The following is a 54,150-nucleotide window of genomic DNA, read 5'->3' on the forward strand; positions in this document are numbered from 1 at the left end:
TTGACGAGGTCCCTACGCACGCGGATCCCGCCGCCGACAGAGCTTCCCGCTCGATCGCCCCCCGCCGCCTTGACGAGGTCCCTACGCACGCGGATCYCGCCGCCGACAGAGCTTCCCGCTCGATCGCCCCCCGCCGCCGCATCGGTCGCTGGCCWTGCGCCCTTTCCMTGCGGCGAGGTGAACCAAGGATACGGGCGGTTTGGAGGGGTGAGGACCAAATCGGGTCGAGAAAGTTCAGGGCGTTGAAATCGCTGAATTTCATCCCCTATCGGCCGAGCGTAAGTACTCGAAACCCTCTCCCAGAGGGAGAGGGCGGGGCCCATTGCGGAGCAATGGGAGGGTGAGGGGTTAAACCGTCAGACGGCGTGCCGGCAGGGCGCCAAGGAAAGCCACGCGTGAAACCGGACAGGGCGTCACCCCTCTCCCTCCCACGCCTGCGGCGCGGGTCCCTCCCTCTCCCCTCCGGGAGAGGGTGAAGCAAGGAAAGCCACGCGTGAAACCGGACAGGGCGTCACCCCTCTCCCTCCCACGCCTGCGGCGAGGGCGCCAAGGAAAGCCACGCGTGAAACCGGACAGGGCGTCACCCCTCTCCCTCCCACGCCTGCGGCGCGGGTCCCTCCCTCTCCCCTCCGGGAGAGGGTGAAGGAAGGCGTGTTCCCGACCGCCCCGAAATGGTCATTTTTGAAATGGGAACAACATCTTAAGCCGCCGTGTTCACGTGCCCATAGGCAGTGGACAGGAGGCCTTCAATGGCTCGGATAGAAGGAACGAGCGGGCGCGACGATCTCAATGGCACCAACAATGACGACGTCATGCTCCTCAAGGCGGGGAACGACACCGCCCACGGTCGCGACGGCGACGACGTCATCCGCGGCGAAGGCGGCGACGACCATCTCTATGGTCAGGCAGGCGCGGACCAGCTGTTCGGCGGGGACGGCAACGACGTCCTCTATGGCGGCGCGGGACGTGACGTGCTGAACGGCGGTCCCGGCGCGGATCTCCTGTTCGGCGGCGACGGCGCGGATCTGTTCGTGTTCAACTCGGCGACCGAGGACGATCTGCCCGGCGGGTCGCAGACCGGCGAGAGCATCGCCGACTTCAGCCGAGCCGACAACGACCGGATCGATCTGTCGGCCATCGACGCCAACTGGAATCAGGCCGGCAACCAGGCCTTCCGGTTCCTGGGCGAGCACGCGTTCACCGGCCATGCGGGCGAATTGATCTTCGATCGCATCACCGGCGGCGGAGAAACCGACACCGTGGTCTACGCGGATGTCGATGGCGACATGCAGGTGGACCTCTATATCGGCCTCTCGGGCAGCTACAACCTCACGGCGTCCGACTTCATCCTCTGACGACGAGGGGGAACGCGGGAGGGGCGGCGCGCCTCAGTGCAGCTTCAGCCGCCCCGCCACCCGCTGCTGCAGCAGGCGGGCCATGGCCAGGACGATGGTCTTGGGCGTGCCCATGATCGCCCGGTGATGGTCCAGGTGCAGCGAGATGTAGGCCCACTTGGCGATCAGGCCCTCGACGAAGAAGTTGGGACCGCCCAGGCCGCCCATCAGGGCCCCGACGCCCCGGTTCTCGCCCAGCGACACCAGCGAACCGAAGTCGTGATAGACGAACGGCGCCTCGACCCGGCGCTGGCCCAGACGGGCGATCAGCGCCTTGGCCAGGTAGCTGGCCTGCTGGTGGGCGGCCTGGGCGCGGGCCGGAATGATCCGTCCCTCCGCCTTGCCGTCCCGGTCAGGCCACGGGCAGGCCGCGCAATCGCCCAGGGCCCAGACGTCGGGGGCCGAGGTCTCCAGCCGCGCATTGACCACGAACTGGTTGGTCTTGTTGGTCTCGAGGCCGTAGCCGGTGTTGGTCGGCGCGGCCTTGACCCCCGCCGCCCAGACGATCAGGTCGGCCGGTATGTCGCCGCCGCTGGTCTCCAGCCGGTCGGCATGGACGGCCACCACCTTGGCCCCGGTGTGGACCCGCACGCCCTTGCGCTCCAGGGCGACGGTGGCCTGGTCGGAGATCTTCTCGGGCAGGCCGCCCAGGATGCGCGGCGCGGCCTCGACGATGGCGATGTCCAGGCGGAAGCGCTGCTCGGAGCCCAGGCTGCCCAGCAGCTCGCGATGAGCCTCGATCAGCTCGGCCGACAGTTCGACCCCGGTGGCGCCGCCGCCGACGATGGCCACGCTCATGGTCTTCTCGGTCGAGAACGAGGCCTTCATGAAGGCGGCCAGCAGGCGGGTGTGGAACACCTCGGCGTCCTCGGTGCGCTCCAGCAGGTGGGCCTGGTCGGCGCCGGGCGTGCCGAACAGGTTGCTGCCGCTGCCGATCGCCAGCACGCCCCAGCTGAAGGTCACGCCGCGCTCGGGCACCAGCACCTTGCCGCTTTCACCGACGATGGGTTTGAGGCTCAGGCGCTTGGCGACGGGATCGAAGTTGTCCAGATCGCCCAGCAGGAAGCTGAAATGGTTGGCCCGGCCCAGGATCGAATAGGACAGGCCCTCCTGGTGGGTGTCGAGCGTGCCGGCGGCGACCTCGTGCAGGGTCGGCTTCCAGATGTGAAAGCTGGAACGGTCGATCAGCAGCACCCGCTCCTTGCCGGCCTTGGGCCCGAGTTTTCGCCCCAGCCGCGCCGCCAGCTCCAGCCCGCCGGCCCCGCCGCCGACGATCACGATGTCGTAGTGCATGCCCGCCATCCAGAAATTCCTCAGATGGTGAATATATAGGGATGAAACCTGGCCGTGTCAGACCAGGTTGAGCTGCCAGGAAACGCCGAACCGGTCGTTGACCCAGGCGAAGCGCCGGCTGAAGCCATAGTCGCCCAGCGGCATCAGCTCGGCCCCGCCGTCGGCGAGGGCGGCGGCCAGGCGCGCGATCTCGTCCGCCGACGCGCAATCGACGAACAGGGACGACGAGGGCGTGAAGCCGAAGGCGTGCTTCACGAAGCTGTCGGAGCAGAAGATTTCCTGACCGCCGATCCTGAAGCGGGCGCGGACCACCGTTCCCTCCGGCCCCGGACCGGCGGCGCCGTAGCGTTCGATGTCGAGAATTTCGCTGTCGGGGAAGAGCGAGACGTAGAAGGTCATCGCCGCTTCGGCGTCCTGCGCCTGAAACATCAGGAACGGTCGTATGGTCTGGTTCACCGTCACTCTCCCAGAACGTTGTTCAGCGGAGAATGACGGTGAGTTGTCCAGGATCGCAAGCCTTATGGTACCGGTAACTACGGTTACCTGGGGCCGAAGCCTAAGGGATCGGGTTCATTTCCAGGCGCTTGTCCAGATAGTCGCCGACGCTCTTCTCGACGCTGGGCAGGTGCTCGGCCCAGAAGTGGGTGGCCTTGTCGACGACTTCGTAGTCGATGACGATGCCCTTCTGGGTGCGCAGCTTGGAAACCACGCGCTCGACCTCGACCGGCGGCACGACGGTGTCGGCCGCGCCCGTCAGGATCAGGCCCGAGGCCGGGCAGGGGGCCAGGAAGCTGAAGTCGTACATGTTGGTCGGCGGCGACACCGAGATGAAGCCGTCGGTTTCCGGGCGGCGCATCAGCAGCTGCATGCCGATATAGGCGCCGAAGCTGTAGCCCGCGACCCAGGTCTGGGCGGCGGCCGGGTTGTTGGACTGCAGCCAGTCCAGGGCCGTGGCCGCGTCGGCCAGCTCGCCGATGCCGCTGTCGAACTCGCCCTGGCTGCGGCCCACGCCGCGGAAGTTGAAGCGCAGGGTCGCGAAACCGCGCTTCATGAACAGGTGATACAGCTGCACCGAGACCGGATGGTTCATGTGCCCGCCGGCCTTGGGGTGCGGGTGCAGGATCAGCGCGATCGGGGCGTTGTCGGTCTTGCCCGGGGAATAGCGGCCCTCGATACGGCCCGAAGCTCCGGTCAAAATCACGTCAGGCATTCAAGGTCCCTATCCAAAAAGGGGCGACGGGGTCGTCTCCTCGCACCCGTAAGGGCGAAGGAATACTTGACCACTGCGCTTGGTCTTCCTAAATCCGCACCGCGCGCCTTGGTCTTTATGCAAGAGCCCCGGGCGCGAAGTGGCGGCTTGTAGCACACGCCTAAGCCGATGCGCGGGGAATCCGCAAGGAGATAAGGCGCATGCGCCTGAGCACCAAGGGACGCTACGCGGTGATGGCCATGACCGACCTGGCCCGCCGTCAGGACCAGGCCGAGGGCCGGGCCGTCGCCCTGGCCGAGATCGCCGCGCGTCAGCAGATCTCGCTTTCCTATCTCGAGCAGCTCTTCGCGCGCCTGCGCCGCAAGGGCCTGGTGGTCAGCACCCGAGGCCCCGGCGGCGGTTACCGCCTGGCCCGCGAGGCCCGCGACACCGCCATCGCCGACATCGTCCTGGCCGTGGACGAGCCCCTGCGGGCCACCCGCTGCGGCCTTTCCAAGACCGGCGTCGGCAAGGGCGCGCCCAAGGGCTGCATGGCCGGCGGCGCCCAGTGCCTGACCCACGACCTCTGGGAAGAGATGGGCCGCCAGATCCACGGCTACCTGGCCAGCGTGTCGGTGGCCGACGTACTGAGCGGCAAGCTGAAGGACAGGGCCAATCAGGAGCAGGCGGCGTGAGCAAGCCCTCCTCCATCTATCTCGACTACAACGCCACCGCCCCGATCCGCCCCGAGGCGCGGGACGCTGTGCTGCGCGCCTTCGAGGTCGCCGGCAATCCGTCGTCCGTACACGCCAGCGGCCGGGCCGCCCGCGACATCGTCGAGACCGCCCGCGCCCAGGTGGCGGCGCTGGTCGGGGTGGTTCCGGGCTCGGTCACCTTCGTCAGCGGCGGCACCGAGGCCAACGCCCTGGCCATCGGCAGCGCCGCCTTTTCCGGCTTCAACCGCGTCATCGTCAGCGAGGGCGAGCATGACGCCGTGCTCGAAACCGCCGCCGCCTCGGGCCTGCAGGTCCTGAAAATGCCGCTGGACGCCGACGGCGTCGCGCGTCTGGACTGGCTGGAAGAGGCGCTCAGCGACGAGGGCCGGGCCCTGGTCTGCCTGATGCTGGCCAATAACGAGACCGGCGTGATCCAGCCGGTGGCGCAGGCCGCCGCCCTGGTCCGCGCCGCGGACGGCTGGCTGCATGTCGACGCCGTCCAGGCGGCCGGCAAGATCGCCATCGATTTCACCGCCCTGGGCGCCGACACGATGGCCCTGTCGGCCCACAAGCTGGGCGGACCGCAGGGCGTCGGCGCTCTGGTCGCCGGCACCCGCGCCACGATCGTCCGCCAGCAGCACGGCGGCGGCCAGGAGCGCGGCCGCCGGGCCGGCACCGAGAACGTCGCGGGCATAGCCGGCTTCGGCGCGGCGGCCGAGGCCGCGCTGCGCGACTTGCCCTCGCTGGCCAATCAAGGCACATGGCGCGACGCCTTGGCCGAACGGGTCAAGGCCGCCGGCGCTGTCGTGCTCGGGGAGCGCGCTCAGCGCCTTCCGCAAACCCTGTGTTTGGCGGCCGAGGGCTTCGCCTCGCAGATCCAGGTGATGAACCTGGACCTGGCGGGGGTGATGGTCAGCGCCGGCAGCGCCTGCTCGTCGGGCAAGGTCAAGGCCAGCCGCGTGGTGGAAGCCATGGGCCGGCCCGACCTGGCCCCGTTCGCCCTGCGCGTCAGCGGCGGCTGGGCCACGACCGAGCAAGACTGGATTTCCTGCGGCGACGCCTGGCTCGCCGCCTATTCGCGTATCGGCGCCCGTCGCCGGGAGGTGGCGTAATGGCCGCGGTCAAGCAGACCATTGAAACTGTCGCAGCGCTCGAGAAGTACGAGCACGGCTTCACGACCGATATCGAGCAGGAGTTCGCCCCCAAGGGCCTCTCCGAGGACATCGTGCGCTTCATCTCGGCCAAGAAGGACGAGCCCCAGTGGATGCTGGACTGGCGCCTGGACGCCTATCGTCGCTGGCTTGAGCTGGAAGAACCGACCTGGGCCAAGGTCGACTTCCCCAAGATCGACTACCAGGACAGCTACTACTACGCCGCCCCCTCGACCAAGGCCGGACCCAAGAGCCTGGACGAGGTGGATCCCGAGATCCTGGCCGTCTACGAGAAGCTGGGCATCCCGCTGAAGGAGCAGGCCGTGCTGGCCGGCGTCGAGGGCGCGCCGCGCTACGCCGTGGACGCGGTGTTCGACAGCGTCAGCGTCGTCACCACCTTCAAGAAGGAGCTGGCGGCGGTCGGGGTGATCTTCTGCTCGATGAGCGAGGCGATCCGCGAGCACCCGGAGCTCGTGCGCCAGTACCTGGGCTCGGTCGTGCCGACGTCGGACAACTATTATGCCTGCCTCAACAGCGCGGTCTTCAGCGACGGATCGTTCGTCTACATCCCGCCGGGCGTGCGCTGCCCGATGGAGCTGTCGACCTATTTCCGCATCAACGCCAAGGACAGCGGCCAGTTCGAGCGCACCCTGATCATCGCCGACAAGGGCGCCTATTGCTCGTACCTGGAGGGCTGCACGGCCCCGATGCGCGACGAGAACCAGCTGCACGCGGCCGTGGTCGAGCTGGTGCTGCTGGACGACGCCGAGATCAAGTATTCCACCGTCCAGAACTGGTATCCGGGCGATCCGGAAACCGGCAAGGGCGGCATCTACAACTTCGTCACCAAGCGCGCCGACTGTCGCGGCGACCGCTCCAAGGTGTCGTGGACCCAGGTCGAGACCGGCTCGGCCATCACTTGGAAGTACCCGTCGTGCGTGCTGCGCGGCGAGGGCTCGTCGGGCGAGTTCTACTCGATCGCCGTGACCAACGGCCACCAGCAGGCCGACACCGGCACCAAGATGATCCACCTGGGGGCCAACACCCGCTCGCGGATCGTCGCCAAGGGCATCAGCGCCGGCAAGTCGACCAGCACCTATCGCGGCCTGGTCTCGGCTCACCCGAAGGCCAAGGGCGCGCGCAACTTCACCCAGTGCGACAGCCTGCTGATCGGCAAGACCTGCGCGGCCCACACGGTCCCGTACATCGAGGCCCGCAACGGCCATTCGGTGTTCGAGCACGAGGCCACAACCACCCGTCTGTCGGACGACCAGCTGTTCTATTGCCAGCAGCGCGGGCTGTCGCAGGAAGAGGCCGTGGCTCTGCTGGTCAACGGCTTCGTCAAGGACGTGCTGCAGCAGCTGCCGATGGAATTCGCCGTCGAAGCCCAGAAGCTGGTGGCGATCTCGCTGGAAGGCAGCGTCGGCTGATGCTGCTGGCCATCGATCACGTCCAGTTGGCCATGCCGGCCGGCGGCGAAGCCGCCGCGCGCGGCTTCTATGGCGACGTGCTCGGCCTGCCCGAAACGCCCAAGCCGCCGCACCTGGCCAAGCGGGGCGGCTGCTGGTTCGAGAGCCAGACGCTGAAGATCCACCTCGGCGTCGAGGCCGACTTCCGCCCGGCCCGCAAGGCGCATCCGGGGCTGCTAGTCGCGGAGCTGGACGCGCTGAAGGCGCGGCTGGCTCAGGCCGGCTACGCCCTGAACGACGACGAGCCGCTGGAAGGCTACGACCGCGTCTATGTCGACGACCCGTTCGGCAACCGAATTGAACTGCTGGAGCCGCTGAACAGCGCGGCCACGCCCGAAAAGACCAATGAGACCCATGCTTAAGATTGAAAACCTCCACGCCACTGTCGGCGACAAGCCGATCCTCAAGGGCCTGACGCTCGACGTGCCGGCGGGCGAGGTTCACGCCATCATGGGGCCGAACGGCGCGGGCAAGTCGACCCTGTCCTATGTGCTGACCGGCCGAGGCGGCTATGAGGTCACCGAGGGCTCGGCCACCCTGAACGGCGAGGACCTGCTGGCCCTGGAGCCTAACGAGCGGGCCGCCAAGGGCGTGTTCCTGTCATTCCAGTACCCGCTGGAGATCCCGGGCGTTCCGGCCCTGACCTTCATCCGCACGGCCCTCAACGCCCAGCGCCGGGCGCGCGGCGAGGACGAGATCGCCGCCCCGGCCTTCCTGAAGCTGGCCAAGGAAAAGGCCGCGGCGCTGAAGATCGACTTCGACATGCTCAAGCGCGGCCTGAACGTCGGCTTCTCGGGCGGCGAGAAGAAGCGGATGGAAATCCTTCAGATGGCGATGCTTTCGCCCAAGTTCCTGATCCTGGACGAGACGGACTCGGGCCTGGACATCGACGCCCTGAAGATCGTGTCCGAAGGCGTCAACGCCCTGCGCGCCCCCGATCGCGGCATGCTGGTCATCACCCACTACCAGCGCCTGCTGGACTACATCAAACCCGACCGAGTCCACGTGCTGGCCGCCGGCCGCATCGTCGCCTCGGGCGGCCCGGAGCTGGCGCTGCAGCTCGAGGCCGAGGGCTACGACAAGTACACGAGTGCTGCTGCATGAGCGGGCTCGCACAGCTCAGAACCTCCCCCTGTGGGGGAGGCGATCGCGAAGCGATCGGTGGGGGGAGTGGGCTGAACCTGCCGAACACTCCCCCCTCCGTCGTCGCTGCGCGCCGACACCTCCCCCACGGGGGGAGGACCTGCGCATGACCCTCGCCTCCGCCCTCAAGACCGGCGACCTGACCCAGCTGCCGTCGCGCCGCGACGAGGACTGGCGCTGGACCGACCTGCGCGGCCTGATCCGCGCCGTGCCGCCGGCCTCGCCGCCGGTGGACGGCGAGGTCGCCGCCGGGCCGTTCGACGGCCTGGCCGCCGACGAGATCCTGTTCGTCAACGGCCGCCAGCGCCACGCCGCCGCCGGCGACGCGGGCGATGTCGTCGCCCTGCGTTTCGTCTCGGCCACCGAGGGCGCGGCCCACGCCGCCGCCTATGCGATCGTCGTCGAGCCCGACACGACCCTGGTCCTGCTGGAAAGCCACGAGGGCCGGGCGGGCGGCTACTTCTCGGACGTCACCCTGGACATCGCGGTGGGCGAGGGCGCCCGCGTCGAGCGCATCGTTCTGGTCGATGACCATGCCGAGGCCATCGACGTGGTCACCGCCGAGGTCGACCTGGCTCCCGGCGCGACCTTCAACCAGACCGTCCTGACCACCGGCGCCCGACGCCAGCGGGTCGAGACTCGCATCAACCACCCCGGCGCCCACGCCAAGGTGCGGCTGGACGGCGTCTACATCCTCGAAAATCAGCGCCACGCCGACCAGACCACGGTCGTCACCCACGGCGGCGTCGACGGGATCACCAGCCAGCTGACCAAGGGCGTCGTCGACGACCAGGCGCGCGGCGTGTTCCAGGGTCGGATCGTCGTTCAGCCCGGCGCCGACCAGACCGACGCCCGCATGGGCCACCACGCCTTGATCCTGTCGGACAAGGCCGAGGTCGACGCCAAGCCCGAGCTGCTGATCTTCGCCGACGACGTCGCCTGCGCCCACGGCAACACCATCGGTGCCCTGGACGACCAGCAGATCTTCTACGCCCGCCAGCGCGGCATTCCCGAGGTCGAGGCCAAGGCCATGCTGACCCAGGCCTTCCTCGGCGAGGTGGTCGAGCGCATCGAGCACGACGGCGCGCGCGAGATCGCCGCCGCCTGGGTCGCCGCCAGGCTGGGGAGGGCGGAATGATCGCATCCTTCCTTCTCCTCACCCGTGAAACGGGGGAGGTGGCGGCGAAGCCGACGGAGGGGGGGTCCTGCGCCGACCTCCGTGACGCCCCCTCCGTCACGCTGCGTATTCGCAGCGCGCCACCTCCCCCGCTACGCAGGGGAGGAGTTTAGTCATGGCCTTCGACGCACCATTTGATGTGGACGCCATCCGCGCCCAGTTCCCGATCCTGGCCCGCCAGGTGCACGGCAAGCCGCTGGTCTATCTGGACAGCGCCGCCAGCGCCCAGAAGCCGGAAGCAGTCCTGGAAGCCATGACCGGCCTGGCCCGCACCAGCTACGCCAACGTCCACCGCGGCCTGCACACGCTCGCCAACGAAACGACGCAAGCCTATGAAAACGCCAGGGAAACCGTAGCGAAGTTCATCAACGCCGAGCCGTCGGAAATCGTCTGGACCAAGAGCGCTACCGAGGCGGTCAACCTGGTGGCCGACACCTTCGGGCGGTCGCTGAAGGCCGGCGACGAGATCGTCCTCTCGCAGATGGAGCACCACGCCAACATCGTGCCGTGGCACTTCCTGCGCGAGCGCTACGGCGTGGTCCTGAAGTTCGTGCCCGTCACCGACGACGGCCGCCTGGACATGGAGTCCTACAAGGGCCTGCTGTCGGACCGCACCAAGATGGTGGCCATGAGCCACATGTCGAACGTGCTGGGCACCATCAACGACGCCGCCGAGATCGTCCGCCTGGCCCACGCGGCCGGCGCGCCGGTGCTGCTGGACGGCTGCCAGGCCATTGTCCACAGCAAGGTCGACGTGGAGGCCCTGGACGTCGATTTCTACGTCTTCTCCGGCCACAAGCTGTACGGCCCCACCGGCATCGGCGTGCTGTACGGCAAGGCTGACCGCCTGGCGGCCCTGCCGCCATACCAGGGCGGCGGCGAGATGATCGGCTCGGTGTCGATGGAAGCCGTCACCTACGCCGACCCGCCGCACCGCTTCGAGGCCGGCACCCCGGCGATCCTCGAGGCTGTCGGCCTGGGGGCGGCCATCGACTGGCTGAACGGCATCGACCGCGACGCGGCCCTGGCCCACGAGCACGCGCTCTACCAGCGGGTCATCGACCAACTGGACGGCGTCAATGGCGTGCGGATCCTTGGCACGGCCCCGGGCAAGGGCGCGGTGCTGAGCTTCGTGGTCGAAGGCGCCCACGCCCATGACGTGGCCCAGGTGCTGGACCGCTACGGCGTGGCCGTCCGCGCCGGCGCCCACTGCGCCGAGCCGCTGATGAAGCGGTTCGGCGTTACATCGAGCGCACGCGCCTCGTTCGCCCTATATAACACCATGGCCGAGGCCGACGCGTTCGTGAGCGCGCTGGCCAAGGCCCGCAGTTTCTTCAGTTGAGCTGACATGACCGAACCCGCCACCACGTCCGTGCTCTCCCAGGCCGAGCTCGATCGCCTGACCGACCAGCTGATCGAGAAGCTGAAGACGGTGTTCGACCCCGAAATCCCGGTCGACATCTACGAGCTGGGCCTGATCTACAAGGTCGACATCAGCGACGACAAGGACGTGGCCATCGACATGACCTTGACCGCCCCGGGCTGCCCGGTGGCCGGGGAAATGCCGGGCTGGGTGCGCGATGCGGTGATGGAGCTGCCGGACATCAAGTCGTGTCACGTCGACCTGGTCTTCGAGCCGCCGTGGGATCCCTCGCGGATGAGCGACGAGGCCAAGCTGCAACTGAACATGTTCTGATCGGTTCGAATCCCATGGAAGCCGCCGTCACCCCCCGCGTTCGTCGCCCCCGTCCCAAGGTCGTCTCCCTGACCCCGGCCGCCGCCGCGCGGGTCAAGGAGATCATGGACCGGGCCGATAAGCCCTATGCCGGGCTGCGCGTGGGCGTGAAGAACGGCGGCTGCGCGGGGTCGGAATACATCTTCGAATACGCCGCCGAGAAGGGTCCGATCGACGAGGTGGTCGAGGACCAGGGCGTGACCATCCTGATCGACCCCAAGGCGGTGCTGTTCCTGATCGGCACCACGATCGACTACGAGGTCAGCAAGCTGTCGTCGAAGTTCGTGTTCAACAACCCGAACGAGACCGACGCCTGCGGCTGCGGCGAGAGCGTGACGATTCAGCCGGCGCCCGAGGCTCTGGACTGATGCTGACCAAGACCCCCGCCTGCGTGGAATGCGGCCTGGCCTGGGGCGCGCCGGCGTTCCGCCACGAGGACCACGCGCCGCTGTACTGGTCGGACCAGGGCATCCTGTGCTCGACCGGCTGCGCCACGAAGCATTTCGACCAGCGCCGGGAGGACGGGACGTTCGTTCCGGTTCCGGCGGAATGTCCGGTCGATCTCTAGACCCGCTCGGGCGTCAGGCCGTCGGCGCCGTCCCCGCGCCGGCCGCGATCGCTCCGAAGGCCACCAGCAACGCGATGAACGGTCCGGCCGAGGCGATGGCCACCCACCGCATCCGGCCGGTCGCGCCGCTGACGAAACCGCCGACCGAGGCCAGCAACGTCGTCAAGGGCAGGGCGAAGCAGGCGTAGACGAACGTGTAGATGGCCGCGTTCACGCCGCCGTCCGACGCCATCACCGACATCGCGGCCAAGCCCAGCGCCGGAACCGTCAGCACCAGCCAGATCGCCCCGACGACGACGGCCAGGACGCGCTTGCCCTTCGAGGCCCTCGCGCGAGGCGGCCGCGCTCCGTCGGCGTTGATCGAGGTGTCGGTCGACGACATGTCAGGCGACCCAATCTATGGAGGTGAGTTAGAATTTATCGCCCCAAAGAGGAATAACAAGTCGTGGTCAACACCGCGCACACGCCCGACGGGGCGGGGAGCGCGCCTTTCGTTACCAAGGCGCCAAACCGCCCGATCCTGCAGCTTCCGACGACCGTCGCGATCCACAGCGGCGGAAGGAGGAAGGCCAGCGCCCAGATCCAAGGATCCGCGCCCGACCGGACCTCCCGCGCCATGACGCAAGCCAAAAAAGCCAAGAGGAACGAAAGTACAAGAAGCCCCACTCGCACGATCAAGACTCCCTCCAATCCTTGGCGCGGCCACTCGGCGGAAGTCAGGCCGCTCGGGTCTCCGCCGACGCCGCCACGTTCTTGCGCCCATTCCACTCCACCAGCACCGACGGCTTGACCGACTCGCCCCGCGCCTGGGCGATCAGATGGTTGGTGCGGGTCTCGATGACGTCTTCCATCCGGGCCATGAACTCGGCCTTGGACAGGCCCTCGGGCAGCGGCGGCAGGAACTCGACCGTGGCCTGGCCGGCGGTCTTGCTCTTGTCGGTCTGCTTCCAGAAGCAGCCCAGGTTCGTCGCCACCGGCACGACCGGCAGGCCGAAGTCCTGGCTCATGTGATAGACGCCGGTGCGGTAGCGGAACCGCTCGCCCGGCGCGGCCAGGTGGCCCTCCGGATAGATCAGGATGCGGCGCCCCTCGGCGGCCACTTGGGCGGCGCTCTTGGAAAGGGCCGCGCGGGCTTCCGGACCGCCGCAGCTGTCGACCACGATGGCCCCGAACTTCTTGAGGATCCGGCCGACCAGCGGGAACCTCTCCAGGTGGTCGCCGGTCACGAAGCTGAGGTTCTCGACATTGGCGAACATCACGAAGCCGTCGCCCCAGCTGTGGTGCTTGGCGGCGATGATGAAGGCGCCCTTGGGCAGGTTTTCCTGGCCCTTCAGCTCGATCTTCACGCCGGCCAGCACGCGCAGCGCCCAGATCATCCGCTGGCTGTAGAGCCGCAGGGCGAAGGCGATAGGTCTGCGGCCCGGAAGCAGGGCGGAGAGGGCGGCCGACAGGCCGTAGAAGATCGACAGAACCCAGTAATAGGCGTTGAACAGCGCGCTGCGCATGGTTCGTTGTCCTTGGTGGGCGAGGGGGCTTAGCGGGCGGAAAGCACGGCCTGGACGGCCGCGGTCATCAGGGGCGCGTGGGCCGAGAGGGCGTCGTCGCCCAGGCGGCCATAGGCCTTGTTCTGGGCGGTCTGGGTGATCACGCCGATGGCCATGGCGGCGACCACGCGCGGATCGCCCGGCGGCAGCTCGGCGTCCATCATCGCTCGCTTGATCAACCCCTCGACCACGCTCACCGGATCGCGGCCGTCCTCCTGATAGTAGGGCAGGAAATGGTGCAGCTGCAGCAGGTGGAAGGCGAACAGCAGCCAGTCCTCGTCGGCCACGGTGCAATAGGCGCGGACCACGGCGGCGGCTTTGGCCTGGATGCCGGTCGCCAGGTCGGCGTTGACGGCGATCAGGTCCGACAGGCGGCGATGGGTGGCCATGAACAGGCCCACGGCCAGTTCGTCCTTGCTCTTCCAGTGGCGGTAGATCGCGCCCTCCGACACCCCGGCCTTGGCGGCGATCAGCTTGGTGGTGGCCGCATCGACGCCCTTGTCGACGAAGATCTCGAGGGCGGCGCGTTCGATCTTGGGCTTGGCGTTCATGGGCCGTACGCTAGCACAGCTTCGGGAACACGCAAGTGATTACTCACTCTTTCTCTCGGCATTGACCCCGACGCGGGCGGCGGCCTAAGCGGGAGCCATGGTCCAAACCATCCTGATCTATTCCATGGGCGAGGTGATCGGCGACGGCCTGATCAAGCTGCCGTTCATCGCCGGGCTTCGCGCCGCCTTTCCCGAGGCCAGGATCACCTGGTGCGCGGCCAAGGGCGAGACCGTCTATGCCGGGCCGTTGAGGGCCGTGGTGGCCGGCTATATCGACGAGGTCCTGACCGACGGCCCGACAGGCGACGCGGCCCTGGACGTCCTGCCGTGGGTCAAGCCGTTCGGCGGCCGGACCTTCGACCTGGTGATCGACACCCAGGAGAACCTGCGCCGCAGCCTGGTGGCCCGCCGGGCGGCCCCGAAAGACGGAAAGGGGCGCGGCTTCGTCTCGGCCGCCGCCCAGGCGCGCCAGCCCGACTGGCCGGTCGCCGTCGTCGAGCGCCTGGCGAGGCTGCTGGCCCTGGCGACCGAAGGGAACGGGGCTCCGCGCCCGCTGACCCTGACCAATCCCGACGCCGCCGCCGCGGCCCGCGCGCTGTTGCCGGCCGAGGGTGACGGACCGGCCTATGTCGGCCTGGCGCCCGGCGCGGGCGGCCAGGACAAGCGCTGGCCGCTGGAGCGCTATCTGGACCTGGCCCGCCGCATCGAGGCGTCCGGCCGCAAGGCGGTGTTCTTCTTCGGCCCGGACGAGGCGGCCGACGCCCGGACCGCCCGCGAGGCCGTCCCGACAGCCCTGTTCCCGGAGAAGGACCGCACGGACGGTTTCACCGAGGTGAAGGGCCCGCTGCTGGCCATCGCCCTGGCCGGCCGGCTGACCGCCGCCGTCGCCAACGACGCCGGCCCCGGCCACATGCTGGCGGCCGGCGGCGCGCCGCTGCTGTCGCTGCAGAAGGACCATCGCAAGGCCGTCAAGTTCCGTCCCGCCGCGCGGCGTCTTGAGCTGCTGGTCGCGGAAGACTACGGACAGGGCATGGCCGCCCTGCCGCTGGACGTGGTCGACGCCGCCCTGCAACATCTGATCGCCGGAGCTTCCTGAATGCCCATCCTCGCTCCCGTCTCGGCCGGTGAACTGATCGACAAGATCACCATCCTGCGGGTCAAGGCGGCGCGGATCGGCGATCCGGCCAAGGAAGCCAACGTCAAGGCCGAGTTGGCCCTACTGGAGGCGACCGCCGCGCGCGCGTTCCCGCCGTCGTCCGAGCTGGAGGAGCTGGTCGCCCAGCTGACCGAGATCAACGCCGCCCTGTGGGACATCGAGGACGGCAAGCGCGACTGCGAGCGCCGCCAGGATTTCGGCCCGACGTTCGTGGCGCTGGCCCGCCGGGTCTATATCGACAACGACCGCCGCGCCGCCGTGAAGCGCCAGATCAACAGCCTGGTCGGTTCGGAGATCGTCGAGGAAAAGAGCTACAAGCCGTACCTGGCCGGTTAGGCCGCCAGCCGGTCGAGCAGCGGCGCCAGTGCGTCCAGCAGGGCCCCGACGTCGCCGGGCGCGCCCGTCCGGACGAAGACGTCCTCGAACTCGGCGATCTCCAGGCCGATCACCTGGTTGCCGGCCAGGACGGCGCAGGCCTCGCGCAGGTCGTCGAAGCTCAGACCGTCCTCGACGCTGTACTCGGTCGGGACAAGGCCCGGCTCCAGCACATCGCAATCGAGGTGGACATAGACCGGTCGATCGCCGATCGCGGCGGCTAGGCGCGGCCCGATCCCGGAGCCGGCCGCCACCAGACGCGGCCCGCCGGCGGCGACCAGGGCGGCCTCGCACGGATCCAGGTCCCGCGCCCCGACCAGGACGACGTCGGTCAGGTCCAGCCCTCGGCCCAGCCCGGTGTCCCAGACCCCGGCGGCCCCGGTCAGCACCATGCCGCCCAGATAGCCGGTGGTGGACTGTGCCGGCTGGTTGCAGTCGCCGTGGGCGTCGAACCAGACGATCAGGGCGTCGGGATGATGGCGCAGAACGACGGGCAGGGCGGCGATCGAGGTCGCGCAACGGCCCTGGGTCACCAGCGAGGCCTTGCCGTCGGCCAGCACGGCGTCCAGCCGCGCGGCCAGGGCCTCGAGGCCCGGGCGCGCGGCCTCCAGTTCCTCCGACCATCCGGCCGCCAGCGGCGGAGCCGGCGCGCCCACCCGCTCGGCGCGCAGGTCCAGGCGGGCTTCCAGGGCCGCGCCGACGGCCAGGGCGCCGGCCGCGCCGCGGGGATTGCGGTCGCCGGCGCGACCTTGAAAGACGGTGAGGGCCAGGGCGGTCATGGACCTTAGCTAGTGGCGCGCCCGCGTCCTGCCTAGCCCTGGATCGCCCAGGATCGGCTAGGCGCGCTTGCCCACCGTTTCCTCGACCCGTTCCTCGAAGTCGCCGAGATTGCCGAACAGGTTCTCGATCGCGAACACCAGGCCAAAGACGCGCGCCGCGTCGTCGAAGGCCAGGGCGCGGGTGCCGCCGCCGGCCCGCAGGGTCTCGACGGCGGTCTGGAAACCCCGGTGCGCCTCGGCGAAAGCGACGCGGTCAGGGCGGGGACCACCCGAGAGCAGAGCCGCGCAGGCCCGCAGGAAGCCCGCGCTGGCGTTCAGCATGGCCGCCGAGGGCAGGGCCAGGCCCGGCGACGGGAAGGCCTCGCGCAGCGCCCGGCCGATCATCACGCTGTCGTTGCGCAGTCGCCAGAGAGTGCGGGGCAGGGCCTCGGTGACCGAATGGTCGCTCAACCGGCTGGCGCTCTCGCGGTCGGCCTCGGTCATGGCGGTCTGCAGCTTGGACAGGGCCTTCAGCGTGTCGTCGTAGTGGCCGCGGGCCTCCAGATCGGTCTCGCCGCCTTTCAGCTTCAGGGCGTAGTGCTCCAGCAGCTCGGCCAGCAGGGCGGCCACCTTGTCGGTGGTCTCGATCACCGTGGCGTGGGCGCGGGCCGGGAAGATCAGCAGGGTGGCGGCGATGCCCACCACGCTGCCGACCGTGATCTCGGCCGTCCGCAGGACGGCGGCGACCAGCGGGTCCATGTGGGTGGTCGTGCCGATCAGCATGATCACGGCGGTGATCGGCGCCACCTTGAAGGCCGGACGGACGGCGGCGAGGAAGGCCAGCAGGGCGGCGGTGACCGCCAGGATCGGCCCGCCGGCCTCGGGCCAGCGGGCGTGCAGCATGGCGGCCCCGGCCCCGACCGCCGCGCCCACGACGGTGCCCATCAGCCGCTCGATCGAAGCCGTGATCGTGGCGCCGAGACTGGCCTGAACGACGATCACGGCGGTGAACACAGCCCAATAGCCCTGCGGCAGGCGCAGCAGGCTGGCCAGGGCGTAGGCGGCCACGACCGCCGCCGACACCCGGACGGCGTGGCGCAGTTCGGTCTTGCGCGTCGCCGCCTTGGCCAGGGCGGCCCGCGAAAGCTCCAGGCCGACGAACCGCCGCCAGTCGCTGGGCGCGGCTTCCGGCATCTAGGCCACCGCCTCGCGCATCATCTCCAGCGCCGTGCGCACGGCGGCCAGTTGCACGCCCTCGCGGGTCTCGCCGTCGAACAGTTCGTGGCGGTGAACGACCGAGCGGTTGGCGCGGGCCACGGCGAAATGCACCGTGCCCACGGGTTTCAGCGGCGAGCCGCCGCCGGGGCCAGCCACGCCGGTGATCGAGACGGCGACATGGGCGTTGCTGGCCTCCAGCGCGCCCTCGGCCATCATCCGCGCCACCACTTCGGACACCGCCCCATGGTCGGCGATCAGGTCGCCCGGCACGCCCAGCATCTCGGACTTGGCGCGGTTGGTGTAGGTGACGAAGCCCCGCTCGAAGACGTCTGACGCGCCCGCGATGTTGCAGATCGCCCCGGCCACCAGCCCCCCGGTGCAGCTTTCCGCCGTAACCAGCCGCAGGGACTTCTCGCGCGCTTCATCGATCAGCAGGCGGGCCAGGGTCTGGATTTCGAGCGGGAACATCGGGGACTCCTGCGCCTCGAGGCGGGGACACACACTCACATCACGGTCTGCGGTTAAATGGCAATGTGGATGGGGTGAGTGTGTGTCCCCATCTTCGTCCTAGGCCGGCGTCTCGACCACGGCGATCGCCTGCGCCGCCAGACCTTCGCCACGGCCGGTGAAGCCCATGCCCTCGGTGGTGGTCGCCTTGACGCTGACCCGATCCAGCGGGAGGTCGAGTATCGCGGCCAGGCGCCGGCGCATGGCCGCCCGGTGCGGTTTGATCTTCGGCCGCTCGCAGATCAGCGTCACGTCGACATTGACCAAGGCTCCGCCGCGTTGACGGACTAGATCCACGGCATGGATCAGGAACTTGTCCGAGGCCGCGCCCTTCCATTGCGGATCGGTGGGCGGGAAATGGTCGCCGATGTCGCCTTCGCCGATCGCCCCCAGGATGGCGTCGGTCAGGGCGTGCAGGCCGGCGTCGGCGTCGGAATGGCCGATCAGGGACTCGTCGTGGGCGATCTCCACGCCGCACAGCCAGACGGATTGGCCGGGCCCCCAGCGGTGGGCGTCGAAGCCCTGGCCCATGCGGGTGATCCGGGCGCGGCCGGCGAGCTGTTCGGCCATGGCGAAGTCCTCCGGATAGGTCAGTTTCATCAGCATGGGGTCGCCGGGGACGACCACGACCCGGCCGCCGTGGCGTTCGACCACCTGGCCGTCGTCGGTCGGTTCGTCCGGACCCGTCCAGGCCGCGTAGGCGGCCAGCAGCCGGTCGCGGCGGAAGGCCTGAGGGGTCTGGGCCCGCCACAGGTCGTGACGCGGTTTTGTGACGACGGCCGCGTCGAGCGCCCCGCTTTTCAGCGTGTCGGCCACGGGCAAGGCCGGAATCGCGCCATCGGCGTCTTCCAGGCCTTTCAGCACGGCTTGAATTGTTGCGGCGCCGAGGAAGGGGCGGGCCGCGTCGTGGATCAGCACCGGCTCGTCGGCCGGACGGTCGGCGAGGGCGGCCAGGCCCGCCTGGACGGAGAGGGCGCGAGTCGCGCCGCCCGGCGTCGTCGTCCAGCCGGAAAGTCCGTACAGGGCCGAGTCCAGGATCGACCTGGAGCCGGGATCGGCCACGATCACAAGCTTTTGCGCGCCGCCGCCCAGCAGAGCCTCCACCGACCAGCGCAGTACGATTTTTCCAGCCAGAACACGCCATTGCTTGGCCTGGCCGGAGCCGGCCCTGGTTCCGGAACCGGCGGCGACGATGACGGCGGAGAAGGTCATCCGGGCTGTTTAGCCGCCCGACGCGGCTTGTCTAGAGAAGAGGGTTTACTGCGCCGCACAAATTGCCTAAAAACAGTGCGGTGGGGATGCATATAAAATGAGCAAGAGTCTCGCAGTCGGCAAGGTCGAAGTGCCTGGGCGTGTTTGGATCGCGCCGATGACAGGCGTTTCCGACCTGCCTTTCAGGGAAACCGCCACCCGCCTGGGCGCGGCCTATGTGGCGACCGAGATGGTGGCCTGCGCCGAGTTCGCGCGGGGACGCCCCGACGCCGTGCGTCGCGCCGCGGTCGGCGACGGCCTGCCGCTGATGGTCGTCCAGCTGGTCGGCCGCGATCCCGTCTTCATGGGTCGAGGCGCGCGAATGGCCGCCGACGCCGGGGCCCAGATCATCGACCTGAATTTCGGCTGTCCTTCCAAGATGGTCACCGGCGGGGTCGCCTCGGGCTCGGCCCTGATGCGCGAGCCGGACCTGGCCGAGGCCCTGGTCGCCGCCGCCGTCAGCGCCGTGGACGTGCCGGTCACCGTCAAGATGCGCCTGGGCTGGGACGACGACAGCCGCAACGCCGCCGACATCGCCCGCCGGGCCGTCGACGCCGGCGCCCAGGCGATCACCGTCCACGGCCGCACCCGCTGCCAGTTCTACAAGGGCGAGGCCGACTGGGAGGCCGTCGCCGCCGTCAAGCAGGCGGTCGGCGTGCCGGTGCTGGTCAATGGCGACATCGTCGACGGCGACACCGCCCGCCTGGCCCTGGATCAGTCCGGCGCCGACGGGGTGATGATCGGACGCGGGGTCTATGGCCGCCCCTGGATCGCCCAGGCCATCGAGGCGGCGCTGCGGGGCGAGGGCTTCCGCGAACCCGACGCCGAGGAACGTCTGGCCATCGTCGTCACCCATTTCCGCCGCAGCCTGGACTTCTACGGCCAGGCGCTGGGGCTGAAGATGTTCCGCAAGCACCTGGCCTCCTACATCGACGCCGCGCCCTGGCCCGACAGCGAGGAGGCGCGCCGCGCCGCCCGCGCCGCCCTGTGCCGGCTGGAAGAGCCCGCCGCGATCGAGGACGGCCTGGCCGCCCTGTGGCTGCGGGATCGGAGGCTGGCCGCATGACCGATCACGCCCGCATCGCCCCGACCAAGGTCGCCGACAGCCTGAAGATCGCCGCCTTCGACCTCAGCCCCGAGCCCGCCCTGGTGATCGATCGCGAGGGCGCGCTGGTGGCGGTCAACGAAGCCGCCGAGGCCCTGTTCGGGCAGGGCCTGTCCCTGCTGGCCCGCGGCCGCTTCCGCGCCGCCCTGCCGCCGGGCTCGGTCCTGGTCTCGATGATGGACCGCGCCCTGTTCGAGGGAGCCCTGGTCCGCGAACACGGGGTCGAGGTCAATCTGTTCGGCCAGCCGCCGTTCGAGGCGGACGGCGCCGCCGCGCCGCTGGGCGACGGTTCGGTGATGCTGACCCTGCACGTCAAGGGCGTGCTGGGCGTCGAGCGGGCCTCCGACGCCGCCGGCCTGCGCTCGGTGGTCGGCCTGGGCCGCATGCTGGCCCACGAGATCAAGAACCCGCTGGCGGGCATCCGCGGCGCGGCCCAGCTGCTGAAGACCGGCGCCAGCGCCGCCGACCAGCCCCTGGCCCAGCTGATCGTCGACGAGACCGACCGCATCCGCCGGCTGGTCGACCGAATGGAAGCCTTCTCCGACGAGGTCCCCGGTCCGCGCGAGGCGGTGAACATCCACCAGGTGCTGGACCGCGTCCGCGCCCTGGTCGTCAACGGCGTCGCCGACGGCCTGGACCTGCGCGAGCACTACGATCCGTCGCTGCCCGACGTCTGGGGCGACGAGGACCATCTGATCCAGGTGTTCCTGAACCTGGTCAAGAACGCCGCCGAGGCCGCCCATTCGCGGGGCGACGGCCAGGGCTCGCTGTCGATCCACACCGCCTGGCGCCCCGGCGTGCGGGTGCGCGGCGCCGACGGCAAGGCCTCCGCCGGCGCGCCGATCGAGATCCGCGTGCAGGACAACGGCCCTGGCGTGCCCTCCAGCCTGCGCGACCATCTGTTCCAGCCGTTCGTCACGACAAAGGCCAACGGCACGGGTCTGGGCCTGGCCCTGGTCACCAAGCTGGTGACCAGCCACGGCGGCCTGATCGACTTCGAATCCGAGCCCGGCCGCACGGTGTTCCGCGTGCTGCTGCCGATGACGACCGAAAAGCTCGTTCCCTCCACTGGAGACGCCCACGCATGAACGCCGCCAGCAAGAAGATCCTGATCGCCGACGACGACAGCTCTGTGCGCCTGGTGCTCAGCCAGGCCTTCACTCGGCTTGGCTATCAGGTGCGGGCGACGGGCAACGCCACGACCCTGCTCAAGTGGGTGATGGACGGCGAGGGCGACCTGGTCGTCACCGACGTGATGATGCCCGACGAGAACGTCTTCGACGTGCTGCCGCGCATCCGCAAGGAACGGCCCAAGCTGCCGATCATCGTGATGAGCGCCCAGAACACCCTGCTGACGGCGGTCAACGCCGCCGACGCGGGCGCCTTCGAATACGTCTCCAAGCCCTTCGACCTGGACGACGTCACGGCCGCCGCGCGCCGCGCCCTGTCGCGCCCGGCCGACGCCGAGGCCTCCAAGGCCCAGGCCCGGGCCATGCGCGACGAACGCCTGCCGCTGATCGGCCGCTCGGCCCCGATGCAGGACGTCTACCGCACCATCGCCCGCCTGGTCGGCGCCGACCTGACCGTCCTGATCCTCGGCGAGAGCGGCACCGGCAAGGAGCTGGTGGCCCGCGCCCTGCACGAGCTGGGTCGCCGCCGCGACGGCAAGTTCGTGGTCATCAACCTGGCCGCCGTGCCGCGCGAGCGGGTCGAGACCGAGCTGTTCGGACGCGGGGAGGGCGACCAGGGCCGCCTGATCGAGGCCGACGGCGGCACCCTGTTCCTGGACGAGATCGGCGACATGCCGCTGGACGCCCAGACGCGCCTGCTGCGGGTGATCGACGGCACCGAGCCGGTGCTCAACCCCAAGACCGGCCGTCGCCCGAACGTGCGGATCATCGCCGCCACCAATCGCGACCTGCGCGGCCTGATCCAGCAGGGCCTGTTCCGCGAAGACCTGTTCTTCCGCCTGAACGTCGCGCCGGTGCGCCTGCCGCCGCTGCGCGACCGCACCGAGGACATCCCGGACCTGGCCCGCACCTTCCTGCTGCGCGCCGCCCGCGAAGGCCTGCCGTCCAAGACCATTGATTCCAGCGCCTTGGACCGGATGAAGACCCACGCCTGGCCGGGCAATGTGCGCGAGCTGGAGAACCTGATCCGGCGCATGTGCGCCCTGTATGCCGAGGAGCTGATCACCGCCCGCATCGTCGACCGCGAGCTGCAGGACCACACCCCGGCCGCCCACGCCGACGAGGGCCCGATCACCCTGGCCAGCCTGGTCGAGCGCCACCTGTCGTCGCATTTCGCCGACCAGCCCGACGGCGTGCCGGCCGCGGGTCTCTACGACCGGGTGCTGCAGGAGGTCGAACGGCCGCTGATCCAGCTGACCCTGTCGGCCACGCGCGGCAATCAGGTGCGGGCCGCGGAGATCCTGGGACTCAACCGCAACACCTTGCGCAAGAAGATCCAGGACCTGGGTGTCGAGATGACGCGCGGTCGACGGTAAAATCTCACCCCTGAGACTTTCCGTCCCGATTCAGGGCTGCAAAGGGGACGTTTCGTGCGAATGACCCCATTGTGACGACAGCGCTGACGCTTAATTGGCACATACCTGTTGAGTTTGGGGCACAGTCCCCCTTAGACTTGGTCAATGGCGTCCGTTCCATCCGTATTGGAGCTTGAGGGACCGCCGACCCGGTTCAGCCGGGCCTGGTGGCGAGAGCTGTTGCGGTCCCGCTTCACGCTCGGCGGAGCCTATGGCGTGGCGATCGCCCTGACCGCGACGGCCGTGGGCCTGGCGTCGTCGCCGCCGGCCACCGGACCGATCGGACCGGCCACCACGGTCATCCTCGCCGTTCTCGGCTTCAACCTCGCCTTGATCCTCTGCGTGGCCGGCATCGTCGGTTGGCGGCTGCTGGATCTGGTCGACGCCCGGGCCAGCGACGCCGGCGCGCGCCTGCACCTGCGCTTCGTGGGCCTGTTCTCGGTGGCCGCCGTGGCCCCGGCGGTGATCGTCGCCCTGTTCTTCGGCGTGCTGGTCAACCGCGGCGTCGACGCCTGGTTCAGCGAACGCGTGCGCACCGTCGTCGAAAATTCGGCCACCGTCGCGCGGTCCTATGTCACCGAGCAGACCGAATATATCAGCCAGCACGTCGGGCCGATGGCGGGCACCCTGAACCAGGCCGCCCCGACCCTGGTCGATTCGCCCGTCGCCTTCGGCCACTACATGAAGGAGCACATGGAGGAGAACGGCTTCTCGGCCGCCTATGTGCTGGACCGCGACGGCCGCATCCTGGCGCGGGCGGAGAGCGACACGGCGCCGCCGTTCCTGGCCCCGCCGCCTTCCAGCTTCCGCCGCACCGACAGCGGCGACATCACCTCGCAGCGCTTTGTCGAGGAGGACCTGTTCCGCGCCCTCTACCGCCTGAGGGCCTTCCCCGACGCCTACCTCTACGTCGCCCGTCCGATCGACAAGGGCATCCTGGCCCACCTGATCGAGTCCGAGGAATCGCTGATCTCGTATCGCGAGGCGGCCAAGAACCAGGACCGGATCCAGGTGATCTTCGGCCTCAGCTACATCGAGACCGCCCTGCTGGTGCTGGTCGCCGCCGTCTGGGTCGGCATCGCCGCCGCCAACTCGATCGCCGCCCCGGTTTCCGGCCTGGTGCAGGCGGCCGGACGGGTGTCGGCCGGCGATCTGGACGCCCGGGTGGACGTCGAGATCGGCCCGGAGGAAATCCGCGCCCTGTCGATCGCCTTCAACATGATGACCACCGACCTACAGGCCCAGCAAGCCGCCCTGCGGGTGGCCAGCCTGGACGCCGAGTCGCGCCGCCAGTTCATCGAGACCGTGCTGTCGGGCGTCAGCGCCGGCGTCATCGGCCTGGACGCAGACGGGCGGATCACCGCCCTGAATCGCCGGGCCGGCGACCTGCTGGCCCTGACGGACGACGCCGTGGGCCAGCCGCTGGTCGAGCTGGCCCCGGAACTCGAGACCGTGATCCAGGAGATCAGCGGCGGCAAGCCGACCGCCGAGGTCGAGATCGACGTGATCCGCGGCGGCGAGACCCGGCGGCTGCGCTTCCGCGGGGCCGGCCACGCGGTCGGGACCCTGGTCCTGACCTTCGACGACATCACCCGCCTGGTGGCCGCCCAGCGCAACGCCGCCTGGAAGGACGTCGCCCGGCGGATCGCCCACGAGATCAAGAACCCGCTGACCCCGATCCAGCTGTCGGCCGAACGGATCCGCCGCAAGTACCGCAAGGACATCACCAGCGACCTGGACACCTTCGATCGGTGCACCGAGACCATCATCCGCCAGGTCGGCGACATCGGCCGGATGGTCGACGAGTTCTCGTCGTTCGCCCGGATGCCCGCACCGCGCTTCGCCCCCGCCGACTTGGCCGAAATGCTGCGCCAGGCGGTGTTCGCCCAGCGGTTCGTCGACACCGAGACCGAGGTGGCGCTGGAGGAGCCGGGCGAGGACGTCTGGATCAGCTGCGACGCGCGGATGGTCGGCCAGGCCCTGACCAACATTCTCAAGAACGCCGGCGAGGCGGTCGGCGCGCGCCGACAAGCCACGCCGGAGCCGCCGGGCCGCATCGTCGCCAGCCTGGTCTCGGACGACGAGCACCTGTGCATCGTCGTCGAGGACAACGGCGTGGGCCTGCCGGCTCGGGACCGTGACCGGCTGACCGAACCCTATGTCACGACCCGCGAGAAGGGCACCGGCCTCGGGCTGGCGATCGTCAAACGGATCATGGAGGACCACGAAGGCGAACTGGTCCTGACCGACGCGCTGAACGGAACCGGCGCCCGGGTCATCCTGAAGTTCCCCACGACCGCGCGGCTCGCCGCCGCCAACGCCCAGAGCGGCGTAGAGGAGATGATATGAGCGCTGACGTGCTTGTGGTCGACGACGAGGTCGACATCCGCGAACTGGTCGCCGGCATCCTGGAGGATGAAGGCTACGCCGTGCGGGTGGCGGCCGACTCCGACCAGGCGCTGGCCGCCCTGCGGGCCCGAAAGCCCGCGCTGCTGGTGCTGGACATCTGGATGCAGGGCGGGGGCATGGACGGGCTGGAACTGCTCGACATGGTCAAGGCGCTCGACCCCGACCTGCCGGTGATCATGATCTCGGGCCACGGCAACATCGAGACCGCCGTCAGCGCCATCAAGCGCGGGGCCTACGAGTTCCTGGAAAAGCCGTTCAAGTCCGACCGCCTGCTGCTGGTGGTCGAGCGGGCCCTGGAAGCGGCCAACCTCAAGCGCGAGAACCGCCGCCTGCGGGTGCAGAGCTTCAGCTCCGACGGCCTGATGGGCAAGTCGGCCGCGGCCCAGGCCCTGCGCCAGCTGATCGCCAAGGTCGCGCCGGCCAACAGCCGGGTGCTGGTCTCGGGTCCGCCCGGTTCGGGCAAGGAGCTGGTGGCCCGACTGATCCACGGCTCCAGCAGCCGCTCGCGCAACGAGTTCGTGGCGGTCAGCGCCGCGGGCATGGCCCCCGAACGCCTGGATGTCGAACTGTTCGGCGAGGAGGGCGAGAACGGCCGTCCGCGCAAGATCGGGGTGTTCGAACGCGCCCATGGCGGCACCCTCTATCTCGACGAGGTGGCCGACATGCCGCGCGAGACCCAGAGCCGCATCCTGCGGGTCCTGGTCGAGCAGCGCTTCCGCCGGGTGGGCGGCGACAACGACGTCCAGGTCGACGTGCGGGTGATCTCGTCGACCTCGCGCGAGCTGCGCGAGGAGATCGCCGCCGGCCGCTTCCGCGAGGACCTGTTCCACCGCCTGAACGTCGTGCCGGTGCGGGTGCCGGGGCTGTCGGAGCGCCGCGAGGACATCCCCGAACTGATTGGCTACTTCGTCGACCGCGTCTGCGAGGCCACCGGCCTGCAGCGGCGGCGGCTGGGCGAGGACGCCCTGGCCACGCTGCAGGTGCAGGCCTGGCCGGGCAATGTCCGCCAGTTGCGCAACAACGTCGAGCGCATGCTGATCCTGGCTTCCGGCGAGCCGGGCGACCTGATCACCGCCGAGATGCTGAACGCCAACGAACAGCCCTCCGGCGGCAACGCCGGGGCGATCGGGGCCGAGCGGATCATCGCCCTGCCGCTGCGCGAGGCCCGCGAACTGTTCGAGCGGGAATATCTGAACGCCCAGATCCTGCGCTTCGGCGGCAACATCTCGCGCACCGCCAACTTCATCGGCATGGAGCGCTCGGCCCTGCACCGGAAACTCAAATCCCTGGGCGTCGCGGGTGCACGAGTCGAAGAGGAAGAGTAACTAGCTCCGCTCTTCGTCCAGCCACGCTTGAAGGAACAGTAGATGTCGCGTTTCGCCTATGTGAACGGTCGGTTCGTGCGCCATGGCGAGGCCGCGGTGCATATCGAGGATCGCGGCTATCAACTGGCCGACGGCGTCTACGAGGTCTGGGCGGTGTTCGACGGCAAGCTGGCCGACGCGGCAGGCCACTTCACGCGGCTGTGGCGCAGCCTGGACGAGCTGCGCATCGCCCATCCGATGAGCGAGAAGGCCCTGACCGTGGTGCTGCGCGAGACCATCCGCCGCAACAAGGTGCGCGAGGGCATGGTCTATCTGCAGGTCACCCGCGGCGTCGCCCCGCGTGACCATGCCTTCCCCAATCCGGCCGTGCCGCCGGCCATCGTCGCCACCGCCAAGCGCGTCGACCGGGTGGCCGCCGAGGCCAAGGCCGCCAAGGGCCAGTCGGTGATCACCGTGCCGGAGAACCGCTGGGGGCGCTGTGACATCAAATCGATCGGCCTGCTGCCCAACGGCCTGGCCAAGCAGGCCGCCCGCGAGCGCGGCGCGGTCGAGGCCTGGTTCGTCGACGAGCTGGGCCTGGTCACCGAAGGCGCCTCGTCCAACGCCTGGATCGTCGACGCCGAGGGCCGGCTGCGCACCCGTGACACCCAGGCCAACATCCTGCGCGGCATCACCCGCTCCAGCCTGCTGGAGGTGATCGCCGAGGCCGGCCTGCCGATCGCCGAGCAACCGTTCACGGTGGAGGAGGCCAAGGCCGCCCGCGAGGCCTTCATCACCGGCGCCGGAACCCTGGTGCTGCCGATCGTCAGCGTCGACGGCGCGCAAATCGGCGACGGAAAGCCCGGACCGGTGGCGACGCGGCTTCGGCGTCTCTATATCGAGCGCGCCAAGGCCGCCGCGATCTAGATCGATAGTCTAGGTTTAGGGGCGTTAGCGCACTTTCTTCGCGGATTGGTCATACCAACCGGCGAAAAATGCTTTAGTCTGAACTTGTTTGTGTGGGGGGCGTGTGGCCCTCCAAAACAATAAGAGGGGAATCCCCATGTCGACCGAAAAAAAACAGAACCTTCAGGACACTTTCCTGAACAGCGTGCGCAAGTCGAAGACGCCGCTGACCATCTTCCTGGTGAACGGCGTGAAGCTGCAGGGCGTTGTCAGCTGGTTCGACAATTTCTGCGTTCTGCTCCGCCGCGACGGCCAGTCCCAGCTGGTCTACAAGCACGCCATTTCGACGATCATGCCGGCCCAGCCCGTGCAGCTGTACGAGCCGAGCGCTGATCAAGACGATTGATTCCTGACGTTTGACCAAATCCACTTCGAAATCCATCGACCACGCGGCGCCGATCTTCAGGGCGTTCGTGATCCATCCCGTGCGCCCGACGCGCGGCCAGTCGGCCCTCGAGGCGCGTGATCCCAATGTGCGCCTCGAGGAAGCTGTCGGTCTGGCGATCGCGCTGGACCTCGACGTCGTCGAGACCACCATCGCGCCGCTGCGCCTGGTCACGCCGGCCACGCTGTTCGGCAAGGGCAAGATCGAGGAGTTCGCCGCCGTCTGCGAGGTCGAGAAGATCGACGTGGCGGTGTTCGACGACCAGCTGACCCCGGTCCAGCAGCGCAATCTGGAAAAGGCCCTGAACGTGAAGGTCATCGACCGCACGGGCCTGATCCTGGAGATCTTCGCCCGGCGGGCCCGCACCCGCGAGGGCAAGCTGCAGGTCGAGCTGGCGCGGCTGGACTACGAGCGCTCGCGCCTGGTCCGCACCTGGACCCACCTTGAGCGCCAGCGCGGCGGCACGGGCAACACCGGCGGTCCCGGCGAAACCCAGATCGAACTGGACCGCCGCCTGATCGCCGGCACGATCGGCAAGCTCAAGCGCGAGCTGGACGAGGTGCGGCGCACCCGCACCCTGCACCGCAGCGCCCGCAAGAAGGTCCCGTACCCGACCGTGGCCCTGGTGGGCTACACCAACGCCGGCAAGTCGACGCTGTTCAACCGCCTGACCAACGCCAGCGTCGTGGCCCAGGACATGCTGTTCGCGACCCTGGATCCGACCTTGCGCACCGTGAAGCTGCCCGACGGCCGGCCGGCGATCCTGTCCGACACCGTCGGCTTCATCTCCGACCTGCCGCACGAGCTGGTCGAGGCCTTCCGCGCCACCCTCGAGGAGGTGCAGGAGGCCGACGTGGTGCTGCACGTGCGCGACGTGGCCAATCCGGACACCGACGCCCAGGCCCGCGACGTCCAGAAGGTGCTGACCGAGCTGAAGGTCCTGGGCGACGACGGCGACGAGACCGAGGGCAAGACCCTGATCGAGGTCTGGAACAAGATCGACCTGGTCGACGGCGAGGCCCGCGAAATCCTCGAGGGCCAGGCCCGCCGACTGGGCGCGTCTCCCGTCTCGGCCGTCACCGGCGAGGGCTGCGCCGAGCTGCTCAAGCGGGTCGGAACCCTGATCGACGACACGCCGCCGGTCGCCGTGCGCCTGGCGGCCAAGGACGGCGAGGCCCTGGCCTGGATCTACCGCAACGGCCGCGTGGAAAGCCGCGAGGACGAGAGCGAGGGCGGCGTGCGCCTGATCGCCCGTCTCGACGCCCAGGCCCTGGGCCGGTTCGAGCGGCAGTTCCCCGACGTTTGGGTCATGGCGACCGGCGACTGATCGTTCCCGGCTTGCCGCGCTCGCCTCCTGGGTGAACACTCCGAATCCGCATTCGGAGCGCGAACATGGCCAACGATCCCTGGGACGGCGTGACGGTGCCGGCGGCCGCGACGGTCGTCGTCAAACGGGTGGAGGGCTTCTTCGCCCAGCCCTATGACGACAACGGCGCGCTGCCGGGCGGCACCTGGACGATCGGCTACGGCACGATCCGCGACGCGGCCGGCAAGCCGGTCACGCCCAGCACGCCGGCCGTCACCGAGGCCCAGGCCGTCAAGCTGCTGGTGCGCGACATGAAGCGCGCGGCCCAGGACGTCCACACCCGCGTGCGGACCCCGCTGCTGGTCCACGAGGCCGCCGCCCTGATCTCGTGGACCTACAATCTCGGCGACGGGGCGCTGCGGACCTCGACCCTGCTGCGCAAGCTGAACGCCGGCGAGAAGACCGCCGTGCCCGCCGAGATGCGCAAATGGATCAACCAGAACGGCAAGCCGCTGGTCGGCCTGCTGCGCCGTCGCTGGGCCGAGGCGGCGATCTTCGTGGGCAAGGACCCGGTCAACGCCTGCGTGCGGGCCTGGCGCGAGATCGACGACCTGACCGACTGGCCGGCGTTCTAGCTATTTGGCGACCTTCTCCGCCGCCTTGGCCGCGTTCCACAGACCGTCCATCTCGGCCAGGTCGGACTGGTCCGGCGTGCGGCCGTCCTTGGCCAGCTGCGCCTCGATGAACGCGAAGCGCCGCACGAACTTGGCGTTCGTGGCCCGCAGGGCGTCCTCGGGTTCGACGTCCAGCTTGCGGGCCAGGTTGGCGACCACGAACAGCAGGTCGCCCAACTCCTCGCGGGCCTTGGCCTTGTCGCCCGCGGCGATCTCGACCTTCAGCTCGGCGACCTCCTCGGCCAGCTTGTCCAGCACCTCGTCGGTCGAGGGCCAGTCGAAGCCGACCCGGGCGGCGCGCTTGGTCAGCTTGACGGCGCGGGTCATGGCCGGGAGGCCGGCGGGCACGTCGTCGAGGACGCCGCCCTTGGCCTTGGCCTTGCGCTCCTGGGCCTTCAGCGCCTCCCAGCCGGCGGTCTGGGCGTCCTGGTTCTCGTAGGCATGGTCGCCGAACACGTGGGGGTGGCGGCGGACCATCTTGTCGTTGATCGCCGAAGCCACGCCGGCCAGGTCGAACGCGCCTTGCTCCTGGGCCATCCGCGCGTGGAACACCACCTGCAGCAGCAGGTCGCCCAGTTCCTCCTTCAGGTCCGAAAGATCCCCCCGCTCGATGGCGTCGGCGACCTCGTAGGCCTCCTCGACCGTGTAGGGCGCGACGGTGGCGAAGGTCTGCTCCAGATCCCACGGACAGCCGCCGTCGGGATCGCGCAGCTTGGCCATGATGTCGATCAGGGTGAAGAGCGGATGCTGGTCCTTCTCCCGAGGATCATTCAGCGGCTGGCTTTGGGGCGACGAGGGGAGAGACATGCGGTTCCGGGCTCGGACTGGGGAGGGGCTCGGCCGCGTCCCGCGCGTCGAGCTGACGGCGGATCTCGGCATGGGCGGTCGCGTCCAGCGGATAGCGCAGGATGACGGCGCACACCAGCAGGCCCAGCACCGCCGGCGCCGCGGCGTAGAGGACGATCAGGGCCGTGTCGCCCTGGGCGCTGGGAACCTTGGGGTCGAAGCCCAGCTGAGCCAGCACCAGGAACACGCCGACCGCCAGGGCGTAGCCCAGCTTCACCGTGCCGTTGACGATGGCGTAGAGCAGGCCGGTGCGGTCCACGCCGCTGGCCAGCCGCTCCTCGTCGCCGAGGTCGGCCATCATCGAACGCACCAGCAGCGGGGCGGCGGAATAGGGCAGGCCGGCCAGCACCAGGATCACCATGCCCAGCAGCATCGGGGGGCTGAACGGCGACCCGCCGTCGTATCTGGGCGTGAACACCGTCACCACCTGGACGAAGGCGTAGATCAGGGCGGCGATGGCCAGGGCCTTGTGCTTGCCGATCTTCTTGGCCAGGGCCGGCCAGATCGGCGATCCGCCCAGGGCGGCGACGAAATAGATCAGCAGCAGGATGCCGGCCGAGGCCTTGTCGAAGCCCTTGATGCGCTCGAAGAAGAAGAAGAAGAGGGCGCCGGTGATGCCCGGCGCCAGGCCCATCAGCAGGTCGGCGAACAGGAGGGTCCGCACCGACGGGCGCTTGAGCAGGTCGACATATTGCCGGAGGCCGGCCTCGTGCTTGACCGGCGGGACATTGGTTTCACCCACGACCTTCATGGCCAGCAGGAAGGTCAGCGGCAACAGGGCGATGATGAACCAGCCCATGGCCTGGACGCCGGCCGCGTGGTTGCCCCTGTAGATCATGGCCAGGATCGGCGGCAGCAGCAGGACCAGGATCATCCCGACCACGTTGCCCGCGCTCCACCAGCCGTAGACGCGCGAGCGCTGCTGGTAGTCGAGCGACAACACCGCGCCCCAGGCGGTGTGGGACAGCACCGCCATCGAATAGCCGACGTAGCAGACGACCAGCCAGCCCCAGAGGTAGAGCGGCCCGACCCCAGGCTTGGCCATGAACAGGAAATAGGCCGCCAGCATCAGCACGGGCGCGGCCGCGGCCAGCCACGGCCGGAACCGGCCGATGCCCGTGCGCGTGCGGTCCATCATGCCGCCGAGAATCGGATCCAGGATGATGTCGGCGACCCGCACCAACAGGAATGCCGAGCCGACGACCGAAAGCGAAAGGCCAAGCTCGCTGACATAGTATTCCGGCAGATAGACCACCAGCGGCAAGCCCAGGGCGGCCAAGGGCAGGCTGGGCGCGGCGAAGGCCGCCAGGGTCCAGGATGAGCGCCGTCCGGTCATGCGTTCCTCGCCGAGAGCGGGCTGCCCCCGCGTTTATGAACGGCGATCAGACGCCGTGTCGGGACGGCTGGCAAGAGGTCTGCGAAACGCGCGTTTCAGCGCTTCTCGTCAAATTGGTCCCTGGCCAGCCGAACGGCCAGCCGGTCGAAGGCGGCTTCGGCGTCGTGCCAGGTCGAGCTGTAGGGCGCCCAGCGGATGTCGGTTTCGTACCAGCTGTAGGCGATCGGCGTGCGGTTGCCGGCCGGATCGAGATAGTCGCCGCTGATCCGCGCGCCGCCGATGCCGAAGCTGCTCATCGACAGCCCCTGGGTGGTCATCAGTTGCTGAGGGGTGGGCCGGTTGGGCCGGGCGTCGTCGATGACCAGGGTCAGAACCCCGCCGTCCGGGCTCGGCGAAATCCGCTTTTCGACGGTCCGGCGCAGTTCGGCGGTCAGGATGTCGAGGTCGCGCTGGCCGATCTCGTCGACCTGGTCGGCCAGGGCCGGGCCGATGGAGACCTTGACCGTCGAAACGGCCGGGGCGGCGAGGGCGGGCTGGGCCGCGGCCAGCAGCAGCAGGGCGGAGGCGAGGGCGGCGCGCATGACAGGCTCCCGGATCAGGCTTCGCTCGAAATGTGGAGGCCCCGCGGACGCGGCGCCAGGCTGAACACCAGCCAACCCAGCAGGGCCGACAGCAGCGAGCCGGCCAGCACGCCGATCTTGGTCTCGTCCTGCAGAATGGGCGCGTTGAAGGCCAGGTTGTTGATGAACAGACTCATGGTGAAGCCGATGCCGCACAGGGCCGAGACGCCGAACAGCTGGGTCCAGGAGGCGCCGCTGGGCCGCTGCGCCCAGCCCAGCCTGATCGCCGCCAGGCAGAACAGGCCCACCCCGATCGGCTTGCCCAGGAACAGGCCCAGGGACGCGCCCAGGGTGGCGGGCGCCGTCAGCTCGGCCAGGCCCACCTGGCCCAGGGCGACGCCGGCGTTGGCGAACCCGAACACCGGCACCACCAGATAACCCACCCACCGCGCCAGGCCGTGCTCCAGCCGGTGCAGCGGCGAATCCTCGTCGTCGGGCCGGGCGGGCGACTTGGTGATCGGAATGGTCATGGCCAGGATCACCCCGGCCAGGGTGGCGTGCAGTCCTGACTTGAGGAAGAAGACCCAAAGTGCCGCGCCGACAATAAGATAGGGCCACAGGCTCATCACCTTCAGGCGGTTCATCGTCACCAGCACGACCAAGGTCGCGGCCGCGCCGCCCAGGGCCCAGAGGGTCAGATGATCGGTGTAGAACACCGCGATGATCAGGATCGCGCCCAGGTCGTCGATGATCGCCAGGGCGGCCAGGAAGATCTTCAGCGAGGCCGGCGCCCGCGATCCCAACAGCGACAGCACCCCCAGGGCGAAGGCGATGTCGGTGGCGGCCGGAATGGCCCAGCCGCGCAGGTTTGCCGGAGTGTGCAGATTGACCGCCACATAGATCAGGGCCGGGACGATCATCCCGCCCAAGGCCGCGACGCCCGGCAGCACGCGCCGCGGCCAGCTGGACAGCTCGCCGTCGACGGTCTCGCGCTTGATCTCCAGCCCGACCAGCAGGAAGAACACCGCCATCAGCCCGTCATTGACCCAATGGGCCACGCTGAGGCCGCCGACCTGGACGTGCAAGGCGTGGAAATAGCCCTCGGCCAGGGGCGAATTGGCGACGATCAGCGCCAGGGCGGCCGAGCCCATCAGCAGCAGCCCGCCGGCGGACTCGCTTTGGAGGAAGGCGCGCAGGGCGGAGATCTCACGGGGATGGGCGGTCGTCATGCGGCGAGGTCCTCGCGGGAATCGTGAGGATCACCTTGCCGCGCGACAGAGGGGGCGCGCCACCGAAACCGGCGGCTCGTCGGTCGTTAGAGCCCCGCGATCCGCGCAACGGCCTCGATGTCGAGCGACCGCTCGAGCATCGCCGCGATCTCGTCCAGGGCCGCGTCGACCCTGGACGCGTGGTCGCGGGGCGTGATCGCCAGGCCCAGCGGCGCCAGCAGGGCCGCGCGGGCCTCGCCGCGCTCGAACAGGCCGTGGACATAGGCGCCCGCGACCCGGCCGTCGGTCGAGACCGCGCCGTCCGCGGCGCCGCCGTCGAGGGCCAGCAGCGGGGTCGCCGTTGCGGGACCGGTCGTGCGGCCGACGTGCATCTCGTAGCCGGAGAAAGGCGCGTCGCCGTCCAGCAGCCGTCCCGACACGGCCCGCAGCACCTTGCCGCCCAGCAGAACGGTGTCGACGTCCAGCAGGCCCAGGCCGGCGGAGTGGCCCGGCGCGCCCTCGATCCCCTCGGGGTCCGACACCGTCCGCCCCAGCATCTGGTAGCCGCCGCAGACGCCCAGCACCCGCCCGCCGCGCCGGACATGGGCCAGGATGTCGATGTCCCAGCCCTGGGCGCGCAGAAAAGCCAGGTCCGCCAGGGTCGCCTTGGTGCCCGGCAGGATCACCAGATCGGCGTCGCCGGGCACGGGCGTTCCCGGCGGCAGGAAGGCGAAGTCGATGTCCGGGTCGGCCCGCAGCGGGTCGAACTCGTCGAAATTGGCGATCCGCGACAGCATCGGCACGACGATCCGCACGCGTCGGTCGCCGTGCGCGCGGACCGGTCGCTCCAGCGCCACGGCGTCCTCGGCGGGCAGGGCGCGAGCGGCCGCCAGCCACGGCGCCATGCCCAGGTCCGGCCAGCCCGTGCGGGCGACGATCTCAAGGCGGCCTTCATCGAACAGCGAAGGGTCGCCGCGGAACTTGTTGATGATGAAGCCCTTGATGCGGTCGCGATCCGCGGCGTCGAGCACCAGATGCGCCCCGGCCAGGGCGGCGATCACGTGACCCCGATCGATGTCGCCGACCAGGGCGACCGGCACGTCGGCGGCGTGGGCGAAACCCATGTTGGCGATGTCGCCCTTGCGCAGGTTGGTCTCGGCCGGGCTGCCCGCGCCCTCGACCAGCACCAGATCGGCTTCGGCGGCCAGCAGGCGATAGCTCTCGACCGTGGTGGCCAGCAGGTCCGGCTTCAGCCCCTGGAAGGCGCGGGCCTGGTAGGCGCCGACCACCTTGCCCCGCACCACCACCTGGGCCCCGACGTCGCTCTGGGGCTTCAACAGCACCGGGTTCATGTGGACGGTCGGCGGCGTGCGGCAGGCCAGAGCCTGCAGGGCCTGGGCCCGGCCGATCTCGCCCCCGTCGGCGGTCACCGCGGCGTTGTTGGACATGTTCTGCGGCTTGAACGGCCGCACGATCAGGCCGCGATTGGCGAACAGCCGGCACAGCCCCGCCACCAGGGTCGACTTGCCCACGTCCGAACCGCAGCCCTGGATCATCAACGCGGCCATGCGGTCCCCTCGTTTCGAGATGACGGGCCTAGAGACCGCTCGACCGTCCGTCAATCGCGGGCCGCGCGCTCGATCTCGTCATGGGCGTGAGGCTTGGAGTGGCCGCCGGTCCGCAGGTAGCGCCGGTCGATGTCGGCCAGGATCGCCTCGGCCTTGTCGCCGGCCTGCAGGCAGATCAGGGCGTCGAGCTTGGCCTCGGAGCGGTCGTCGTTCTCCTTGGACGCGGGCGAGCCGACATAGAGGAAATAGGCCAGCCCCACGACCTGCCAGATCAGTTGCAGGAACTCCGACTGCCAGTTCTCGAAGGTGTCGCGGCCCATCTCGACCAAATAGGGCGTCAGGTGCGGCGCCTGGTGCAGGCCCTGCTGTTCGTCGACGAAGGCGAACCAGCCGAACACCCAGTGTCCGACGATCGAGACCAGGAAGAAGACGGCCGTCAGCCAGCCGTAGGCATAGCGTTTCATGGGCATCCATCCCGAGTTGGCGTATGCGAGCGCAACGAGGATCGGACGGGCGAGTTCCGGCGCTGGCGCAAGGCCCGGGAGCGCTCTATATCCCCGGTCACATGACCATCGATCACGACTCCCGCCTCCGGCGGCTGAAGTTCCGGGCCTGGCATCGCGGATTTCGGGAAGCGGACCTCATTCTGGGGCCGTTCGCGGACACCCATGGCCCCAACCTGACCCCCGAGCAGCTCGACACCTTTGAAACGCTGATGGAGGAGTCGGATCGCGAGATCTACGCCTGGATCGTCGGCCAGGAGCCGACGCCGGCCAAGTTCGACACCGATGTCCTGAACCTGATCAAGACCTTCCGCTACGAAGCTCATGCTTCGCGGCCGATCGGGGACGGCATGTAGCGGGGCCGCCCGGACCGTTTTCGGGCAACAGCATCAGCACCGGCGGCGTTGTCGCTGGCTCAACCATCGAAGAGTTGCATGGCCTACGACGCCAAACAGATCGCCAAGGCTTCCGGCAGCCTGACCCTGGCCGGGGCCCCGGAAGGCTTCGACGCGCTGGTCATGGCCGACATCGCCCGCTCGCGCGGCGGGCTGACCGCCTTCGTGGCCCGCGACACCGCCCGGGCCAGCGCCTTCATCGACGCCCTGAAGTTCTTCGCCCCCGAGATCGAGGCGGTGCTGTTCCCGTCGTGGGACTGCCTGCCTTACGACCGCATCGGCCCCTCGGCCGGGGTGGCCGCCGTCCGCATGGCCACCCTGCACCGCCTGGCCGAGGGGCTGGGCAAGGACAAGCCGGCGATGCTGGTCACCGCCGCGCCGGCCCTGCTGCAGCGGGTGCCGGAAAAGTCGGTCCTGCTGCGCGCCAGCTATTCGGCCAAGGTCGGCGCCGTCGTCGACGTGAAGGATCTGGAACGCTATTTCGCCATCAACGGCTACAGCCGCGCCTCGACGGTGTCCGAGCGCGGCGAGTTCGCCATCCGCGGCGGCGTGATCGACGTCTATCCGCCGGCCGCCGAGGAGCCGGTGCGCCTGGACCTGTTCGGCGACACCCTGGAAAGCATCCGCGCCTTCGATCCGGAGACCCAGCGCTCGACCCGGCAGCTTCGCGAGATCCAGCTGCTGCCGGTCAGCGAGGCCCTGCTCGACAAGGAAGGCGTCTCGCGGTTCCGCAACGGCTATATCCGCGCGTTCGGCGCGCCGGGCGATGATCCGCTGTACGCCACGATCAGCGAGGGCGGCCGCCGCGCGGGCCTGGAGCACTGGCTGCCGCTGTTCTACGAGCGGATGGCGACCCTGTTCGACTATCTGCCGGACGGCGCCTTGGTCGGCATCGACCACCAGGTCACCGAGAGCCGCGACGAACGCCTGGCGATGATCGCCGACGCCTATGACGCCCGCGCCTCGGCCGACCGCAAGTCGGCCTACCGCCCGCTGGCGCCCGACGCCCTATACCTGACCGCCAAGGAGTGGGACGCGGCCGTCGCGGACCGTCCCAACCGCAAGTTCACCCCTTTCCAGCCGCAAGGCCTGGACGTCGTCGATATGGGCGCCAAGCTCGGGCGCACCTTCGCCGCCGAGCGCGCCCAGGACAGCGTCAACCTGTTCCAGGCGACGGCCGATCACGCCACATCGTTGGCGGGGCAGGGCAAGCGCGTGCTGTTCGCCTCGTGGTCCGAGGGCTCGTCCGAGCGCCTGGGGACCATGCTGGCCGATCACGGCCTGAAGAAGATCCCCTACGCCGCCTACTGGCAGGCGGCCAAGGCTAATGACCCGAAGACCCCGCAGCGCGTGGTCCTGCCGCTGGACAACGGCTTCGAGACCGACAGCCTGGCGGTGATCTCCGAGACCGACATCCTGGGCGACCGCCTGGCCCGGCCGCGCAAGAAGCGCCGGGCCGCCAACTTCCTGGCCGAGGCCAGCGCCCTGACGCCGGGCGACCTGGTCGTGCACATCGATCACGGCATCGGCCGCTACGAGGGCCTGAAGACCCTGGACGTCCAGGGCGCGCCGCACGACTGCCTGGACCTGCTGTACGGCGGCGAGGCCAAGCTGTACTTGCCCGTCGAGAACATCGACCTGCTGACCCGCTACGGGACCGACGCCGAGAACGTCCAGTTGGACAAGCTGGGCGGCGCGGCCTGGCAGGGGCGCAAGGCGAAGGCCAAGGAGCGCCTGCGGGTCATGGCCGAGGGCCTGATCCAGATCGCCGCCGCCCGCCAGCTGAAGTCGGTGGAGGAGACCGATCCGCCGCACGGCGTGTTCGACGAGTTCTGCGCCCGCTTCCCCTACGAGGAGACCGACGACCAGTTGTCGGCCATCCACGACGTGCTGGAGGACCTGTCGTCCGGCAAGCCGATGGACCGGCTGATCTGCGGCGACGTCGGCTTCGGCAAGACGGAAGTCGCCCTGCGCGCGGCCTTCGTGGTGGCCATGAGCGGCAAGCAGGTGGCCATCGTCTGCCCGACCACCCTGCTGGCCCGTCAGCACTACAAGACCTTCAAGGACCGCTTCCAGGGCTGGCCGGTCAAGGTCACCCGCCTGTCGCGCCTGGTCACCGGCAAGGAGGCGTCGGAAACCCGCGAGGGCCTGGCCAACGGCCAGTTCGAGATCGTGGTCGGCACCCACGCCATCCTGTCCAAGCAGGTGTCGTTCAAGGACCTGGGCCTGGTGATCGTCGACGAGGAGCAGCACTTCGGGGTCAAGCACAAGGAGAAGCTGAAGGAGCTTCGCGCCGACGTGCACATGCTGACCCTGACCGCCACGCCGATCCCGCGCACCCTGCAGATGGCGCTGTCGGGCATCCGGGAGATGTCGATCATCGCCACCCCGCCGGTCGACCGTCTGGCGGTGCGCACCTATATCAGCCCGTTCGACCCGGTCACCCTGCGCGAGGCCCTGCTGCGCGAGAAGTACCGCGGCGGCCAGGCCTATTACGTTGTGCCCCGCATCAAGGACCTGGAGGACATCGAGAAGTTCCTCCGCGTCCAGGTGCCGGAGATCAAGTACGTGGTCGGCCACGGTCAGATGGCCCCGACCCAGCTGGAAGACGTGATGACGGCCTTCTACGAGGGCCAGTACGACGTGCTCCTCGCCACGACGATCGTCGAGAGCGGGCTCGACATCCCCTCGGCCAACACCCTGATCGTCCACCGCGCCGACATGTTCGGCCTGGCCCAGCTCTACCAGATCCGGGGCCGGGTGGGCCGTTCCAAGGCCCGGGCCTACGCCTACCTGACCACGCCGAACGAGAAGCAGATCACCCTGTCGGCCGAGAAGCGCCTGAAGGTGCTGCAGTCGCTGGACAGCCTGGGCGCCGGCTTCCAGCTGGCCAGCCACGACCTGGACCAGCGCGGCGGCGGCAACCTGCTGGGCGACGAGCAGAGCGGCCACATCAAGGAGATCGGGGTCGAGCTCTACCAGCAGATGCTGGAGGACGCCGTGGCCGAGCTGCGCGAGCGCCAGGGGGCCGAGGCCCTGCTGGAGGACCGGGGCTGGTCGCCGCAGATCAACACCGGCGCGGCCGTGATGATCCCCGACGACTATGTGCCCGACCTCAATGTGCGCCTGTCGCTCTATCGCCGCCTGTCGGAAGCCGAGAAGGCCGCCGACCGCGAGGCCCTGGCCGCCGAGATGATCGACCGCTTCGGCCCGCTGCCGCCCGAGACCGACAGCCTGCTCAAGGTCGTGGCCATCAAGGGCCTGTGCCGCGAGGCCAATGTCGCCAAGATCGACGTCGGCCCCAAGGGCGCGGTCGCCAGCTTCCGCAACGACATCTACGCCGAGCCGCTGGCCCTGATGCAGTTCGTGGCCAAGAACAACGTCGTCTGGAAGGTGCGTCCCGACCAGAAGGTGGTGATCAAGGGCGAGTGGGACACCCCGGCCCAGCGGCTGGACGCGGCGGAGAAGATCCTGACCCAGCTGGTCAAGCTGGCGAAGGTCTAGTCGGCGTAGAGCACCGCCAGTTCGGTCGCCGTCTGGCGCAGGCGCTCGCGCAGCGCCGGCGGCTCCAGCACCTGGGCCTCGACGCCCAGGCGCAGGAAGTCGGCGGCGGCGTGGTCGATGGACTCGATGGGCACGACGACCTCGCAGGTCTCGCCGTCCAGCGTCGCCAGGGTCTCGGCCGCGATCCGGGCCTGGGTCGCGCCCAGATAGGACAGGCGCTTGAGCCCCGCGCGGGTCAGGCGCAGGCGGGCATCTCCCGTGAAGATCTCGGCCTCGAAACGCTGGGTCGAGGCGGTCCAGAAGGCTTCGAGATCGAAGTCGGCCGGGCGCTCGAAGACCTCGTCGCCCACGGTCAAGGCCTGGATATTGGAGACGCGGTAGACGCGCGGCTCCGCGCTTCCCGCCAGCGCCGCCAGGTACCAGGTCCCGCCCTTGAGGATCAGGCCCAGCGGCGACAGCGATCGCTCGACCACGCCTTTCCAGCTGTCGTAGCGCACCGCGATCCGCCGGCAGGTCCAGACCGCCTGGGCCAGGGCCGGCAGCCGGGCGGCTTCCTCGGCGTCGCGATACCAGCCGACGGGGTCCAGGTGGAAGCGGCTGGAGATCCGTTCGGCGGCGGCCTGGCGCTCGGCCGGCAGGGCGGCCAGCAGCTTCAGCTGGGTGTTGGCCATCACCTCGCTCAGGCCCAGCTGGGCGGCGGGACCCGCCAGGCCGCCCAGGAACAGGGTCTCGGCCTCCGCGTCGGTCAGACCGGTCAGGCGGGTGCGATAGCCGTCCAGCAGGGCGAAGCCGCCGCCGGGACCGCGATCGGCATAGACCGGCGCGCCGGACAGGCTCAGCGCGTCGATGTCGCGATAGATGGTGCGCACCGAGACCTCGAACTCGGCCGCCAGCACCTCGGCGGTGAGGCGCCCCCGGGTCTGCAGCAGCATCAGGATCGAGAGCAGGCGGCTTGAGCGCATGTTTTCGATCCTAGCCGAAAATACCTGACAATAGATGTCAGGTAGGCGCGCCTACACCCCTTTCATCGCACCCGACGAAAGGCCCAGCATGACCGCCTCCGACGACACGCCCGCCGGCGCCCACGCCTTCGATTTCCTGCACGGCCGCTGGCGCATCGTCCATCGTCGGCTGAAGCAGCGCCATGTCGGCGCCCAGGACTGGGACGTGTTCGGCGCCGCCGCGACCTGCGAACCGCGCCTGGGCGGCCTGGTCAATGTCGAGGAGATCGCCATGCCCGAGCGCGGCTTCTCCGGCGTCTCCCTGCGCAGCTTCGACCTGGCGACCGGCCTGTGGTCGATCTGGTGGATCAGCAGCCTGGAGGGCCGGCTGCGGCCGCCGGTGACCGGCGGATTCAAGGACGGCGTGGGCTTGTTCGAGGGCGACGACCTCGACGGCGACCGGGCGGTCCGCGCCCGCTACGTCTGGTCCGACATCACCCCGCGCTCGGCCCGCTGGACCCAGAGCTTCTCGCTGGACGGCGGCGCGACCTGGGAGGCCAACTGGATCATGGACTTCACGCGTTCGGAGGACGCGGCATGAGCCTGAGCCAGGCCGTGATCGAGCTGCGCCAGTACCGGATGAAACCGGGGCGACGCGACGACCTGATCGCGCTGTTCGAGCGCGCCTTCGTCGAGAGCCAGGAGGCCGAGGGCATGAGCCTGATCGGCCAGTTCCGCGATCTCGACGCGCCCGGTCATTTCGTCTGGATGCGCGGCTTCGACGACATGGCGGCCCGCAGGGCGGCGCTGGAGGCCTTCTACGGCGGCCCGGTCTGGCGGGCTCATCGCGAGGCCGCCAACGCCACGCTCGCCGACAATGATGACGTCCTGCTGCTGAAGCCGCCCGTGACCGCCGCGCGCTTCGACCTGCCGCCGCGCGGGCCGGCGGGAGCGGACCCGGGCCCCGCGTCCCTGATCGGCGTGACGATCCAGGCCCTGGACGGCCCGCCGGGACCGGACTTCGCCGAACGGTTCGAGGCGGAGGTCCGTCCGGCCCTCGAGGCTGCCGGGGCGTCCGTCGCCGGTTGGATGCTCACCGAGGCGGCCGAGAACACCTTTCCCCGCCTGCCGGTGCGGGAAGGCGAGACCGTGCTGGTCTGGGTCGGCCGCTTCGCCGACGCCGCGGCCCATGCCGATCATCTGGCCCGCGCGGAAAAGGCGGGTCTGGGCGACGGTTTCGGCGTGGTGTCCAAGCGGGGCGTGATCCAGCGGCTGCGCCTGGCGCCGACGGTCCGTTCGCGGCTCAGATGACCGGGTCCGGATCCCGCCAGCCGTCGGCCCGCTGATTTGCCAGAGTCTGGGAAACCTCGAGAGGAGATTTCCATGGCCACGATCACCAAGTCCGTCGATGTCGCGCGCGCGCCAGGCCAGGTCTGGGACGCGGTGCGCGACTGGGGTCACGTCCATCAGCGCCTGTGTCCCGGCGTGCTGACCGACTGTCAGGTGGAGGGGGAGGCCCGGATCGTCACCTTCGCCGCCGGCCTGGTCGCTCGCGAGCTGATCGTCGCGGTCGACGAAGAGACCCGCCGCCTGGTCTGGTCGGTGGTCGGCAGCCCGCTGCTGACCCACCACAACGGCGCCATGCAGGTGCTCAAGGAAGGCGAGGGCAGCCGCATCGTCTGGATCGCCGACCTGCTGCCGCATGACGCGGCCGAGCGGGTCGCCGGCTTCATGGACCTGGGTTGCGCGGCGATGAAGACGACGCTGGAGGGATGAGACGAGGTCCTCCCCCGTTAGGGGAGGGTTTGGTTTCAGGCCGCCTGTTCAAGCGCCTTGTCTATGGCCTGGGCGATGTTCTCCGGGCTCTCGGCGCCGACGACCGCCAGCTTGCCGCCGAAGATCGCGAACGGCACGCCGGTGATCCCGCCCTGGACGGCCATGGCGTGCTCGCGGGCGACGGTGTCCTTGTCCGCGCCCTCGGAAAGCAGGCGCAGGATCACCACCGGATCCATGCCCGCCGCCTCGCCGATCTGCGCCAGCACCACGGGGTCGCCGATGTCGCGACCTTGCGTGAAATAGGCCGCGAACAGCGCCTCGACGACAGCGTCCTGCTTGCCCGCCCCATGCGCCCAGCGGATCAGGCGATGGGCGGCGCTGGTGTTGGGCGACAGTTCGATGGCGTCGAAATCGAAGACGATGCCTTCCTCGGTCCCAGCCTCGACCAAGGCCGTGTGCACCGCCTTCAGCTTCAGGGCGTCCTTGAACTTGCCGGCCATATAGGCTTTGCGATCAACGCCTTGCTCGGGAAGGCTCGGGTCCAGCTGATAGGGCCGCCAGACGATCAGCGGCTCGACGTCGGGCCGCAGGGCCACGGCCGACTTCACCCGCCGCCAGCCCAGATAGCACCAGGGACAGACGACGTCGGCGACGAGGTCGATCAGCAGCGGCTGGCCCATGGCGCGGTCCTTCAAGAGAGAGCGAACGCCCCAGCACCTAGGGACGTCCTCGTCCTTCGACAAGCTCGGGATGAGGACGATTGCCGGCGCGCCGCCTTGAAAATCCTCATCCCGAGCTTGTCGAAGGACTAGGATTTCGTGCGTCGGGCTCTAAGCGGAGTGACGCTGCAGGGCCTGGGCGGCGGCGCGTTCCAGGGCGTGGACGGCGCTCTCGCCGGCCTCGATCTGGGCCACGCCGATGTCGAACTCGCAGACGAACGGCGGGCGGTCGTCGCCGGCGTCGAAGGCCGTGCAGCCGATCACCGCGGCGATCCGCTCGGCGGCCGCGCGGCCGGCGGCGTTGTTGGTGGCGGGCAGGGCCAGGGCGAAGACCTCCGGCGCCAGGCGCGCGGCGGTGTCCTCGACCCGCACCAGCCGTCCGACCATCGAGCCGATCTGCGGGATGGCGCGGTCCAGCCAGCCGTTCTTGCGGGCCCAGACGGTGTCGGGCTTGTCGGCCACCCGCAGCACGCAGATCGACAGCGGTCGCGCGCGCTCGCGCGCGGCCCCGGCCAGGCGGACCAGGTGGGCGGCGAACAGGTCGCGGGTGAACAGGCCGGTGGCGGCGTCCATCAGGCCCGAGCTGCGGGCCTTCTCCAGCGCGCCGCGAATGGCTTCGCCGCGGCGATAGTTGCGGGCCAGCTCGATGACCCGCTTGGCGGTCTCGATCTCGGCCGTCTCGGGCGAGGCGACGTCGGACACGCCCCGATGGAAGGCCTCCGACATGGTCACATGGCTCTCGGCCTTCAGATACAGCAGGGCCGGAATGTGGAAGAGGCGGGTGTTGCGGCGCATGCCGGCCGCGATCGACAAGGCTTCCTGCTGATTGTCGCCGGCCCACAGCACCACGGCGTCGAAAGCCCGCTCGTGCAGATAGTCGAAGGCCGTATAGGCGGTGAAGGCGCCGACCACGTCGGCCCCGCTGCGGCTCAGGGCGTTGGACAGGGCCAGGAACTGCGGGGCCGGCTCGCCGATCGCCAGGATGCGGAACGGTTCAGCCTGGGGCTCGGGCAGGTCCAGCCGCCGGCCGCGATCGCCGAACGTGGCCAGGCGGAGCTCGAACTCCTCCTCGGCGATGGCGGTGCGGACCAGGGATTCCAGGCGCAGCACGGCCTGGCTGGGATGCAGGGGCGGCGACAGCGTCAGGTCGAAGGCCTGAAGGTGGCCCTCCGTCCCGGGTTCGCCGATGGCGATGACGGGCAGGCGGCGCGGGGCCACCGCCGCCTTCAGGCGGCGCGACAGGGAATGGGCGTCGGGACCGGCGCTCTCCAGGTCGACGATCACCGCCTCGATGTTCAGGTCGCCCAGGGCGGCGAGGGCGGCGTAGGGGCCACGCGCGGTGATGGTCCGCCAGCCGAGCTTGTCGAGCCCTTCGGACAGCGGCCCCGCGCGGGAATCGTCGCGCGCCACGATCAGGATTCGGGCGTTCACCGCCAACTCAAGCCTCCGCCCCGGATACCGGTATCGCTCGACGACGCGGCGTCCTCGAGATTCGACGCTGCAACATAGCAGAGGCCGCCCCGCCTCATAGGTGCGCATCGCCGCAGGCCTGTGAACAGACAAACGCTCTTGCCTGACCGAAGGGCAGGGTCGTTCTAGTGGTTCGAGAGACAAACGCCGCGAGAGTCGGCCGGGAGGAACATATGGCCCAGGGACCCCAAGGACCTTTGTCCGGCCTGAAGGTGCTGGAATTCGCCGGGATCGGTCCGGGACCGTTCTGCGGCATGTTGCTGTCGGACCTGGGGGCCGACGTCGTGCGGATCGACCGCAAGGGGTCGGGGCGCAGCTCGCCCGCCGACGTCACCGCTCGGGGTCGCCGCTCGGTGGCGCTGGACCTGAAGTCGCCGGCCGCGGTGGAGACCTGCCTGAAGCTGATGGAAGGCGCCGACGGGATCATCGAGGGCTTCCGTCCGGGCGTCATGGAACGCCTGGGCCTGGGCCCGGACCTCGCCCTGGCCCGCAATCCCAGGCTCGTCTACGGCCGCATGACCGGCTGGGGCCAGACCGGTCCCTACGCCAAGGCCGCCGGCCACGACATGAACTACATCGCCATCACCGGCGCCCTGGCGGCGATCGGCACGCGGGACAAGCCGGTGCCGCCGCTGAACCTGGTCGGCGATTTCGGGGGCGGGGCGCTTTACCTGGCCTTCGGCCTGCTGGCCGGCGTGATCCACGCCCGCGCCACCGGCCAGGGCCAGGTGATCGACTGCGCGATGAGCGACGGCGCGGCCTCGCTGATGGCCATGTTCTACGGCTTCAAGGCCGGCGGCATGTGGGGGGATGCAAGGCGCTCCAACCTGCTCGACGGCGGGGCGCACTTCTACGACACCTATCAATGCAGCGACGGCAAGTGGATCTCGATCGGCTCGATCGAACCGCAGTTCTACCTGCTTCTGCTTGAAAAGACGGGGATCACCGACCCGCAGTTCCAGCACCAGATGAGCCGCGAGGAGTGGCCGCAGCTTCGCGAGAAGCTGGCGGCGGTGATCGCCACGAAGACTCGCGACGACTGGTGCGCCCTGATGGACGGCACCGACGTCTGCTTCGCCCCGGTCCTGACCATGGACGAGGCCCCGGCCCACGCCCACAACGCCGCCCGCCAGACCTTCGTCGAGGTGGCCGGCGTGACCCAGCCGGCCCCGGCCCCGCGCTTTTCGGCCACCCCCGGCGCGATCCAGGGCCCGCCGCCAAAGATCGGGGCCGACAACGACGCGGCGCTGGGCGACTGGGGCTTCTCGGCCGACGCGATCGCCGCGCTGAAGGCGCAGGGCGCGCTCTGAACGACCTTCTCCTGACAGCGGCATTCAGGTCCGGTTCAGCCGGCGAGGTCTAAACCTGATCTCGCAACCGGCCGTCGCGCCACCCGTCCCTCGATGCGGCGATCGGTTCAGGTTCGTCCTGCGGAGACCCGCCGCTTTCCCTGAAGCGGCGGGTCTTTGTGCCTGAGCCAATGTTTTTTCGGCGGTGAGCTTGCGTCGACGCGGCGCCGAGGTCAGTTTCCGCCGCATGAAATCCCCCCAGGACCGTCTTCGCTTTCGGGACCTCGATCTCGATCCGATCCATTGGGTGAGCGAGATCCTGCGCGTTCTGGGCCTGGCCCTGCAGCGCCTGTGGGGCCGCGACGTGATGCTCTATGTGGGCGGCGTGTCGTTCTTCATCCTGCTGGCGGTGTTTCCCGGCCTGGCGATCCTGATCGGCATGTTCAGCCTGTTGCTGACCCCGGAACAGGCCGCCTTCCAGGCCGACAAGCTGTCGTTCCTGATGCCGTCCGGCGCCCGGCCGATCTTCCAGAGCGAGCTGGCCCGACTGGCCTACGCGCCGGAGAAGGCCGTTTCCGCGCAGAGCGCCGTGGTGTTGGTCATCGGCCTCTACGCCGCCCATCGCGGCTTCAAGGCGCTGCTGGCCGGCCTGTCCTTCATCCATGACGAGGAGGACCAGCGCGGCTTCTTCGGCTTCAACTTCATGGCCCTGGTGGTGCTGGTCGCCGCCTTCGTGCTGCTGTTCGTGCTGTCGGGCGTGTTCCTGACCTTCCGCCTGCTGGCCAGCACCCTGAACCTGCGCCCCCTGGCCGGCGTGTCATGGATCCAGAGCGAATGGACCTGGGCCAGCCTGGGCCTGATGTTGGGCATGACCCTGATCTACCGCTACGCCATGTCGCGCGCCCCGGTCGGCTGGCGCGCCTCGACGACCGGGGGCTTCGCCGCGGCGGTGATGTGCGTCTTCATGTCGTGGGCCAGCGCCTTCTATGTCGAGCAGGTGGCCCATCTGGGCGCGACCTACGGCTCGATCTCGGCGGTGATCATCTTCCTGATCTGGCTGTCGTGGAGCGTCAACGCCGTGTTCTTCGGCGGCGCCCTGGCCACCGAGATGGAGATCGCGCTCGATGAGCGGCCCCGGGCCCTGCTCGAGGGCCCCAAGGCCATTCAGCTCAAGGCGCCTTCGCCACCAGAAAGCTGATCACGCCGTTCGGGGCGTCGACGATCTCCAGCACGGTGGCCCCGGCGCTGGCGGCGAAATGCGGCACGTCGATGCGGGCCAGCGGGTCGTCGGCCAGCAGGCGGACCAGACCGCCGGCCGGCGCCGCTTCCAGGGCCCGGCGCAGGCGCAGGGTGGGGACGGGGCAGCGGTGGCCGCGGGCGTCCATCAGGATTTCGTCAGGCATCGAACACCGCCTCGGCCTGGGCCGCCGTCAAGATGCGGTGCTCACCCGGCGCCAGGTCGTCGGGCAGGGCGATCCCGCCGATCCGCTCGCGATGCAGGCCGACCACGTGATTGCCCACGGCGGCGAACATCCGGCGCACCTGGTGGTAGCGGCCCTCGGTGATCGTCAGCCGCGCCTCGCGCTCGCCCAGCACCTCCAGGCTCGCCGGCAGCAGCGGCTTTTCCTCGCCCTCCAGCATCAGGGTCCCGCCGGCGAAGGCCGGCCCCTCGGTTCCGGTCAGGGGCCGGTCCAGCGTCGCGCGATAGACCTTGGGCACGTGGCGCTTGGGCGAGATCACCCGGTGCAGGTAGTCGCCGTCGTCGGTGATCAGGATCAAACCCGAGGTGTCCTTGTCCAGCCGCCCGACGCTCGACAGGGCCGGGTCGCGGATCTGCCAGCGCTTGGGCAGCAGGTCGTAGATCCGCTCGCCGTCCTCGCGGTGCGAGCAGACCACGCCCAGCGGCTTGTGCATGATCAGCACCAGAGGCGCCGGCGGATCAACGGGAAGGCCCCGGATCTTCATCCGCAGCGGCAGGTCGGCGGTGACAGCGATCTTCTGCCCCGCGTCCCTGACGGCCGCGCCGTCGAGCATGACCTTGCCGGCCGAGACCAGCGCCTGGACGTCGCGCCGGCTGCCGTAGCCGAGATTGGCCAGCAGGCGATCCAGACGCGCCATCAGCGCCTTGGTCATTTCCGAGCCTCGTAGACCTTGAAGCCGCCGGCGTCGGCCACCGGGCGGACGTTCTTGAAGGACTCGTTCAGCACCGCCTCGTAGGGCAGGTGGCGGTTGGCGACGATCCACAGCACGCCGCCCTTGCGCAGCATGCCCGCCGCCGAGGTGATGAAGGCCTGGCCCAGGCTTTTGTCCTCCCCGCCGCCCTCGTGGAACGGCGGATTGGTGACCACGAAGTCCAGGCCCGTCGCCAGGTCGGCGCCGCGCCGGGCGTCGGCCTGCACGACCTCGACCCTCGGGTCGTCGACGTTGCGCCTGGCCGCCTCGACCGCCCGGCGGTCCAGATCGATCAGGGTCAGCTTGGTGACCTTGGGCGAGGTCAGAACGGCGTGGGCCAGGACGCCGATGCCGCAGCCCAGGTCGACGCCGGCCCCGCTCAGCGGCGGCAGCGACTTCAGCAGCAGGGCCGAGCCGGGATCCAGGCGATCCCAGCTGAATACGCCGGGCTGGGTCCACAGGCCGTCGCCGTCCAGGCGGCGCGGCGCGCCCTCGACGATGGCGGCGTCCAGGCCGACAGGGTTGGCGGGCTTGAGGGCCACGCAGATCCGCTGGTGGCGCTTGGCGCTCTCGCCGACCGTGCAGCCGAACGCGGTCAGCTCCTTGTTCATCCGCAGGCCGCCGCGATCCTTGGGGGCCAGGGCCGTCAGCCGCCCTTCGACCTTCAGCGCCCGCAAGGCCTGGGCCAGGACATAGCGCCGCTCGGCGACGCCGGCCGGGGCCTGGATCACGATCTCGTCCAGCGCGCCATCGGTCAGATCGGCCAGATCGGCAGACCCGACCACGAGGGGCGAGACCTGAACGGCGCCGCCGGGCACGTCGACCACGTCGAAGGACGGAAAGCCGTAGACGGCGGCGCGGACGGAGTCTGACATGGAACGGATCTCGGGAGATGTGGCGGGCAGGGTGGGATTCGAACCCACGGTGGACTTTCACCCACGGCGGTTTTCAAGACCGCTGCCTTAAACCACTCGGCCACCTGCCCGGAGCAGGGGCCTATATCAGCGGTCGCGCACGCGCTCCAGTCGTTTCCAGCGCGTTTGGTCGCACCTTTGATTAACCAGACCTCAAGCCTCCTGAACGACCCTGTTTTCCTGTATACAACCCTCAGGAGGGCGTTCGGTCATGAGAGGCGAGGCGCGAGACGAGTTCCGTCTGCTGCGCGGCGCGGCCGTGGCCGCCCTGGGCTGCGCCGGCCTGGCCGCCTGCGCCACGCCGCTGCCGACCCGCCTGCCGCAGGCGGCTTCCACCGCCAGGCCCTATTCCGGACCGCCGGCGCCGGGCTCGACCTCGGGCCTGCGCGGCACCGAAAAGCCCTATCAGATCAGAGGGATCTGGTATTATCCCAAGGCTGATCCGGACTATGACGAGCGGGGCGTCGGCTCGTGGTACGGCGAGCAGTTCCACAATCGTCGCACGGCCAACGGCGAGATCTTCGACATGGATCTGCCCTCGGCGGCCCACAAGACCCTGCCGCTGCCGAGCATCGTCGAGGTCACCAATCTCGACAACGGCCGCAAGATGAAGGTGCGGGTCAATGATCGCGGCCCGTTCATCGACGGCCGGATCATCGACCTGTCAAAGGCCGCCGCCGAACAGCTGGGCTACGACCGGGCCGGAGTCGCCCATGTCCGCGTCCGCTATATCGGTCCCGCCAGCAAGACCCCGTTCGACGCGCCCCGGATCATCGCCGCGGCCCCGCCGCCGCCCGAACCGCGTTACGCCCCGCCGCCCAAGACACGCGTCTATGCGTCCGGCCTGCCGCCGGCCCAGCCGGCCTATGGTCCGCCGCCGCCGCCAAAGGCCGCCGACCCGGACTTCGCGCCGCCGCCGGCGCCCCAGGAGTCGGCGCCCCTGGTTCCGGCCGAGCCCGCGCCCCCGCCGATGCCGACGCCGGCGTTGGCCAGCGCCTATCGCGTCCAGGCCGGCGCCTTCGCCAACCTTGGCAACGCCGAACGCGCCCTGGCCCAGCTGGGCGGGACGGGGGACGCCTCGATCGAGTCGATCGAACGCGGCCCGAACGTGCTCTACCGCGTGATCGTCAGGGCCGGTCCCGACGAGGCCGAAGCCTTCGGCGTGCGCGATCGCGTCGCCGCCCTGGGCTTTTCCGACGCCACGGTGCTGGGTCCCTAGCCTGGGCGGCGATCGGCTCTGGACAAGACGGGCGTTACGGCCGATTTGGAGCCGGTGACGCGTGGAACCTTCATCAGTTTCGAGGGCGGCGAGGGGGCTGGAAAGTCCACCCAGATCCGCCGCTTGGCCGAACGCCTGAAGGCGGACGGCGCCGACGTGGTGCTGACCCGCGAACCGGGCGGCAGCCCCGGCGCCGAGCAGATTCGCGATCTGATCCTCAACGGCGACATCGACCGCTGGTCGCCGGTCACCGAGACCTTGCTGATGTACGCCTCGCGACGCGACCACGTCGAGCGGGTGATCCGACCGGCCCTGGAGCGCGGGGCGATCGTGCTGTGCGACCGCTTCGCCGACAGCACCCGGGCCTATCAGGGCGCCGGGGGCGAGGCGCCGATCGGCCTGATCAAGGCGCTGGAGGAGCATGTCCTGGGCGGCACGGTCCCGGACCTGACCCTTATCTTCGACATTCCGGCCGAGGTCGGCCTGGAGCGCGCCCTGGCCCGGGGCGGCGAGGCGCGTTTCGAGTCCAAGGGCCTGGCGTTCCACCAGCGCCTGGGCGAGGCCTTCCTGGAGATCGCCCGCCGCGAACCCGAGCGCTGCGTGGTGATCGAGGCCGACGACGCCATCGACGCGGTCTGGGCCGATGTCTGGGCCGCCGTGTCCACCCGGCTGGGCCTCTAGGGCATGGACGCGCCTCCGCACCCGCGCGACGTGTTCGCCATCGACGGCGTCGAGGCCGCCGAACTGGCCTTCCTGGACGCCCTGGATCGCGGCCGACTGCATCACGCCTGGCTGTTGACCGGGCCGGAGGGCGTCGGCAAGGCGACCCTGGCCTACCGCATGGCCCGCCGCCTGCTCGGTGCGCGGCCCGATCCCGCCTTCGGCCTCCTGGGCTCCGCGCCGACCGACGTCGTCAGCCGCCAGGTCGCGGCGCGGTCGCATCCCGACCTGATGGTGCTGGAACGCGCCACCGATGACGGCAAGGCCCGCAAGTCGATCCCGGTCGACGAGGCCCGCCTGTTGCCGGCCTTCTTCGCCAACTCCCCGGCGATCTCGCCTTACCGCGTGGCGATCATCGACGCGGCCGACGACCTGAACGTCAACGCCGCCAACGCCGTATTGAAGACTCTTGAGGAACCGCCGCCGCGCGGGGTGATCCTGCTGATCAGCCATTCGCCCGGCCGCCTGCTGCCGACCATCCGCTCGCGCTGCCGCCGCCTGGTGGTGCCCGCGCCGGATCTCGGCAAGGCCGCGGCCATGGTCGAACAGCGGGCAGGGGTCTCGGCCCACGACGCCGACCGCCTGGCCCGCATGGCCAAGGGCGCGCCGGGCCGTGCCCTGCAACTGGCCGCCGCCGGGGCGCTGGAGGCCGACGACGCGGCCGGCGAGATCCTGCGCAAGCTGCCCGACCTGGACGAGGGCGCGCTGCTGGCCATGGCCGACACCTTCCGGGGGGCCGAGGGCGTCCAGCGCTTCGAGCTGCTGTTCGACCGCCTGGGCGACCAGATCCACGCCATGGCCACCGGCATGGCCGGCGAGCGCACCCCGGCGGGCCTGGATCGCTGGGTCGCGGCCTGGGAGAAGATCGTCCGCGCGCCGGACGAGGCCGAGGCCGTGAACCTGGACCGCGCCGACGTGTTCTGGACCGCGATCATGGACTTGCGCGCCGCCGCCCGGGCGGCCATGTGACCGCATGCTCATCGACAGCCACGTAAACCTGCACGCCCATCAGTACGACGAAGATCGCCAAGCGGTGATCGACCGCGCCCGCGAGGCCGGGATCGAACTGATGGTCACCATCTGCGACAAGATTCCGTCGTTCGAGGCCGTCCACGCCATCGCCATGGCCAACGACGACATCTGGTGCACGGTGGGCGCCCATCCGCATGAAGCCAAGGACCACGTCGACCTGACGACCGAACGCCTGGTCGAGCTGGCCGGCCGGCCGAAGGTGATCGGCGTCGGCGAAACGGGCCTGGACTTCCATTACGACCTCAGCCCGCGCGACGTGCAGGCGAACGTGTTCCGCGCCCATGTGGCGGCGGCCCGCCAGACCGGCCTGCCGCTGGTGGTCCACACCCGCGAAGCCGATCAGGTGATGGGCGACATCCTCGAGGAGGAACACGCCAAGGGGGCGTTCAAGCTGCTGATGCACTGCTACACCAGCGGCCCCGAGCTGGCGAAGCGGATGGCGGCGTTGGGGGCGTGGTTCTCGGTGTCCGGCATCGCCACCTTCAAGCAGGCGCAAGCGGTGCGCGACATCATCGCCGACATGCCGGCCGACAAGATCATCCTCGAAACCGACTGCCCGTACCTGGCCCCCGTGCCGATGCGCGGCCGCCGGAACGAACCGGCCTACCTGCCGCACGTGCTGGACAAGCTGGCCGAGGTCCGGGGCTGGACCCGCGCCGACGCCGAAGCTCGCACCGAGGAGGCCTTCTTCGCTCTGTTCGACCGGATTCCTCGGCCCAGGAAGCAACAGGCATGACCCGAAAGCTGGAGTTCACGATCCTGGGCTCCGGTTCGTCGGGCGGCGTGCCGCGCGCCGACGGCAACTGGGGCGATTGCGACCCGGCCGAGCCGAAGAACACCCGCACCCGCTGCTCGCTGCTGGTGCGCCGCCCAGGAATCAAGGCGGGCGGCGATCCGGCCGCCGAGACCACGGTCGTCGTCGACACCGCTCCGGACTTTCGTCTGCAGGCGGTAAGGGCGGGGATCAAGCGGGTGGACGCCTGCCTGTTCACCCACGACCACGCCGACCAGGCCCACGGGATCGACGATCTGCGGCCGTTCTTCCTGAACGCCCGCCAGCGCGTGCCGACCTATATGGACGCCTATACGACGGCCAGCCTGGGGCGACGCTTCGACTACATCTTCAAGAGCCAGGGCGGCTATCCGGCCATCTGCGAGGCTCACGCCATTCCGCCGCACGGCCAGACCTGGCGGATCGACGGCCCCAGCGGCGCGATCCCCGTGACCACCTTCGACGTCGACCACGGCGAGATCCGCGCGGTCGGCTACCGGTTCGGCGACGTCGCCTATACGCCCGACGCGATCGGCTTTCCCGAGGAGAGTTGGGCGGCGTTGAAAGGCCTCGACGTCTGGGTGGTGGACGCCCTGCGCTGGACGCCGCATCCGACCCACGCCCATGTCGGGCTGGCCCTGGAATGGATCGCCCGCGCCAAGCCGCGCCGCGCCATCCTGACCAACCTGCATATCGACCTGGATTTCAACGCCTTGGCGGCGAAACTTCCGCCGGGCGTCGAGCCGGCCTATGACGGCATGCGTTTCGGGAACGACTAGTCGGAATGTCCGCGGTCGCGGTCGGCCAGGGCGACGGTTCCGGCGGCCGTGATCACCCAGCCGCCGCCGTTGCGCTCCGCCAGGCCCAGATCGGTCAGGGCCCGCGCGTCGGCGATATTGATCCAGTCGACCGCATCGCCCGCCTTCTTGCGGGCCAGGTTCTTCAGCGCCACCAGTTGGCTCGGCGAAAGCGTCACGCTACTGGCCGCCCGACAATGGATCCGGCGACACCATCGCCCGCCGGCCGCTCACCCGTTCCAGCTCCTGCTGCATCCGCAGAACCTGGCCGCCCAGGCTGGTGACATCGTCTTGCAGCTGGGCGTTGCGGCGCTTGAGGTAGTCGTTTTCCCGGCGCAGCGCCTGGGCTTCCTCGTCGTTCATTGGCCGGCCTCGGAGACGGTCGGCGCGGCGCGGATGACAGCCCGCAGCAGCGCCTTGCGACGCGCGGGCAGGTCCGACGCCCGAAGCTCCAGCTCCGCGCCGGGCACGACCCGACCCTTGTGGCGATTGCCAAGGAAGAAGGTTTCGGCCCGGATCT

The 54,150-nt window shown here is 69.6% G+C and carries 59 protein-coding genes, 1 tRNA gene and 1 pseudogene (1 of these 61 only partly in view); 34 read left to right on the forward strand and 27 right to left on the reverse strand.

Annotation, left to right across the window (positions count from 1 at the left end):
• Positions 1–749 precede the first annotated feature (749 nt).
• The gene (locus ASD21_RS04380; RefSeq protein ID WP_056437332.1) at positions 750–1,355 is read left to right on the forward strand and encodes a hypothetical protein; all 606 of its coding nucleotides are present in this window, start codon (positions 750–752) and stop codon (positions 1,353–1,355) included.
• A gap of 33 nt (positions 1,356–1,388) precedes the next feature.
• Here the strand turns inward: ASD21_RS04380 and ASD21_RS04385 are convergent, their stop codons facing one another.
• The 3 genes from ASD21_RS04385 to ASD21_RS04395 form a co-directional block, all read right to left on the reverse strand.
• Positions 1,389–2,687, reverse strand: a complete 1,299-nt coding sequence (locus tag ASD21_RS04385; RefSeq protein WP_056437574.1) for an NAD(P)/FAD-dependent oxidoreductase — start codon at positions 2,685–2,687, stop codon at positions 1,389–1,391.
• Between the two features lie 57 nt (positions 2,688–2,744).
• Entirely contained in the window at positions 2,745–3,143 is a 399-nt protein-coding gene (locus ASD21_RS04390) for a VOC family protein (protein WP_082554631.1), read from the reverse strand.
• Between the two features lie 100 nt (positions 3,144–3,243).
• Positions 3,244–3,897, reverse strand: a complete 654-nt coding sequence (locus ASD21_RS04395; protein ID WP_035076568.1) for an alpha/beta hydrolase — start codon at positions 3,895–3,897, stop codon at positions 3,244–3,246.
• Between the two features lie 200 nt (positions 3,898–4,097).
• Between ASD21_RS04395 and ASD21_RS04400 the strand changes: the two genes are divergently transcribed.
• The 10 genes from ASD21_RS04400 to ASD21_RS04445 all read left to right on the forward strand — a co-directional run bounded on the left by ASD21_RS04400 (position 4,098) and on the right by ASD21_RS04445 (position 11,835).
• On the forward strand, positions 4,098–4,571 hold the full coding sequence (locus ASD21_RS04400) for an Rrf2 family transcriptional regulator (RefSeq protein WP_056437333.1): 474 nt from the start codon (positions 4,098–4,100) through the stop codon (positions 4,569–4,571).
• Positions 4,568–5,704 (forward strand): cysteine desulfurase family protein, encoded by a 1,137-nt coding sequence (locus ASD21_RS04405; RefSeq protein WP_056437336.1) that lies wholly within the window; start codon positions 4,568–4,570, stop codon positions 5,702–5,704. Before ASD21_RS04400 ends, ASD21_RS04405 begins: the two co-directional genes overlap by 4 nt.
• Positions 5,704–7,173: a Fe-S cluster assembly protein SufB gene (gene sufB / locus ASD21_RS04410; protein WP_056437339.1), complete on the forward strand. Its 1,470-nt coding sequence runs from the start codon at positions 5,704–5,706 to the stop codon at positions 7,171–7,173. Before ASD21_RS04405 ends, sufB begins: the two co-directional genes overlap by 1 nt.
• Positions 7,173–7,574, forward strand: a complete 402-nt coding sequence (locus tag ASD21_RS04415) for a VOC family protein (protein WP_235524840.1) — start codon at positions 7,173–7,175, stop codon at positions 7,572–7,574. The genes sufB and ASD21_RS04415 overlap by 1 nt, the downstream gene beginning before the upstream one ends.
• On the forward strand, positions 7,567–8,316 hold the full coding sequence (gene sufC / locus ASD21_RS04420) for a Fe-S cluster assembly ATPase SufC (RefSeq protein ID WP_056437342.1): 750 nt from the start codon (positions 7,567–7,569) through the stop codon (positions 8,314–8,316). Before ASD21_RS04415 ends, sufC begins: the two co-directional genes overlap by 8 nt.
• Positions 8,317–8,461: 145 nt before the next feature.
• Positions 8,462–9,493 (forward strand): Fe-S cluster assembly protein SufD, encoded by a 1,032-nt coding sequence (sufD, locus tag ASD21_RS04425; RefSeq protein ID WP_056437344.1) that lies wholly within the window; start codon positions 8,462–8,464, stop codon positions 9,491–9,493.
• A 154-nt stretch (positions 9,494–9,647) separates the two neighbouring features.
• Entirely contained in the window at positions 9,648–10,874 is a 1,227-nt protein-coding gene (locus tag ASD21_RS04430) for an aminotransferase class V-fold PLP-dependent enzyme (RefSeq protein WP_056437346.1), read from the forward strand.
• 6 nt (positions 10,875–10,880) lie between these two features.
• Positions 10,881–11,228, forward strand: coding sequence for an SUF system Fe-S cluster assembly protein (locus ASD21_RS04435; protein ID WP_056437349.1), 348 nt, complete (start codon positions 10,881–10,883; stop codon positions 11,226–11,228).
• A gap of 14 nt (positions 11,229–11,242) precedes the next feature.
• On the forward strand, positions 11,243–11,635 hold the full coding sequence (locus ASD21_RS04440) for a HesB/IscA family protein (RefSeq protein WP_056437352.1): 393 nt from the start codon (positions 11,243–11,245) through the stop codon (positions 11,633–11,635).
• Complete coding sequence (locus ASD21_RS04445) at positions 11,635–11,835, forward strand: hypothetical protein (RefSeq protein ID WP_056437354.1); 201 nt, start codon at positions 11,635–11,637, stop codon at positions 11,833–11,835. The genes ASD21_RS04440 and ASD21_RS04445 overlap by 1 nt, the downstream gene beginning before the upstream one ends.
• A 13-nt stretch (positions 11,836–11,848) precedes the next feature.
• On the opposite strand, the gene ASD21_RS04450 is transcribed toward ASD21_RS04445, so the two are convergent.
• From ASD21_RS04450 to ASD21_RS04465, 3 genes are all read right to left on the reverse strand, one after another.
• Positions 11,849–12,217 carry a hypothetical protein gene (locus ASD21_RS04450; protein WP_056437357.1) on the reverse strand — a complete coding sequence of 123 codons (369 nt, stop codon included), beginning with the start codon at positions 12,215–12,217 and terminating at the stop codon, positions 11,849–11,851.
• A 334-nt stretch (positions 12,218–12,551) separates the two neighbouring features.
• Positions 12,552–13,340 carry a lysophospholipid acyltransferase family protein gene (locus ASD21_RS04460; protein ID WP_056437363.1) on the reverse strand — a complete coding sequence of 263 codons (789 nt, stop codon included), beginning with the start codon at positions 13,338–13,340 and terminating at the stop codon, positions 12,552–12,554.
• 29 nt (positions 13,341–13,369) lie between these two features.
• Positions 13,370–13,930 carry a TetR/AcrR family transcriptional regulator gene (locus tag ASD21_RS04465; protein ID WP_056437366.1) on the reverse strand — a complete coding sequence of 187 codons (561 nt, stop codon included), beginning with the start codon at positions 13,928–13,930 and terminating at the stop codon, positions 13,370–13,372.
• Between the two features lie 97 nt (positions 13,931–14,027).
• Between ASD21_RS04465 and ASD21_RS04470 the strand changes: the two genes are divergently transcribed.
• A complete protein-coding gene (locus ASD21_RS04470; RefSeq protein ID WP_056437369.1) occupies positions 14,028–15,026 on the forward strand; it encodes a glycosyltransferase family 9 protein in 999 nt (332 codons plus the stop codon).
• Entirely contained in the window at positions 15,027–15,422 is a 396-nt protein-coding gene (locus ASD21_RS04475) for a DUF6165 family protein (protein WP_056437372.1), read from the forward strand.
• Here ASD21_RS04475 and ASD21_RS04480 read toward each other — a convergent pair.
• The 4 genes from ASD21_RS04480 to ASD21_RS04495 all read right to left on the reverse strand — a co-directional run bounded on the left by ASD21_RS04480 (position 15,419) and on the right by ASD21_RS04495 (position 19,156).
• A complete protein-coding gene (locus ASD21_RS04480) occupies positions 15,419–16,240 on the reverse strand; it encodes an arginase family protein (protein ID WP_056437375.1) in 822 nt (273 codons plus the stop codon). The two genes, ASD21_RS04475 and ASD21_RS04480, sit on opposite strands and share 4 nt — an antisense overlap.
• A 57-nt stretch (positions 16,241–16,297) precedes the next feature.
• The gene (locus ASD21_RS04485) at positions 16,298–17,413 is read right to left on the reverse strand and encodes an FUSC family protein (protein WP_056437377.1); all 1,116 of its coding nucleotides are present in this window, start codon (positions 17,411–17,413) and stop codon (positions 16,298–16,300) included.
• Positions 17,414–17,905, reverse strand: coding sequence for a CinA family protein (locus ASD21_RS04490; RefSeq protein ID WP_056437380.1), 492 nt, complete (start codon positions 17,903–17,905; stop codon positions 17,414–17,416).
• A 99-nt stretch (positions 17,906–18,004) separates the two neighbouring features.
• Positions 18,005–19,156 carry a bifunctional 2-C-methyl-D-erythritol 4-phosphate cytidylyltransferase/2-C-methyl-D-erythritol 2,4-cyclodiphosphate synthase gene (locus tag ASD21_RS04495; RefSeq protein WP_056437383.1) on the reverse strand — a complete coding sequence of 384 codons (1,152 nt, stop codon included), beginning with the start codon at positions 19,154–19,156 and terminating at the stop codon, positions 18,005–18,007.
• Between the two features lie 97 nt (positions 19,157–19,253).
• On the opposite strand from ASD21_RS04495, the gene dusB reads away from it, so the two are divergent.
• From dusB to ASD21_RS04540, 9 genes are all read left to right on the forward strand, one after another.
• Positions 19,254–20,261 (forward strand): tRNA dihydrouridine synthase DusB, encoded by a 1,008-nt coding sequence (gene dusB / locus ASD21_RS04500; protein WP_056437386.1) that lies wholly within the window; start codon positions 19,254–19,256, stop codon positions 20,259–20,261.
• Positions 20,258–21,388, forward strand: a complete 1,131-nt coding sequence (locus ASD21_RS04505) for a two-component system sensor histidine kinase NtrB (protein WP_056437389.1) — start codon at positions 20,258–20,260, stop codon at positions 21,386–21,388. Before dusB ends, ASD21_RS04505 begins: the two co-directional genes overlap by 4 nt.
• A complete protein-coding gene (locus ASD21_RS04510; RefSeq protein ID WP_056437392.1) occupies positions 21,385–22,806 on the forward strand; it encodes a sigma 54-interacting transcriptional regulator in 1,422 nt (473 codons plus the stop codon). The genes ASD21_RS04505 and ASD21_RS04510 overlap by 4 nt, the downstream gene beginning before the upstream one ends.
• Positions 22,807–22,950: 144 nt before the next feature.
• Entirely contained in the window at positions 22,951–25,194 is a 2,244-nt protein-coding gene (locus ASD21_RS04515) for a sensor histidine kinase NtrY-like (protein WP_056437395.1), read from the forward strand.
• Positions 25,191–26,579, forward strand: coding sequence for a nitrogen assimilation response regulator NtrX (ntrX, locus tag ASD21_RS04520; protein ID WP_056437398.1), 1,389 nt, complete (start codon positions 25,191–25,193; stop codon positions 26,577–26,579). The genes ASD21_RS04515 and ntrX overlap by 4 nt, the downstream gene beginning before the upstream one ends.
• Before the next feature lie 42 nt (positions 26,580–26,621).
• On the forward strand, positions 26,622–27,485 hold the full coding sequence (locus tag ASD21_RS04525; protein ID WP_056437401.1) for a D-amino-acid transaminase: 864 nt from the start codon (positions 26,622–26,624) through the stop codon (positions 27,483–27,485).
• 136 nt (positions 27,486–27,621) lie between these two features.
• Positions 27,622–27,870 (forward strand): RNA chaperone Hfq, encoded by a 249-nt coding sequence (hfq, locus tag ASD21_RS04530; protein WP_012286640.1) that lies wholly within the window; start codon positions 27,622–27,624, stop codon positions 27,868–27,870.
• 10 nt (positions 27,871–27,880) lie between these two features.
• Entirely contained in the window at positions 27,881–29,236 is a 1,356-nt protein-coding gene (gene hflX / locus ASD21_RS04535; RefSeq protein WP_056437404.1) for a GTPase HflX, read from the forward strand.
• 65 nt (positions 29,237–29,301) lie between these two features.
• Positions 29,302–29,850 (forward strand): lysozyme, encoded by a 549-nt coding sequence (locus ASD21_RS04540; protein ID WP_056437407.1) that lies wholly within the window; start codon positions 29,302–29,304, stop codon positions 29,848–29,850.
• Here the strand turns inward: ASD21_RS04540 and mazG are convergent, their stop codons facing one another.
• The 6 genes from mazG to ASD21_RS04570 all read right to left on the reverse strand — a co-directional run bounded on the left by mazG (position 29,851) and on the right by ASD21_RS04570 (position 35,871).
• Complete coding sequence (mazG, locus tag ASD21_RS04545; protein ID WP_082554632.1) at positions 29,851–30,696, reverse strand: nucleoside triphosphate pyrophosphohydrolase; 846 nt, start codon at positions 30,694–30,696, stop codon at positions 29,851–29,853.
• The gene (locus ASD21_RS04550) at positions 30,656–32,071 is read right to left on the reverse strand and encodes an MFS transporter (RefSeq protein ID WP_056437410.1); all 1,416 of its coding nucleotides are present in this window, start codon (positions 32,069–32,071) and stop codon (positions 30,656–30,658) included. The genes mazG and ASD21_RS04550 overlap by 41 nt, the downstream gene beginning before the upstream one ends.
• A gap of 95 nt (positions 32,072–32,166) precedes the next feature.
• On the reverse strand, positions 32,167–32,652 hold the full coding sequence (locus tag ASD21_RS04555) for a hypothetical protein (protein WP_056437413.1): 486 nt from the start codon (positions 32,650–32,652) through the stop codon (positions 32,167–32,169).
• A gap of 14 nt (positions 32,653–32,666) precedes the next feature.
• Positions 32,667–33,860 carry a Na+/H+ antiporter NhaA gene (nhaA, locus tag ASD21_RS04560; protein WP_056437416.1) on the reverse strand — a complete coding sequence of 398 codons (1,194 nt, stop codon included), beginning with the start codon at positions 33,858–33,860 and terminating at the stop codon, positions 32,667–32,669.
• 86 nt (positions 33,861–33,946) lie between these two features.
• Positions 33,947–35,407, reverse strand: a complete 1,461-nt coding sequence (locus tag ASD21_RS04565) for a cobyric acid synthase (protein WP_056437418.1) — start codon at positions 35,405–35,407, stop codon at positions 33,947–33,949.
• Positions 35,408–35,457: 50 nt separating this feature from the next.
• Positions 35,458–35,871 (reverse strand): DUF6766 family protein, encoded by a 414-nt coding sequence (locus tag ASD21_RS04570; RefSeq protein WP_056437420.1) that lies wholly within the window; start codon positions 35,869–35,871, stop codon positions 35,458–35,460.
• 101 nt (positions 35,872–35,972) lie between these two features.
• Here ASD21_RS04570 and ASD21_RS04575 point away from each other — a divergent pair, with 101 nt between their 5' ends.
• Both ASD21_RS04575 and mfd read left to right on the forward strand, forming a co-directional pair.
• Positions 35,973–36,266, forward strand: coding sequence for an FAD assembly factor SdhE (locus tag ASD21_RS04575; protein ID WP_082554633.1), 294 nt, complete (start codon positions 35,973–35,975; stop codon positions 36,264–36,266).
• Positions 36,267–36,344: 78 nt separating this feature from the next.
• The gene (mfd, locus tag ASD21_RS04580) at positions 36,345–39,809 is read left to right on the forward strand and encodes a transcription-repair coupling factor (protein ID WP_056437423.1); all 3,465 of its coding nucleotides are present in this window, start codon (positions 36,345–36,347) and stop codon (positions 39,807–39,809) included.
• Here mfd and ASD21_RS04585 read toward each other — a convergent pair.
• On the reverse strand, positions 39,806–40,771 hold the full coding sequence (locus tag ASD21_RS04585; RefSeq protein WP_056437426.1) for a helix-turn-helix transcriptional regulator: 966 nt from the start codon (positions 40,769–40,771) through the stop codon (positions 39,806–39,808). The genes mfd and ASD21_RS04585 overlap by 4 nt on opposite strands.
• 88 nt (positions 40,772–40,859) lie before the next feature.
• Here ASD21_RS04585 and ASD21_RS04590 point away from each other — a divergent pair, with 88 nt between their 5' ends.
• The 3 genes from ASD21_RS04590 (at position 40,860) to ASD21_RS04600 (ending at position 42,526) form a co-directional block, all read left to right on the forward strand.
• Positions 40,860–41,351, forward strand: coding sequence for a hypothetical protein (locus ASD21_RS04590; RefSeq protein ID WP_056437429.1), 492 nt, complete (start codon positions 40,860–40,862; stop codon positions 41,349–41,351).
• Entirely contained in the window at positions 41,348–42,061 is a 714-nt protein-coding gene (locus ASD21_RS04595; RefSeq protein ID WP_056437432.1) for an NIPSNAP family protein, read from the forward strand. The genes ASD21_RS04590 and ASD21_RS04595 overlap by 4 nt, the downstream gene beginning before the upstream one ends.
• A gap of 72 nt (positions 42,062–42,133) precedes the next feature.
• Entirely contained in the window at positions 42,134–42,526 is a 393-nt protein-coding gene (locus tag ASD21_RS04600; protein ID WP_056437435.1) for an SRPBCC family protein, read from the forward strand.
• Positions 42,527–42,561: 35 nt separating this feature from the next.
• Here ASD21_RS04600 and ASD21_RS04605 read toward each other — a convergent pair whose 3' ends face one another.
• The 3 genes and pseudogenes from ASD21_RS04605 to ASD21_RS04610 all read right to left on the reverse strand — a co-directional run bounded on the left by ASD21_RS04605 (position 42,562) and on the right by ASD21_RS04610 (position 44,682).
• Positions 42,562–43,206, reverse strand: coding sequence for a DsbA family oxidoreductase (locus ASD21_RS04605; RefSeq protein ID WP_056437590.1), 645 nt, complete (start codon positions 43,204–43,206; stop codon positions 42,562–42,564).
• Positions 43,207–43,249: 43 nt separating this feature from the next.
• A pseudogene (locus tag ASD21_RS25185) lies at positions 43,250–43,341 on the reverse strand (hypothetical protein); the annotation flags it as partial.
• 15 nt (positions 43,342–43,356) lie between these two features.
• Positions 43,357–44,682 carry a diguanylate cyclase domain-containing protein gene (locus ASD21_RS04610; protein WP_056437438.1) on the reverse strand — a complete coding sequence of 442 codons (1,326 nt, stop codon included), beginning with the start codon at positions 44,680–44,682 and terminating at the stop codon, positions 43,357–43,359.
• A gap of 206 nt (positions 44,683–44,888) precedes the next feature.
• Here ASD21_RS04610 and ASD21_RS04615 point away from each other — a divergent pair, with 206 nt between their 5' ends.
• Together ASD21_RS04615 and ASD21_RS04620 are read left to right on the forward strand one after the other, a co-directional pair.
• Complete coding sequence (locus tag ASD21_RS04615) at positions 44,889–46,025, forward strand: CaiB/BaiF CoA transferase family protein (RefSeq protein ID WP_056437441.1); 1,137 nt, start codon at positions 44,889–44,891, stop codon at positions 46,023–46,025.
• A gap of 226 nt (positions 46,026–46,251) precedes the next feature.
• Entirely contained in the window at positions 46,252–47,202 is a 951-nt protein-coding gene (locus ASD21_RS04620) for a YihY/virulence factor BrkB family protein (protein ID WP_056437444.1), read from the forward strand.
• On the opposite strand, the gene ASD21_RS04625 is transcribed toward ASD21_RS04620, so the two are convergent.
• From ASD21_RS04625 to ASD21_RS04640, 4 genes are all read right to left on the reverse strand, one after another.
• On the reverse strand, positions 47,174–47,407 hold the full coding sequence (locus ASD21_RS04625) for a sulfurtransferase TusA family protein (RefSeq protein ID WP_056437447.1): 234 nt from the start codon (positions 47,405–47,407) through the stop codon (positions 47,174–47,176). The genes ASD21_RS04620 and ASD21_RS04625 overlap by 29 nt on opposite strands.
• Positions 47,400–48,137, reverse strand: a complete 738-nt coding sequence (locus ASD21_RS04630; RefSeq protein ID WP_056437450.1) for a pseudouridine synthase — start codon at positions 48,135–48,137, stop codon at positions 47,400–47,402. Before ASD21_RS04630 ends, ASD21_RS04625 begins: the two co-directional genes overlap by 8 nt.
• Positions 48,134–49,051, reverse strand: a complete 918-nt coding sequence (locus tag ASD21_RS04635; RefSeq protein ID WP_056437453.1) for a class I SAM-dependent methyltransferase — start codon at positions 49,049–49,051, stop codon at positions 48,134–48,136. The genes ASD21_RS04630 and ASD21_RS04635 overlap by 4 nt, the downstream gene beginning before the upstream one ends.
• 20 nt (positions 49,052–49,071) lie before the next feature.
• Positions 49,072–49,161 (reverse strand) — tRNA-Ser (locus tag ASD21_RS04640).
• Positions 49,162–49,301: 140 nt separating this feature from the next.
• Between ASD21_RS04640 and ASD21_RS04645 the strand changes: the two genes are divergently transcribed.
• From ASD21_RS04645 to ASD21_RS04665, 5 genes are read left to right on the forward strand one after another with little or no spacing between them, the layout of a single operon-like run.
• Positions 49,302–50,309: a septal ring lytic transglycosylase RlpA family protein gene (locus tag ASD21_RS04645; protein WP_056437455.1), complete on the forward strand. Its 1,008-nt coding sequence runs from the start codon at positions 49,302–49,304 to the stop codon at positions 50,307–50,309.
• Positions 50,310–50,363: 54 nt separating this feature from the next.
• On the forward strand, positions 50,364–50,990 hold the full coding sequence (tmk, locus tag ASD21_RS04650; protein ID WP_056437593.1) for a dTMP kinase: 627 nt from the start codon (positions 50,364–50,366) through the stop codon (positions 50,988–50,990).
• 3 nt (positions 50,991–50,993) lie between these two features.
• Positions 50,994–51,998, forward strand: a complete 1,005-nt coding sequence (locus ASD21_RS04655) for a DNA polymerase III subunit delta' (RefSeq protein ID WP_056437458.1) — start codon at positions 50,994–50,996, stop codon at positions 51,996–51,998.
• Between the two features lie 4 nt (positions 51,999–52,002).
• Positions 52,003–52,797 carry a TatD family hydrolase gene (locus ASD21_RS04660; protein ID WP_056437461.1) on the forward strand — a complete coding sequence of 265 codons (795 nt, stop codon included), beginning with the start codon at positions 52,003–52,005 and terminating at the stop codon, positions 52,795–52,797.
• A complete protein-coding gene (locus tag ASD21_RS04665; protein ID WP_056437464.1) occupies positions 52,794–53,612 on the forward strand; it encodes an MBL fold metallo-hydrolase in 819 nt (272 codons plus the stop codon). The genes ASD21_RS04660 and ASD21_RS04665 overlap by 4 nt, the downstream gene beginning before the upstream one ends.
• Here ASD21_RS04665 and ASD21_RS04670 read toward each other — a convergent pair.
• The 3 genes in view from ASD21_RS04670 to ASD21_RS04680 are tightly spaced (at most 1 nt apart) and all read right to left on the reverse strand, a layout consistent with a single transcriptional unit that may run on beyond the window.
• Complete coding sequence (locus ASD21_RS04670; protein ID WP_056437467.1) at positions 53,609–53,809, reverse strand: hypothetical protein; 201 nt, start codon at positions 53,807–53,809, stop codon at positions 53,609–53,611. The genes ASD21_RS04665 and ASD21_RS04670 overlap by 4 nt on opposite strands.
• 1 nt (position 53,810) lies before the next feature.
• The gene (locus ASD21_RS04675) at positions 53,811–53,993 is read right to left on the reverse strand and encodes a hypothetical protein (protein ID WP_056437470.1); all 183 of its coding nucleotides are present in this window, start codon (positions 53,991–53,993) and stop codon (positions 53,811–53,813) included.
• A protein-coding gene (locus ASD21_RS04680; RefSeq protein ID WP_056437479.1) for a hypothetical protein crosses the window boundary here: on the reverse strand, positions 53,990–54,150 show its 3' portion. 85 nt of this gene lie beyond the right edge of the window; the window shows 161 of its 246 coding nt (coding positions 86–246); the start codon falls outside the window, past its right edge; the stop codon is at positions 53,990–53,992. Before ASD21_RS04680 ends, ASD21_RS04675 begins: the two co-directional genes overlap by 4 nt.

This window comes from Caulobacter sp. Root1455, from assembly GCF_001426905.1.
Taxonomy (GTDB): domain Bacteria; phylum Pseudomonadota; class Alphaproteobacteria; order Caulobacterales; family Caulobacteraceae; genus Caulobacter.

Coding starts and splice junctions, on each gene's coding strand:
- ASD21_RS04380 (WP_056437332.1), top strand. CDS start 750: ATGGCTCGGATAGAAGGAACGAGCGGGCGCGACGATCTCAATGGCACC.
- ASD21_RS04385 (WP_056437574.1), bottom strand. CDS start 2,687: ATGCACTACGACATCGTGATCGTCGGCGGCGGGGCCGGCGGGCTGGAG.
- ASD21_RS04395 (WP_035076568.1), bottom strand. CDS start 3,897: ATGCCTGACGTGATTTTGACCGGAGCTTCGGGCCGTATCGAGGGCCGC.
- ASD21_RS04400 (WP_056437333.1), top strand. CDS start 4,098: ATGCGCCTGAGCACCAAGGGACGCTACGCGGTGATGGCCATGACCGAC.
- sufB (WP_056437339.1), top strand. CDS start 5,704: ATGGCCGCGGTCAAGCAGACCATTGAAACTGTCGCAGCGCTCGAGAAG.
- ASD21_RS04415 (WP_235524840.1), top strand. CDS start 7,173: ATGCTGCTGGCCATCGATCACGTCCAGTTGGCCATGCCGGCCGGCGGC.
- sufC (WP_056437342.1), top strand. CDS start 7,567: ATGCTTAAGATTGAAAACCTCCACGCCACTGTCGGCGACAAGCCGATC.
- sufD (WP_056437344.1), top strand. CDS start 8,462: ATGACCCTCGCCTCCGCCCTCAAGACCGGCGACCTGACCCAGCTGCCG.
- ASD21_RS04430 (WP_056437346.1), top strand. CDS start 9,648: ATGGCCTTCGACGCACCATTTGATGTGGACGCCATCCGCGCCCAGTTC.
- ASD21_RS04435 (WP_056437349.1), top strand. CDS start 10,881: ATGACCGAACCCGCCACCACGTCCGTGCTCTCCCAGGCCGAGCTCGAT.
- ASD21_RS04440 (WP_056437352.1), top strand. CDS start 11,243: ATGGAAGCCGCCGTCACCCCCCGCGTTCGTCGCCCCCGTCCCAAGGTC.
- ASD21_RS04445 (WP_056437354.1), top strand. CDS start 11,635: ATGCTGACCAAGACCCCCGCCTGCGTGGAATGCGGCCTGGCCTGGGGC.
- ASD21_RS04450 (WP_056437357.1), bottom strand. CDS start 12,217: ATGTCGTCGACCGACACCTCGATCAACGCCGACGGAGCGCGGCCGCCT.
- ASD21_RS04460 (WP_056437363.1), bottom strand. CDS start 13,340: ATGCGCAGCGCGCTGTTCAACGCCTATTACTGGGTTCTGTCGATCTTC.
- ASD21_RS04465 (WP_056437366.1), bottom strand. CDS start 13,930: ATGAACGCCAAGCCCAAGATCGAACGCGCCGCCCTCGAGATCTTCGTC.
- ASD21_RS04470 (WP_056437369.1), top strand. CDS start 14,028: ATGGTCCAAACCATCCTGATCTATTCCATGGGCGAGGTGATCGGCGAC.
- ASD21_RS04475 (WP_056437372.1), top strand. CDS start 15,027: ATGCCCATCCTCGCTCCCGTCTCGGCCGGTGAACTGATCGACAAGATC.
- ASD21_RS04480 (WP_056437375.1), bottom strand. CDS start 16,240: ATGACCGCCCTGGCCCTCACCGTCTTTCAAGGTCGCGCCGGCGACCGC.
- ASD21_RS04485 (WP_056437377.1), bottom strand. CDS start 17,413: ATGCCGGAAGCCGCGCCCAGCGACTGGCGGCGGTTCGTCGGCCTGGAG.
- ASD21_RS04490 (WP_056437380.1), bottom strand. CDS start 17,905: ATGTTCCCGCTCGAAATCCAGACCCTGGCCCGCCTGCTGATCGATGAA.
- ASD21_RS04495 (WP_056437383.1), bottom strand. CDS start 19,156: ATGACCTTCTCCGCCGTCATCGTCGCCGCCGGTTCCGGAACCAGGGCC.
- dusB (WP_056437386.1), top strand. CDS start 19,254: ATGAGCAAGAGTCTCGCAGTCGGCAAGGTCGAAGTGCCTGGGCGTGTT.
- ASD21_RS04505 (WP_056437389.1), top strand. CDS start 20,258: ATGACCGATCACGCCCGCATCGCCCCGACCAAGGTCGCCGACAGCCTG.
- ASD21_RS04510 (WP_056437392.1), top strand. CDS start 21,385: ATGAACGCCGCCAGCAAGAAGATCCTGATCGCCGACGACGACAGCTCT.
- ASD21_RS04515 (WP_056437395.1), top strand. CDS start 22,951: ATGGCGTCCGTTCCATCCGTATTGGAGCTTGAGGGACCGCCGACCCGG.
- ntrX (WP_056437398.1), top strand. CDS start 25,191: ATGAGCGCTGACGTGCTTGTGGTCGACGACGAGGTCGACATCCGCGAA.
- ASD21_RS04525 (WP_056437401.1), top strand. CDS start 26,622: ATGTCGCGTTTCGCCTATGTGAACGGTCGGTTCGTGCGCCATGGCGAG.
- hfq (WP_012286640.1), top strand. CDS start 27,622: ATGTCGACCGAAAAAAAACAGAACCTTCAGGACACTTTCCTGAACAGC.
- ASD21_RS04540 (WP_056437407.1), top strand. CDS start 29,302: ATGGCCAACGATCCCTGGGACGGCGTGACGGTGCCGGCGGCCGCGACG.
- mazG (WP_082554632.1), bottom strand. CDS start 30,696: ATGTCTCTCCCCTCGTCGCCCCAAAGCCAGCCGCTGAATGATCCTCGG.
- ASD21_RS04550 (WP_056437410.1), bottom strand. CDS start 32,071: ATGACCGGACGGCGCTCATCCTGGACCCTGGCGGCCTTCGCCGCGCCC.
- ASD21_RS04555 (WP_056437413.1), bottom strand. CDS start 32,652: ATGCGCGCCGCCCTCGCCTCCGCCCTGCTGCTGCTGGCCGCGGCCCAG.
- nhaA (WP_056437416.1), bottom strand. CDS start 33,860: ATGACGACCGCCCATCCCCGTGAGATCTCCGCCCTGCGCGCCTTCCTC.
- ASD21_RS04565 (WP_056437418.1), bottom strand. CDS start 35,407: ATGGCCGCGTTGATGATCCAGGGCTGCGGTTCGGACGTGGGCAAGTCG.
- ASD21_RS04570 (WP_056437420.1), bottom strand. CDS start 35,871: ATGAAACGCTATGCCTACGGCTGGCTGACGGCCGTCTTCTTCCTGGTC.
- ASD21_RS04575 (WP_082554633.1), top strand. CDS start 35,973: ATGACCATCGATCACGACTCCCGCCTCCGGCGGCTGAAGTTCCGGGCC.
- mfd (WP_056437423.1), top strand. CDS start 36,345: ATGGCCTACGACGCCAAACAGATCGCCAAGGCTTCCGGCAGCCTGACC.
- ASD21_RS04585 (WP_056437426.1), bottom strand. CDS start 40,771: ATGCGCTCAAGCCGCCTGCTCTCGATCCTGATGCTGCTGCAGACCCGG.
- ASD21_RS04590 (WP_056437429.1), top strand. CDS start 40,860: ATGACCGCCTCCGACGACACGCCCGCCGGCGCCCACGCCTTCGATTTC.
- ASD21_RS04595 (WP_056437432.1), top strand. CDS start 41,348: ATGAGCCTGAGCCAGGCCGTGATCGAGCTGCGCCAGTACCGGATGAAA.
- ASD21_RS04600 (WP_056437435.1), top strand. CDS start 42,134: ATGGCCACGATCACCAAGTCCGTCGATGTCGCGCGCGCGCCAGGCCAG.
- ASD21_RS04605 (WP_056437590.1), bottom strand. CDS start 43,206: ATGGGCCAGCCGCTGCTGATCGACCTCGTCGCCGACGTCGTCTGTCCC.
- ASD21_RS04615 (WP_056437441.1), top strand. CDS start 44,889: ATGGCCCAGGGACCCCAAGGACCTTTGTCCGGCCTGAAGGTGCTGGAA.
- ASD21_RS04620 (WP_056437444.1), top strand. CDS start 46,252: ATGAAATCCCCCCAGGACCGTCTTCGCTTTCGGGACCTCGATCTCGAT.
- ASD21_RS04625 (WP_056437447.1), bottom strand. CDS start 47,407: ATGCCTGACGAAATCCTGATGGACGCCCGCGGCCACCGCTGCCCCGTC.
- ASD21_RS04630 (WP_056437450.1), bottom strand. CDS start 48,137: ATGACCAAGGCGCTGATGGCGCGTCTGGATCGCCTGCTGGCCAATCTC.
- ASD21_RS04635 (WP_056437453.1), bottom strand. CDS start 49,051: ATGTCAGACTCCGTCCGCGCCGCCGTCTACGGCTTTCCGTCCTTCGAC.
- ASD21_RS04645 (WP_056437455.1), top strand. CDS start 49,302: ATGAGAGGCGAGGCGCGAGACGAGTTCCGTCTGCTGCGCGGCGCGGCC.
- ASD21_RS04655 (WP_056437458.1), top strand. CDS start 50,994: ATGGACGCGCCTCCGCACCCGCGCGACGTGTTCGCCATCGACGGCGTC.
- ASD21_RS04660 (WP_056437461.1), top strand. CDS start 52,003: ATGCTCATCGACAGCCACGTAAACCTGCACGCCCATCAGTACGACGAA.
- ASD21_RS04665 (WP_056437464.1), top strand. CDS start 52,794: ATGACCCGAAAGCTGGAGTTCACGATCCTGGGCTCCGGTTCGTCGGGC.
- ASD21_RS04675 (WP_056437470.1), bottom strand. CDS start 53,993: ATGAACGACGAGGAAGCCCAGGCGCTGCGCCGGGAAAACGACTACCTC.